The organism is Alteromonas sp. ABM1_013 (genome assembly GCF_056160505.1).
Map to the genome: position 1 here is coordinate 576,714 of NZ_JBSWXH010000001.1, position 57,671 is coordinate 634,384.

A 57,671-nucleotide genomic window follows, 5' to 3' on the forward strand; every position below is an offset into this window, starting at 1 on the left:
TTTCTCTAAAAGGCTGCGCTTTGTTTCTTGCCATACGCGCTCTGCGCTTAGCGTGCTTAATTCGCCGCTTTGGGCCATATTCTGCATAAGTACCATAGTTTCACTGGCAATGTTAAAGCCCAAATAAGCATAGCGGGTAGCAAAGCGTGCCACGCGAAATACCCGAAGCGGGTCTTCACTAAAGGCTTCTGATACGTGGCGAAGTATGCGGTTTTCTAAATCTTTTTTACCACCATAAGGGTCGATAAGGTTTCCAAGGTTATCTTGGGCTATTGCATTAACGGTAAGATCTCGGCGCAGTAAGTCTTCTTCCAGAGTTACGGTACTTGAAGCGTCACAAACAAAGCCCGTGTAGCCTTTTCCTGATTTACGTTCAGTGCGAGCTAGCGCATATTCTTCCTGTGTTTTTGGGTGTAAAAAAACAGGGAAGTCTTTGCCTACTTGGGTATAACCCTGGCTAAGCATTTCTTGCGGTGTGGCGCCCACCACTACATAGTCGCGTTCTACAACTTTTCTGTTCAACAGTGCGTCACGTACTGCGCCACCAACGAGATATACTTGCATGCTCTTCCAATCGTCTTTTTGTCAGTAAAAGTTAGACGTGTTGATATTTGGCGTATAACCGTATTCAACAGTCTTAATTTATAGTGGCGCAGTATAGCAATGTTACAAATAAAATTCGTCGCCACATCGTTATGCGCTTTCACTTCAAGGTTGCGTCTGGTAGTTTAATCGTCGTTAAAAATTAAAACAGATAGGCGCTTCAGCAACCATGTATTTGAACTACTTCGGGTTAAATGACAATCCTTTTTCGATTGCGCCTAACCCCGATTATTTGTATATGAGCCCAAGACACAAAGAGGCATTAGCCCATTTGACCTTCGGCCTTAGGGAAAGCGGTGGCTTTGTGATGCTCACCGGAGAAGTGGGCACTGGGAAAACCACAGTTTCAAGAAAATTGTTGCAGCAGCTACCGGACAATACCCAGGTAGCTATGATATTAAACCCTACCTTATCTGCTCTTGAGCTATTAGCGACGGTGTGTGATGAACTAGGCTTACCCTATACACCAGAGAAAGCCAGCCTTAAGTATTTTACTGATTTAATTTTGTCTAAGCTGGCCGAAAATCACCAAGCAGGCATTAACACGGTACTTATGGTAGATGAAGCACAGCATCTACTGCCTGAAGTATTAGAACAACTTCGTTTATTGACCAACCTTGAAACAAACCGTGAAAAGCTGTTAAAGGTCGTACTGATTGGTCAGCCTGAATTACAGCAGTTGTTAAAGCGTAACGAATTACGTCAGCTAGCTCAACGCATTACCGCTCGTTATCATCTGCTGCCCTTAACTGCGCCAGAAGTTAGTGCTTACATAGCACACCGCTTAAGCGTGGCTGAAGGTGATATCAGTATTTTCAGTAAGTCTACATTGCGCGCGGTGCATCAGATTACTGGGGGAATACCAAGGGTAATTAATTTGCTGTGCGACCGGGCGTTAACCTTATCTTTTACTAAGCAGCATGCGGTTGTGCAAAAGCCTATATTCTTGGCCGCGGCAGAGCAAATTCTAGGTGAAGATGTTGTCAGTCAGCGCGTACAAAGCCAGCGTAAATGGTATCTGGCATCGGCATTTGTTTTGGCCATTATTTTCGGTTACGGGTTAGGGAGCTTGTATGTCTAATATCGTTGCCATTGAAAATCTAACGCCCGGCATGGTGATTGTCCAAATCATCAAGCAGAACGGGCCGGTTAAAATTAGAAAGTCGGGCTTAGTGACCAGCGACGCCATGGTGCAGGGCTTGGCTGAAATGGGTGTGCAAGAGGTTGAAATAGACCCTGAGCAAACCGTGGAAATAGCCCCCGCGACTACACATCACAGAACGCAAACCCAAGCTTTGCTTCGCGGCGAGCATGATACAAGCGCCACGTTTGATAAATCGCTCAATGAGCAGTTTAATCGCAGTTTGTTTTTGCCAACAGTAGAAGGATTACCTTCGGCGTGGAAGCTATACACTAAGCAAGTTGCGCTATTTGCCGTCGTTATTCTTGGCGGTTTATGCATTGGCTTTTCCGCAGCCACAGCCAAGCGCTGGTGGCCGATGTTAACAGCGCACACGGCGGCACCTACGACAGCATCCGAAACCAGCGCTGAAAAGGAAGACAAAAGCGAGGATACTTCGGAGCTTGTCGCTACGCAAAGCGGTAGCGAAATGCCCGCTACTTCGGAAAATAAAAGTGAACAAACACAACCTACAGACCAGACGGGTACACAAAGTGGCAGTTCGAATGTTCCTAAAGACGAAGCTGTCGATATAGTTGCCAACACGAACTCCTCTAGCGAAGCAGCCATTGAGCCAAACACACAGCCCGACATTGCGCGAAGCAACAAAGCAGATGACAGTGTAGCGGCTACACAGGGTAGTAACTCAAGCGAAACTCAGTCTTCACAAGATTACGAAGGTACAGTGTTAAACGAAACCGCACCTCAATCTGACGTATCAGTGTCGCCAGAGCTTATGGCGCGCTTTAACGCTGCTGTGGCGGCATTAGACTCAAAAGCGCAAGACGATACTCCGGCCGAAGAAGAAACTAAAGTCACAGTTAAGGACGACTTGCCTCGTGTCGATCAATTGCCCGTTCGCTTGCTAACGCGCCTTCCTACAATGAATTTTAGTGCACACATGTATGCTTCTCGACCAGCCGATAGGTGGGTCAGAGTCAATGGGCGTCAAATAGGCGAGGGCGACTGGATTGCCGATAGAGTGCAAATTGTGAATATTGAAGCGCAGCGCGTGGTGCTTTCTTTTGAAGACGAAATCTTTACCATGGCGGCATTAACTGACTGGTAGTTGTTTCATCGATTAGAGCAGAAATACCTGTTATAAATTTAGGTTGATGTTATATCAAAAAGGCCCTGAAATTAGGGCCTTTATGTAGTATTTCGCCTTGCCAATAGCGGGCCCGACAGTAGGCTTAACATGGGGCTAAAGCGGCATTTGATTCACAAACACGTCTTTAAAGAATTTAGGCAGGTTCAAGCTAAACTCTTCTGGGCGAACCCCTGAAACAATCTCATCATCATATTGGCTTAAATCAATTCGCTTCACTTCATTAAAATGTTGCGAGGTAACGCTGTAGAAAGTCATAACGTGAGGGCTTACAGGGTCTTTGGGATTAATTTTACTTACAATGCCTAACTTACCGCTTTTCAAACGTACCAAAGAACCTACAGGGTGCACGCCAATACACTGGATAAATTGTTTTACCAATTCTTGGTCTAAGTTATCTGTCGCAGTTAGTCGCTTTAGCGCCTGAGTAGGCGTGATACTGTTTTTGTGCGTACGATTAGATGTCATGGCATCGTATGCATCCACAATGGCAGCAATACGCGCGAACTCTGAGATTTCGTCACCAACCAATCCTCTCGGGTAGCCGCTTCCATCAACGCGCTCGTGATGCTCTTCAATGATGCGTAGCGATAGGTCAGAAATATCGCCACACTGTTCAACTAGGTCTGCACCAATTTCAACGTGGGTTTTCATCACTTCCCAATCATCACTGGAAAATTCGCCTGTGTTATTGCGAATTTCATCTGGCAGGGAAGACATGCCGATATCCATCAATAGGGCACCTAAACTCACTTGCTCTGTGGTATCTCTGTCATAGCCAAGAAACTCACAGAAAATGCCGCTTAGTACACTGCAATTAATACTGTGCTCAAGAAGGTACTGGTCGGTATCCTTGATCATAGTCAGGCAGCTCAGCGCATCTTTATTATCAAATACACTTTCGATCAGGCTTTGCGAAAGCGACTCCATGGGAGACAAATCTTTTACCGCCCCATTTTTAAGCGACTTTAAAAAGCTGCTTTGAATGGCAATTGCGCTGCTGTAAAGCTCGTTGGCTTCGTTAATTGAATCACGACCCACTGGCTTAACAACCGGTTTAGTCACTTCAGGCTCTTTTTCTTTAGCTGGCTCGGGTGGCACAGCTGGCTCAGGCAGCTTAGATTTCGCAAGATCTACTTCGACGCTTAAAATACCTTTCGATTTTAGACTATCAATAATGGCTTGGGTTTTCACAATGCCTTTAGAGCGCATTTTAAGTGAACCTGTTTGTTCAAGTACTTGATTGACGTACATTCCTGGCTGCAAATCATCAATGGGTACCTGTTCTAGCATTATCTCTCCTGTGAGGCACAACGTTGCCATAGCCTTCAATTACAATAGAAACGAATAGTACGATATTCCAGTGAAAAAAGTGAGGAGTTTATTAGTCTTTAGTATAGCTAGAGTCGGCGAATATAGGATTAACGAATTCGTGAGAAAACGTGTGACGTGTAAATGTGCCGAGAAGTTACTTATAGCTCAAATCAGGTGAACTGATATTTTTAATGCGGACTGGTATTAGACGTCTTGATGCGAAGTTAAGGTAGAGGCATAGATGAGAGAAATAAACAGGGTGCCATCTCGCGACAGCACCCATGTGTCATGCTAGGGCTTTGTTAAGCGCTAAAGCCCCACGCTTTTACAACCACACGGGCTGTTTATCTTCGAAGGCTTCTATAGCACTTGTGAGTTCAAGCGTTTGACCGATAGCATCTAAGCCTTTAATAAGGTTATTTTTGTGATGCTCAGCAATAACGAAGCTGAAGCTTGTATCGTTAAAACTTACCGTTTGCGCTGGAAGATCAACGGTGATCTTAGTTGCTGGGTCTGCCTTCACTGCAGCAAACAAAGCGTCCATTTGTTCGCTTGATAATGCAACAGGCACTAGCTGATTATTAATGCAGTTGCCGTAAAAAATATCAGCAAAGCTGGTGGCAATAACCGTTTTAAATCCAAAGTCGGCAAGTGCCCACGGCGCGTGTTCTCGGCTTGATCCACAACCAAAGTTTTCGCGAGCTAGTAATAGACTTGCGCCTTTGTGCTCAGGCTTATTCAGCGCGAACGCTGGGTTTGGCTCTTTCTCTTCTAAATCCAAATAACGCCAGTCGTGAAACAAGTGCTTGCCGTAGCCAGCACGCGTTACGCCGGTTAGAAACTGCTTTGGAATAATTTGGTCGGTATCGACATTCGCCTGATCAAGCGGCGCAGCAATGCCTGTGTGTTGTGTAAAACCTTGTTCAGACATAAATTACTCCTGATAATCTCTAACGTCAGCAAAGCGACCGGTAATTGCCGCAGCAGCAGCCATTGCTGGGCTTACTAAATGAGTACGCGCACCACGGCCTTGTCGGCCTTCAAAGTTACGGTTACTGGTAGAAGCACATCTATCGCCTGCCACTAGTTTATCGTCATTCATACCAAGGCACATTGAGCAGCCCGGCAAACGCCATTCAAAGCCAGCATCGATAAAGATTTTATCTAATCCTTCAGCTTCTGCTTGGCGCTTAACATTTCCAGACCCCGGAACAACAATAGCTGTTACTGAATCGGCGACTTTACCGCGCTTGGCAATTTGTGCCGCTGCACGCATATCTTCAATACGCCCATTAGTACATGAGCCAATAAATACGTGATTTACCGGAATATCAGCTAGCTTTTCGCCTGGCTTCAAACCCATGTATTCGAGTGCTTTTACCGCGCTTTCTTTTTCAATCGGGTCGCAGAAATCTTCAGGGGCTGGTACCGGTGCGTTTACGCCAATGACCTGACCTGGGTTGGTACCCCAAGTAACCTGAGGAGCGATATCTGCTGCTTCAAGTTCAACCACAGTGTCGAAGGTTGCGCCTTCTTCGGTATAAAGGGTCTTCCAATAAGCAACTGCGTCTTCCCAGTCTTGGCCTTTCGGTGCGTATTCACGACCTTCAAGGTAGGCGAATGTTGTTTCATCTGGTGCAACAAGGCCAGCTTTCGCGCCAGCTTCAATACTCATGTTGCACACCGTCATGCGCTCCTCCATGCTTAAACCGCGGATAGCTTCACCTGCGTATTCAATAACATGGCCAGTAGCTCCAGCGTGTCCAATCTTCCCAATAATGGCAAGAATGATGTCTTTTGCGGTAATACCTACAGGAAGCTTGCCATTAACGTTAATCAGCATGCTTTTAGCACGGCTTTGCTTTAGCGTTTGCGTAGCTAGAACATGCTCTACCTGAGAGGTACCAATACCAAAGGCCAGCGCACCAAATGCACCGTGAGTCGCAGTATGTGAGTCACCACACACCACCGTCATGCCTGGCTGAATTAAACCTAATTCAGGCCCCATAACGTGCACAATACCTTGCTTTTGGTGACCCACTGGAAATAGCTGAATGCCGTGATCTTCACAGTTTTTTGCCAAGGTTTGTAGCTGAAGTGCATTGGCTGGTCCACAGGCATCGATTGCTAATGAACGAGTTGAAATACTGTGGTCCATGGTGCCAACCGTGCGGTCAGGACGTCGTACTTTGCGGCCTTTTTCATTAAGACCAGCAAATGCCTGAGGCGACGTCACTTCGTGAATTAAGTGGCGATCGATATAAATTAAACTGTCTTCACCGATTTGGTCGATAATGTGGGCTTGCCACACTTTGTCATATAAGGTCTTGGCCATGAGATGTTTTTACTCCTGCGCCATTAATTGTTTAACGATTTCATCGCCTACTTGCGACGTGCTTGCCGCTTGACTGCGTTTATCTGCAGGTAATAACTCGCCCGTAAGTACACCTGCTTCTAGTGTCGCTACCACTGCTTTTTCGATAGCATCTGCTGCATCGCCTAAGTTCATGCTGAAACGCAGCATCATAGCGGCTGATAAAATTTGTGCGATAGGGTTAGCAATGCCTTGACCTGCAATATCAGGCGCTGAGCCGCCGGCTGGCTCATAAAGACCGAAGCCTTCTTCGTTCATGCTTGCCGATGGCAGCAAACCCATAGAGCCTGTCATCATGGCACATTCATCAGAAACGATATCGCCAAATAGGTTTGAACATAGCATGACGTCAAACTGTGCTGGGTTTTTCATGATTTGCATAGTAGCGTTGTCGATATAGATGTGATCAAGTTCTACATCTGGGTAGTCTTTTGCTACTTCTTCAGCAATTTCACGCCATAGGCGGCTAGTAACCAATACATTAGCTTTGTCCACCGACGTCACTTTGCCGCGACGCTTCTGTGCTGTTTCAAACGCTGCAATCGAAATACGGCGAATTTCACGTTTACTGTAGCGCATAGTGTCATACGCGAATTCTTCTTCGCCTTCACCTTCTCGGCCCTTCGGCTGACCAAAGTAGATACCGCTGGTTAGCTCACGCACAACCAAAACATCTACGCCTGATTTTGCAATGTCTTCTCGAAGAGGAGATAAGCTTTCAAGGCCCGGATAAATGCGAGCAGGGCGTAAGTTGCTGAACAGGTCAAAATGGCTGCGAAGGGTAAGCAATGCGGCACGCTCTGGGCGCTGCTCTAGCGGCAAGGTGTCCCACTTAGGGCCGCCGATACTGCCAAACAAAATTGCATCGGCTTGTTCGCAGCCCAATAGAGTTTTAGAGGGCAGAGCTTCACCTTCAGTATCAATGGCGTAGCCACCTACAGGGTATGCAGTACGGTTTAAGCTAACGTTAAACTTCTTTTCAACAGCATCTAAAACCTTATTGGCTTCCTGCATAACTTCTGGGCCGATACCGTCTCCGGCTAATACGGCAATTGAATACTGGCTCATTTATACTCCTGCAACGCGTTCTTGTTGATTTTTCTGCTGATCAATTTGATCGGCTAAATAAGTGTTATTTAATACGAAGATCAAAGCTTTTACGCCGGCTTCTACAATGTCTGTAGCAAGCCCAATCCCGTGGAAACGGCGACCTTTATATGTGGCGATAACGCTCACTTGTGCCAAGGCATCGGCACCTTCACCTTTTGAATCTAGTTTAAAGTCGACAACTTCTAAATCTTCGTGACCCAGTATAGACATGATAGCTTTGTACGCCGCATCTACAGGTCCATTTCCAATACTAGATTGGGTAATTTCTTCATCGCCCACTTTCATTTTGACCGTAGCGCTTGGAATGATTTCACGGCCTGAGTTTGCTTGAAGGTAAAGCAACTGGAAGTGCGCTTGGTCGTGCTTTTGCTTATCGAAGAACAATAATGCTTCAAGGTCGTAGTCGTATACTTGACCTTTCTTGTCCGCTAGCTTTAAGAATGCGTCATACACGGCTTCTAAATCGTAGTCTTCTGCTTTGTAACCCAACTCTGTTAAGCGGTGCTTAATTACGTGGCGGCCAGAGCGAGACGTTAAGTTTAGATTATTCTTATTAATGCCTACACTTTCCGGCGTCATAATTTCATAGGTATTTTGCGCTTTTAAGACACCATCTTGGTGAATACCTGAAGAGTGACTAAACGCATTGGCACCTACAATGGCTTTGTTGGCCTGAACCGGCATATTACAAAGCTGGCTAACTAATTTAGAGGTGCGAGAAATTTCGGTTGAGTTGATATTGGTGTCAATGCCCAACATGCTCTTACGGGTTTGTAAGATCATGGCTATCTCTTCAAGCGATGCATTACCGGCACGCTCGCCAATACCGTTAATCGTGCACTCTACCTGTCTTGCACCTTGCTCCACGGCTGCCAATGAATTCGCAACGGCTAAGCCCAAGTCGTTATGACAGTGAACGGAGATTGTGGCTTTGTCGATATTAGGTACGCGATTGAATAATTGCTGGATAATACCGCCGAACTCTGTAGGTGTGGTGTAGCCCACTGTATCTGGGATATTCACGGTAGTTGCACCGGCATTAATCGCAGCTTCTACCATGCGGCATAGATAGTCGATGTGAGTACGACCAGCGTCTTCACACGAAAACTCTACGTCATCTGTGTACTGACGTGCATGCTTAACCGCCTTCACCGCCATTTCTACAATTTCATCTTGTGACTTGCGAAGCTTAGCGCCAACGTGAATTTCGGAGGTAGCAATAAAGGTATGAATACGGAATTGTTCTGCAACGCTTAGCGCTTGACCACAGGCATCAATATCGCCTGGCAAAGCACGAGATAGGCCACAAACAACAGAGTTTTTAACCTCTTTTGCAATCATTTGTACAGAGCGGAAGTCACCAGGAGAAGACACGGGAAAACCCGCCTCAATAATATCTACGCCTAAGCGTTCGAGCGCCAGCGCGATCTGTAATTTCTCTTTGGCACTTAGGCTTGCAGGTAAGGCCTGCTCACCGTCTCGCAATGTGGTATCAAAGATCTTCACTTGATTTGTCATGACGCTCTCTCAGTTGAATAGTTAAAAAAAAACCCGTGCTTGGCACGGGTTTTTGTGAAATTAAATCGCTGGTCGCAATCTACCCGTGCAGTCTGGCTGCCATAAGGAGTAGAGATAGAAGAAGAAAACGAATACGCATTTGCTGTTGTTTCTTTGCTGACCAAGTTGATAGCGACAATGTACCCATGTGACGGGGAGAGGTCAACCATTGTTTACGATAATGAGTATATTTTTCGTATATAAAAAACTATCTTTTAATTATTTAGGATGGCTATCCTAATATTCGCTCTTTAGGCTGAAGGTGCCTAACACTTTACGTCATATTGAGTAAATCTTAATATCGCTTAAGCAGATTGTTAGGATGCATATACTAAAAAACTTAAAAAGATGGTTTTCGGATTAGTGAAATACCATGCAGTAAAAGTGAATAATTATTGCTTGCTGCGTGTTGAAGTGAAATTTTTCCAATTGAGCCGAGTGGATAAGCGCATCTCTCGTAACGAAAGAGAACGCGGGCTAGATTTTGATTTATAGTTCCACATATGACCGCAGCAAGCACTACTCATTATAGCTTTAGTAGGTTTTAGCAACGTAAGTGTTGTGCTTGATAGTTGGGACGAAGAGAATACGCTTTTTGATAGTTCATCAATCGGTTGAATGTTAATAGCATCTTGTGACGCGCATTTTTTAGTTAATTGGCCTTCGCCTATATCGAACCAACCATGCTTATTTAAATGAATCTTATCCCTAGACTCGCGAAACATATCAATAGAATCAAGTTCAATCGTAAGTCCTTCAATGCTTTGAACAAGTACAGGAACAACTAAACCGTAATCCGTATTCTTCTTGAACCATTGCACGCACTTTTCATTATCTTGCGTTGAACCAGGACACTTACCCGGTTGCTTAGCAAACCAACTTCCATTGTGCGTATCGACTTTCAGCGGAGGGGAAAATTGAAGTTGTGTAACCATAAAGCGAGCAACGCTTCGAATATGATAGGGCAGGCCACCCATTCGACGTTTTATCATCGAAGCATTGTTTGTGTTCAAATGAGCAAGTGTCAATAATTCTCTCTCATAGAGCGCAGTACAAATTTCGGTGAACTGCGCATGGCTTCCCCCTAATTCACCCGATTCACTGAAAAAGCCTGTTTGAGATCGAGAAGAAGGTTTCTCTGATGTCATTACTTATCTGCACATGTGTTTGATTATTGTTTAACCGTATCAAGAAACGGCAAAAAGCGCCACATAGCGATTTCAATAGGTATTGTCTCCAATGAGCTGAGCGAACGCCAAATTTAAGTTTCATCCTTTTTTTAAACAATGGATTGGCATACTACTTATTGACAACCAACCTGTATGACCAATTATGTTGCAAAGCTTACCGCTTGTGTAAGTAATGTTAAAAACGACGGAAAATACATTTTAAATATATAAGTTTCTGTATTTTAAGTGTTATTTGTTGTTTCTTATGGCGTTCAATCTTATTGAGTCATCCTTTGTAAATATTGGTAATGCCAAAAATATAAATATAATTGACCATTTTTTAACATTTTGTGTTGACCAATGTAAAAACTTGTCTTACTTTTGTAACTGTCTTGTAAAGTAGGTGTAAGGCGAATTTGCAGGGCGGGTAAGTTGCAAATCAATTAAGTGGTAAGGAATGAGTGATTAGACATTCCTCAATCCTTAAGAGGAAAACACACATGGCACACAAATTATCAAAGATTACACTTGCGGTACTTTCGGCTACGACACTAAGCCTAACCGCATCAGTAAACGCACAAGAAACACAGCAAGAACAAAACGAAGATGTTGAAGTCATTGAGGTATCGGGTATCCGAGCGTCACTCGCTAGCGCAATGAATGAAAAACGCTTTAAAAATAACCTTGTTGAAGTTATCGAAGCAGAGGATATTGGTAAGTTACCAGACCAAAACTTAGCAGAAGTACTAGAAAACATTACCGGTATTCAAATCACTCGTGAAGCAGGTGTGGGTACAGGCGTACAAATTCGTGGTACCGATGCTAACCGTACAGAAATTAACGGTGTTTCCACCGTTGGTTCTGGTGCAGGTCGAAGCGGTATTGACTTTGAGGACGTTTCAGCTGCGATTATTGCTGGCTTGGAAGTGACTAAGTCGCCCGACGCTAAAACCATTGAAGGTTCAGTGGGTGGTACGATTAACTTGAAAACAATCCGTCCCTTACAGCTTAATGAACAGCTTGCAGCGTTTCGTGTACAAGGTGAGAACAGCAGCTTAACCACCGACAGTAACTTTCAACCTCGTATTTCGGGTACGTTTGGCGATAATTGGGATACCGACCACGGTACCATTGGTGTGGTAATAAGTGGTAGTTATGCTCAGCAAGACGTAACGGCATTTCGACCTCGCGCAGACAGAGATAACCTAGTTGCTTCAGATAGCGGTGTAGCAAGTGCTCAGTCTTTTGATTTTTTACCTATCCAGTTCTTTGTTCAAGACTACGATAACTTTGAGTACGAAACTAAAAACCTTGTAGGTACCATTGAATGGGCGCCGAATGACAACACCAAGTTTTTCTTTGACGCTATTATTAATGATCAAGAACGTCTGCAAGAGAGTTCTCGTGTTCAAGCGTCAGGGGTAAGCGCGCTTAATGACATTTCTGTTCCTGATGAGTTTGAAACTATCAACTTTGGTTCATTAGGTGGTACAAACTTAGGTTCTATACAGGCAGCACTGCGTGGTGTTATCCCTGTGAATTTGGAAAACGACGACGACGATCCTAACTTACGTTTCTCAAGCGATACTAATTCACGTGTAACTAAAAGCGAGATATTCCGTCTAGGTGGAGAATGGCAGGGCGAAAAGTGGAGCGTGTTTGCGGAAGTTGCATCAACAACATCTGACACTACAACGCCAAGCTTCAATACAACCCTTAACTTTATCAATCCAAACGCGCCGTTAGATGCCGGAGGTGCAAACGATAACTCTGTTCCTTTTGCATATGATCTTACCGGTGGTGCATTGACGTTTGGTATTGCTGAAGGCGCTGAGTATGCTCCTACGGTTGAACAATTACTTGACCCGAACAATGTAGTGCTTCGTGATGTAAATATTGGTCGTGATACTACCGAAAACTTTGAAGATGCATTCCGCGTAGATTTTACGTATTACGTGGATACTATGATTACGTCAGTGGATTTTGGTTACCGCTACAATAAATCTGGTAGCAAACGTGAGGATATTGGTACCAGCGTTGGCTTGCGTACAATGGAAGATAGTCCTCGAGGCAGCTTATTTAGTGACTTGTTGGTTGCGGGCCCTGATAACTTCAACGATGCAGACGGACGTGCGCTTTACGTTAGTGACTTCCTGTTAATTGACCCAGAGCAAGTGTCATCTGACCCTGATGCGGTACTAGCGACGCTTCAAGCGGCAATGGAAGCACATGGTTCTACACGTTCGTTAAGTGCTCCTACGGCAAGCTCATCAGGCTTCTTTGACATTGAAGAAGAAACCCATGCATTGTACGCACAGGCTAACTTCGAGTATGAAATGTTCCGCGGTAACTTTGGTGTTCGTTATCTGCAAACAGACGTAACGTCTGTGGGTAACTCAATAACCGTAGACGATGAAGGTAATGAGTTGGTTTCTCGTGTGACTAACACTGGCGATTACGACTTCATTCTACCTCGCTTCAACTTAGTGGCAGATGTTACTGATGACGTAGTATTAAGATTTGGTGCGGGTAAAGATATCCGTCGTCCTAACTTCAATGACTTATCAACGTCAGTGACCTTCAGCACAAGCCCTAACCCTAATGTGGCTATTGGTAACCCAAACTTAACGCCAGAAGAAGTTATTTCTTATGACTTAGCGGCCGAGTGGTACTTTGCTGAAGCCAGTGTAGTAAGTGTGGGTATCTTCCACAAAACTCGTAAAGATTTGTTCGTAGATCAAATTGTAAGCCCATTTGAAGACCCGACGACAGGCTATCGCGACCTAACTGACCCTTGTGAAGGTGGTGGTGTCTTTAACCCAATTGCTGATATTAACGTGTTTGGCCCTGAGCTTGGTACAGGCGTTTGTGTAGGGACAGAGACGAAAATTAACGATACGGGTGAAACAACCCAGAAAGGTATCGAATTTGCGGTTCAATATGATTTATCTGGCTTTGAAAATGAGCTAGGTTGGGCTTCAGGCTTTGGTGTGCTTGCTAACTATACCATTCAAGAATTTGATGGTGGTGAAGCTGAGAATACGGCTACAAGCCGTGCAGCTAACGTTTTTGCTGCTACTACTGGAAGCGATGAAGAGGTTAGCGCAGTTCAAGGCTTACTAAACCTTTCAGAGAACGCTTACAACATTACGCTTTACTACGAAAAGTTTGGTTTATCTGCTCGTATGCGCTACACATGGCGTGAAGCGTATCGCACTGATGACTTCGGTAGTACGTCTAGTTTCCCATGGGGTTTCCCTGCGGTACAAGCTGACCGTGGTCAGTTAAATGCAAGCGTGACTTACGATGTTAACGAAAACCTTAATATCGGTGTTGAGGCAGTAAACATTACTGAGTCTGAAGTAGAGCAGTACTGTGTTAACGAAGGTGCGCTTCTGTGCTTCCAAGGTCTTACTGACCGAAGAATTACTGTAGGTGCAAACTATCGTTTTTAATTTGTAAAACAACTGCCGTGACACGCGGCAGTAACTACACCCTGGATCACAAAGTGTGGTTGTGATGTGTGCATTAGCCCTAACGCCAGTTAGGGCTTTTTTTGTTTGTCAGCTTCGCTGGGCAAACAAAAAAGGCACCGCGAATTACGCTGGTGCCTTTCAACAAAGCTAGTTAAACCATATTTGGCTTAAGCTTATTGACCTTTAATTTCGCTACGGCCCTTATAGGTAGCTGCGTCACCTAGCGCTTCCTCAATGCGAAGAAGTTGGTTGTACTTAGCAACACGGTCAGAACGACACAGTGAACCAGTCTTAATTTGACCCGCCGCTGTACCTACTGCAAGGTCAGCAATGGTCGCATCTTCAGTTTCGCCAGAACGGTGAGAGATAACCGCTGTAAAGCCAGCGTCTTTCGCCATTTTGATTGCGTTAAGGGTTTCAGTTAGTGAACCGATTTGGTTGAACTTGATAAGGATTGAGTTACCAATACCGTTATCGATACCGCGCTTAAGAATTTTAGTGTTAGTTACAAATAAGTCGTCACCAACTAGCTGTACTTTGTCACCAATCTTCTTAGTTAGGCTTGCCCAGCCGTCCCAGTCGCTTTCGTCTAGGCCATCTTCAATTGATACAATTGGGTATTGTGAAGAAAGGTCAGCAAGGTAGTCGCCAAACGCTTCTGAATCGAAGCTCTTGTCTTCGCCAGATAGTACATATTTGCCTTCTTTGTAGAATTCAGACGCCGCACAGTCTAGTGCAAGGGTGATGTCTTCATTCATTTTGTAGCCGGCATTTTCAACGGCTTCAACGATAACTGCTAGTGCTTCAGCGTTTGAGCTAAGGTTAGGTGCAAAACCACCTTCGTCGCCAACTGCTGTGTTAAGGCCTTTAGCAGAAAGAACTTTCTTAAGTGCGTGGAAGATTTCAGCACCCATACGTAGTGCTTCTTTGAAGCTCTTCGCGCCAACTGGCTGTACCATGAACTCTTGGATGTCTACGTTGTTGTCAGCGTGCTCACCACCGTTGATGATGTTCATCATAGGTACAGGCATTGAGTATTGACCAGATGTACCGTTAAGGTCTGCAATGTGCTCGTAAAGCGCTACGCCTTTTTCAGCCGCTGCCGCTTTAGCAACAGCAAGAGAAACAGCAAGGATCGCGTTTGCGCCAAGGGTCTCTTTGTTTTCTGTGCCATCAAGGTCAATCATGATGCCGTCGATATCAGCTTGTGCTAGTGCATCTTTGCCGATAAGTGCTGGCGCGATGGTATCGTTAACTGCTGCAACTGCCTTTGTTACACCTTTACCTAGGTAACGAGACTTGTCGCCGTCGCGTAGTTCTAGTGCTTCGCGGCTACCAGTAGAGGCACCAGATGGTGCAGCAGCTCGGCCCATTACGCCCGATTCTAAATATACGTCTGCTTCTACGGTAGGGTTTCCGCGTGAATCTAAGATTTCGCGTCCGATAATGCGACTAATTTTCGCCATGTTTTTTCCTCAACAATTGAATGGGGTGCAACGGGAGAGAGCACCCCTTTTATTAGAAATTAGTGATTTTCTTTCTGGTATTTTCCTGCCGCAGCAACGAAACCAGTAAATAGTGGGTGTCCATCCCGAGGAGTTGATGTGAACTCAGGGTGGAATTGGCCCGCAATGAACCATGGATGATCAGGGATTTCCACCACTTCTACAAGTCGCTTGTCAGTGGACAAACCACTTACCTTTAATCCCGCCGCTTCAATTTGATCGCGCAAGTTGTTATTTACTTCGTAACGGTGACGGTGACGCTCGTAAATCTCAGCATCGCCATACATCTCGTGAACTTTTGTACCTTCAATAAGGTGGCAAAGCTGGCTACCTAAGCGCATTGTGCCGCCCAGATCAGACGTTTCGGTACGTACTTCAGTGGTACCCGCAGCGTCTAACCATTCGGTAATAAGACCCACAACAGGATAAGGCGTGTCTGGATTAAATTCAGTACTGTTCGCGTTTTCCATACCTGCCACATTACGTGCATATTCGATAAGTGCGACTTGCATACCTAAACAAATGCCTAGGTAAGGCACCTTGTTCTCTCGAGCATAACGGGCTGCTGCAATTTTACCTTCAATACCGCGTTCACCAAAGCCGCCAGGTACTAAGATAGCGTCTAACTGCTCTAGAATTTGTGTGCCTTTGCTTTCCACGTCTTGTGAGTCGATGTGATGGATGTTCACGGTAAGACGATTTTTAAGACCAGCGTGTTTAAGTGCTTCATTAACAGACTTATAGGCATCAGGCAATTCAACGTACTTGCCAATCATACCGATGTTTACTTCAGCCGTCGGGTTAGACTCTGCGTAAAGCACTTGCTCCCACTCAGATAGGTCTGCTTCGTTGCAATCTAAACCAAAGCGGTCTACAACTAACTGGTCCATACCTTGCGCTTTAAGTGCAGCAGGAATACGGTAAATGCTGTCTACGTCTTTAAGTGAAATAACCGCTTTATCAGCAACGTTTGTGAACAGCGCGATTTTAGAACGTTCGCTAGCTGGTAATGCACCAACTGAACGGCACACAAGAATATCTGGCTGAATACCAATAGAGCGGAGTTCTTTTACCGAGTGCTGAGTAGGCTTAGTTTTTACTTCGCCTGACGCTGGCATATAAGGTACTAGCGTTAAGTGCATGAACATAGCGCGCTCACGGCCCACTTCTGTACCAAGCTGGCGAATTGCTTCTAAGAATGGTTGTGACTCGATGTCACCTACGGTTCCGCCCACTTCAACAATAGCCACATCGTGACCTTCAGCACCTTCAATTACGCGGCGCTTGATCTCATTTGTTATGTGAGGGATCACCTGAATAGTTGCACCTAAGTAATCACCGCGACGTTCGCGCTTAAGTACTTCTTCATACACACGACCAGTAGTAAAGTTATTGCGCTTTGTCATGCGGGTGCGAATAAAACGCTCGTAGTGACCAAGATCGAGGTCGGTCTCAGCGCCGTCATCAGTAACAAATACTTCACCATGCTGGATAGGGCTCATAGTGCCCGGGTCGACATTGATGTAAGGGTCGAGTTTTAACATGGTTACGGTGAGACCGCGAGCTTCCAGAATTGCGGCCAGCGATGCTGCAGCAATACCTTTACCTAGCGATGAAACTACACCACCTGTGACGAAAATATAATTTGTCATGCGAAACCTAGAACGTTTGGGTTGTATGGTAAATATAGGCTGAGTTTAGAACAAAACCAGCTACACTTTGGACGGGGCGATAGTATACGCAAAATCATGTGGGCAGACAATCAATTTGCCCACATGATGCGCAATTTATACGCGCTTAAGCTTGGTTTAAGACTGGCTTAGACGCTTTAGTGTGTAGATAAGGTCTAGCGCTTGGCGCGGTGATAGCTCATCAGGCGATAAGTTTTCAAGGGCTTCTACAACCGGATGTGGCTTATCAGGGAATAGCATTTCAGCTTGGCCTTTGGTATTTGATGTGGCTTTACCTGATGCGCTTGTTTTATTTCCACCTTTTACCGAGCTCTTCGCTCCAAAAGACTTATCGTTGGCTTTCTCTGATCCATCTTCCGTGCTGGTCATAAGATGTGATGATTCCAACACCGCAAGCTTCTGTTGTGCCGCTTTTATTACCGCCTTCGGTACGCCTGCAAGTTGGGCAACCTGTAAACCAAAGCTTTTGCTCGCAGCGCCTTCTGATACGGTATGCATGAAGCGTATAGTATCTTCAAACTCCATCGCATCTAAGTGCACATTCACTACGCCACTTTGCGTTTCTGGAAGTTCAGTTAGTTCAAAGTAATGCGTGGCAAAAAGCGTATAAGCATTGAGCTGCTTTGCTAAGTAACTTGCACAGGCCCAAGCCAGTGATAAACCATCATAGGTACTGGTACCGCGTCCTATTTCATCCATTAATACCAACGAGTTTTCTGTAGCATTGTTTAGAATGTTTGCCGTTTCTGTCATCTCAACCATAAAGGTTGAGCGACCAGAGGCTAAATCATCCGATGCGCCAATACGGGTAAAGATGCGGTCAAGCTTTCCTATGTGGGCGTTTTCTGCAGGTACAAAACTGCCAATACAGGCTAACAGGGCAATGAGCGCGGTTTGGCGCATATAGGTTGATTTACCGCCCATGTTCGGACCGGTAATAATCAGCATGCGTCGCTCGGTGTCTAGCTTAAGCGGGTTGGCAATGAAAGGGTCTTTCATTACGTTTTCAACAACAGGGTGGCGACCGGAATTATAAGAAAGCGCACATTCTTGACTCAAGTTAGGTCGATACCAATCAAGGGAGACTGCGCGTTCGGCAAAACAGCACAGCACGTCGAGCTTGGCAAGCGCTGCGGCGGTCTCAATTAAGTTATTTAAGTGTGGAGCAAAGTTGTCGAACAAGGCTTCATAAAGCTGCTTTTCAAGAGCAAGGGCAGCGCCTTGACTGCTTAACACTTTATCTTCGTGCTCTTTAAGTTCTGGCGTTATGTAGCGCTCAGTATTCTTAAGGGTTTGTCTTCGAATATATTCAGCGGGCGCTAACGCACTGTTGGCCCGGCTAATTTCAATAAAGAAGCCATGAACTTTGTTATAGCCCACTTTCAACGTGGAAATGCCGGTGCGCTCGCGCTCACGCTGTTCCATAGCGTCTAAGTAGTCGGTAGCACCTTGTGATAGCTTGCGCAATTCATCAAGTTCGGCGTTGTAGCCCTCGGCAATCACGCCGCCATCCCGTATTACCACTGGCGGATTATCAATAATGGCATCATTTAACAGGGCTTGAAGCTCTGGGTAAGTGCCAATGGTTTCGCTGATACTTCTGACTTGCCCTGTATCGAACCTAGCTAGAGCATCTTGTAAATCAGGCAATGCATTAAACGCATTTTTTAGGCGAGCAAAGTCACGAGGACGCGCAGAGCGAAGAGCTAAGCGCGCCATAATACGTTCTATATCACCAATGTGCTTTAACGCGGTGCGAATATCTTCAGGGTCGTCGTTAATGAAAGTTTCAACAGCATCTAAGCGGCTGTGCAATTCATGTTGGTCTGTTAAAGGCGAATGAATAACGCGCTGTAGCATACGACTACCCATGGCCGTGGTGGTGGTATCCATCACGCTAAACAGCGTATTTTCCTGCCCACCCGACAAATTATGGGTAAGCTCTAGGTTCCTGCGGGTGGCAGCATCAAGCTGCACACGGCTGTCTTGCTGTTCGGTTTGAATGCGACGAATGTGGGGCAGAGCAGTGCGCTGGGTATCCTTTACATATTGTAAAACACAGCCCGCTGCGCCTAAGCCTTTAGTGACGCCTTTTATTCCAAAGCCTTCTAATGTTTTGGTTTCAAACTGGGCATTTAGCTGTTCGGTGGCGGTGTCTATGTCAAATTCCCATTCAGGACGGCGTCTAAGCCCTTTGCGGTTTTCAACAAGAGGTAAACTTTCAAACCCTTCAGGATAAAGAAGTTCTGCTGGGTTAATGCGCTGAATCTCAGCCAATAGGCCTTCATCACTATCGCTTTCAAAGATAACGAACCTGCCACTCGTAACATCTAATGTCGCTAAACCATAATGCATACTATGACCGCAGACTGCCGCAAGAATATTGTCGCGACGTTCTTCTAGTAGCGCTTCATCGGTCACTGTACCAGGCGTAACAATACGTTGTACTGCACGTTCAACAGGGCCTTTACTGGTGGCCGGATCGCCAACCTGTTCACAAATGGCAACCGACTCGCCCATCTTGACTAAGCGAGAGAGGTAGCTCTCCACTGCATGGTAGGGCACACCCGCCATAGGGATAGGCTCACCGCCAGATTTGCCTCTTGCTGTTAGCGATATATCCAGCAATTCCGCAGCTTTTTTGGCATCGTCGTAAAACAACTCATAAAAGTCGCCCATGCGATAAAATAGTAGAATATTCGGATGCTGCGCCTTAATAGTCAGGTACTGGCGCATCATAGGAGTATGTGATTCCAAAAAAAATGCCTCTGCGAATTTGTTGCTGGGTTTAATGCCTGTTAAGGGGAATAAATGATAAACTCACGCCCACTAAGATCAAGCGAAGATCTGATAAAGCACAACAGGTGTAACTAGGTATATCCAAATGAGCACAACATTTTCAACTGATTCGACGGTAAACGCCAGCCCTTTAAAGCTTGATAGCGCATTATCTGTGCAAGTTCAGGCACTAGGGGATGCACTTAGAGCAAAAGGTTGGAATGTATCTAGTGCAGAATCCTGTACAGGTGGGGGGATTGCTTTTGCTTTCACCAGTGTTTCAGGAAGCTCTGACTGGTTTAATCAATCCTGGGTGACCTACTCAAATGATGCGAAGCAGAGCATATTAGGTGTTACCGAGCAGACGCTCAAAGAGCATGGTGCAGTGTCGAAGCAAACGGTAAAAGAAATGGCAGAAGGCGTGCGACGCAATAGCGGTGCGCAGCTAGTTGTGACCGTAAGCGGCATCGCCGGGCCTGGCGGGGGCAGCGAAGCAAAACCGGTGGGCACTGTGTGGTTTGGTTTTTTGTGTGGAGAGCAAGAAGCGCAAATCAAACAGGTTTTTAGCGGCAATCGCGACGAAGTTCGTCAACACGCTATTAGCTTTGCTATTACTCAGTTAATTAAAATGTTGAGCGAAATTTAAAAACACTGGTTGAAACTGTATGCTTGTACAGTATAGAATATGATCATTATTTGGTAACTTCATACAAAATATGGAAAGCACCAAAACAGAATTTAACCGCAAATCCTAGAGGATACATACGTGGACGATAACAAATCAAAAGCTTTAACCGCCGCAGTTGGCCAAATTGAAAAGCAATTTGGTAAAGGCGCAATCATGCGCTTAGGCGATAACCAAGCCATGGACATTGAAGCGATTTCTACTGGCTCACTTACCATTGATATCGCTCTAGGTATAGGCGGTTTGCCATGTGGACGTGTTGTTGAAATCTACGGGCCAGAATCATCAGGTAAAACCACGCTAACACTTCAAGTTATTGCTGAAGCGCAGAAGAAGGGCAAAACTTGTGCGTTCGTGGATGCTGAGCACGCCCTAGACCCAGTTTACGCTGAAAAGCTAGGTGTAAACATTGACGAACTATTGGTATCTCAGCCTGATACTGGTGAGCAAGCGCTAGAAATTTGCGACATGCTAGTACGTTCAGGTGCAGTAGATGTTGTTATTGTTGACTCGGTAGCGGCGCTTACACCTAAAGCTGAAATTGAAGGTGACATGGGTGATTCTCACGTTGGTCTTCAGGCCCGTCTAATGTCGCAAGCGTTGCGTAAGCTTACAGCTAACATTAAGCGCTCTAATACGCTGTGTATCTTCATTAACCAAATTCGTATGAAGATTGGTGTAATGTTCGGTAACCCAGAAACCACTACTGGTGGTAACGCGCTTAAATTCTACTCTTCTGTTCGTTTAGACATTCGCCGTATCGGTGCAGTGAAAGAAGGCGACGAGGTAGTAGGTAACGAAACTCGCGTTAAGGTAGTGAAAAACAAGGTTGCGCCTCCGTTTAAGCAAGCCGAGTTTATGATCCGCTACGGTGAAGGTATTAGTAAAGAAGCTGAGCTTATCGACCTTGGTGTTAAGCAGAAGCTTGTTGATAAGGCCGGCGCTTGGTACAGCTACAAGGGCGACCGCATTGGTCAAGGTAAAGCGAACGTAATGAAGTACCTTAAGGAACACCCTGAAACGGCTAATGAGATCGAAACAAAGATCCGTCAAGAGCTATTGCTCTCTAAAACCATGCAGGCTGAAGAAGCATTGCCACAGGGCGAAGACGACGTACTTCCTGAATAAGATAGGTTTTACAAGTATCTTAAAAACCCACCGAAAGGTGGGTTTTTTTATGCCTTTGCTACGCAGGGTATATTAAGAAATATTTACTAACACTTAATATCCGGTTGAAACTTGTACAAAAAATAAAAACAGGGAATGCTGTAATAAAGTACGATAAGCGAAGACTACAAAGAAAAGGTTGGCCTTTGGTGTATTTCCAAGGTTCAACGTTTCAGAATATAAATAAGGAAAATTTGCGGCTACAGCAAACAATGCCTTAAACAACAATTAATATTGAGAATAGCTTACATCAAGAGGGAAAAGGGAATGATTGAAATATCAGGTCTCGCTAAACGCTTTACGGTGGAGAACCCGAAAAAGCTTAGCGAACAAGAGAAGAAGGACCCGCGTTTAAAAGGGCGTTATTTTCAGTCAGTAAGGGATGTGTCTTTTACTTGCGAAAAAGGTCAGGTTCTGGGATTGCTAGGGCCTAACGGCGCAGGTAAAACCACTACTTTGCGTATGCTTTCAACAGCGCTTAAACCCGACAGCGGTAAAGTGCTTATAGGTGGCGAGGACGTACTTTCTAACCCCAACATTGCGCGAAAGAAAATTGGTTTTCTTTCCAGTTCAACAGGTCTATACGGCCGTTTAAGTGGGCGTGAAAATATTAGCTACTTCGGTGAACTACACGGCATTTCAAAAAATGTAATTAATGCACGTATTGAAGAGTTAGCTGATTTGCTCGACATGCAAACCTTCCTTGATAGACGAGCGGAGAATTTTTCATCAGGCATGAAACAAAAAGTGTCGATTGCCCGTGCGGTTATTCACGAACCAGAGTTGGTGGTTCTCGATGAGCCTACAACTGGCCTTGATATTATGGCAACCAGTACGGTAATGGAATTCATTCAACGTCTTAAGGATAAAGGTACACCGGTAATTTTCTCTACCCACCATCTTGATGAGGTGCAAACCCTTTGCGATAAGGTGACCGTGATTAACCAAGGTGAAACAGTATTTAACGATTCGCTTGCCGCCTTTAGTGCACTTTCTGGTAATGGTGCAGAGGCAGGGCAAATGCATAAAAGCTTCCTAAAAACACTTTCAATGGATTCTGAGGAGATGGGTAATGTGGTTAATCTTTAAAAAGGAATTCAAAGAGCTATTAAGGGATAAGAAAACCATCATATTCATGATTGGTTTACCGCTTTTATTATTCCCAGCTATTTTCGGTGTCGCGTTCTTTTTCATGAGTTCAGCGGCGGATAAAGCAGAGAATGAAGTGTTGAAATACGCGATAGTTGGTGAAGCTTATGCGCCAGCAATTGTACAGTCCTTTAACGATGCCTCTGATAAATTCGAATCGGTTGCGATTGGCGATGAGACTGACTATGCCGAACTCATTAAAAACGAAACGTTAGACTTTGTGTTAGTTATACCAGAGAGTTTCGATAGTGACGTATTAAGTTCAGGGCAACATAAGATTGAGCTTTATTTAAACGATGCAGGCCTTAACAAAGTTATGGGGCGTGTTTCCGATATTATTGATGAATATACAGACGCATTTCAGCAAAGCGCGTTTGCACAGCTAAACCTTGACGAAACTCAGCAAGAGGCCTTGCTGAAGCCAATCAAGATAGAAAAGCAAAATGTCGCCGACGATCGCGAAGTGTGGGGTGAACGTTTAGGCGGTATGCTGCCTTACTTTATATTCATCTTGTGCCTACAAGGTGCAATGGCGCCAGCTTCAGATTTGGGCGCAGGTGAAAAAGAACGTGGTACCTTAGAAACCTTACTTATATCGCCAATGGATCGCCACAAATTGGTATTGGGTAAGTTCTTTACGGTAGCCACCGCAGGCATTGTTACTGCGCTAATAACGGTGTCTTCCATGGCCATATGGGGGCTGGTGTTATCCCAAGGCATGGCCGTTGAATTCGTCGTTGAGATCATGTCAATGATAGGTCTTGTAGACTTCTTACTGATATTCTTGATGTTAGTGCCTGTGGTCGCAGTATTTGCGGCGGTATTGTTATCGCTTTCTATTTATGCTCGCTCTTTTAAAGAAGCGCAAAGCTACATGGGGTCACTGATTATGGTGGTTATCTTCCCCGTAATCATTGCGATGATGCCGGGCGTAGAGCTTAAAGGTGGCTGGGTTTGGGTACCGCTGACGAACGTTGCCCTTGCTATGAAAGAACTGTTTAAAGGTACCATGGACTATTTCGCGCTATTTGGCATATTTACGTCTACGGCAGTCATCGCGGCAGGTCTTATTTTCTTTTGTATCCATTGGTTCAACAAAGAAAAAGTACTGTTTAGATAATCTGAAAAGTATTGAGTAAATAGCAAAAGAGCTCGCTTAACGCGGGCTCTTTTTTTACCCTCACACTTCAAAATCTACCCGTTTGATAATACCTTCCCACCCAGGAGGAATTTTCCCCTGTAAAACATACGAGTAAGCAAGAAGTTCCGCGATGACGTAATAAAGCGATTCAGGGATATCTTGCCCCACATCAAGGGTAGCAAGGACGTCGCTTAAGTAAGGGTCTTCGTGAATTAATATCCCAGTTTCTTCAGCCATGGCGATTATTGCCTCAGCTAAGTCTCCATACCCCTTAGATACTACCTTCGGCGCATTTTTCTTGTCGCCGCCATCGTATTTTAGGCCAATAGCGCGTCTTGTCTTTTGAGAATCAGTCATACTCCTTCCACCTAAACCCTAGTTTCAAATATTTGATGAGGGCGTGTGTTTAACGTTTCAGGAATATGGCCTCGCTGGTAACTTGTGTTTTCAACCACAAGTCCGAGAGAGGAAAGGCGTTTATGCAGGTAGGGTAGCGTATCACCAATACGCCTGAGCACTTCATCGTTCGATGCATACAAGTCTAAGTTAATCGTGTCTTTATCGATCTTTGACTTCGCCAATACCTGACCGCTATCGCCAATGTCTAGCTTCATCGTGATATTCCAAAGCGAGCGCTGACCCGCCTGTGTTTGTTTATTGTGTTGCCCGCTTTGGTCTCGAGTTATCAAAAGCTCGGGCGGACTGTGATGTTGTGAAAGCGACGGTAACACATAATAGAAACTATCTTGTCCTTGAATACGGGAATCGACACTCGCTACTTTACTTTGCTGATGACTGCTTAGTAAGGTTTTAAGTTGAGAAAGCAACTGCTGTCGCCCGTCTAACTGGTTCATGTCTTGGCTAACACGACTTGGTTGGGTGGTCACTCCCATATTCGATAGCGTCTTAGAAACGATAGAGTCGGGTGCATCTATTTGGGTTTTTAAGCTAGGCTGTCTTTGCATGGCACGGCCTGCTAGCGCTAGCTGAACTAACGCAACCATGCCTTGTACGAAACTTGATGAACTTACAGGCGATGTCAAATTAATTGGAGTCGTCACCAAGGCTTGTGTTGAGATAAGCTGCTGCAAGCGTTGGGATAAACCTTGGTCGTTCATGTCTAGTGCGAGTTTTTTAGGTCCGCCATTAACGTCACTGGTAGTATTTACGCTCTCTCCCATGAAGCTTTCGCTTGCTTTAACTCCAGCAAGAGGCTTATCGGTATCAGAAATAATAGGAGGGACTTCTGCGCCCTTACTTTGTATAGCAGTCAATTGTTGAGCAATACTACTCAGTAAACTATTCGATAATCCTTTTGCTTGTGTGCTTAGGGACTGAACTAGGGAGGCAAGTGAAACCTGTGCTACAGAGGGCGATTTACTTCCACTATCCTTTCCTTGGATTCCCACCGTTTCTTCAGACCCATTGGTCTTCGACTGCTTTAACGCATTTGCCGCCGCCATCAATTGCTCAATAGTAGGCTTAGGAGGACCGATAAAGTCACTATTAATAGCTCTGGCTTGCGAAGGTTTGGCGTTAAGGGCATCAAGGCCTTTTAGCTGCTGCAATATTTTATCAATATGCTGTACTTCAGGTACTTTGGTCGCACCGCCATCTTGCGATAACTTTCCATTTTCAACAATAGTGACGAGTTGGCTTAACGCTTGGTTTGTATTGCCCGTCTGGCTTAGTAAGACTCGAGAAAGGGCGGTGATCGCCCTGTGCACATCCGAGCCTTTAAGTGATATGGGGGCTTCTTTATCAATGTGTGCGACAGTAGATGTGATACTTCCAGCACCTCTATCTGAGACAGTCTCGACCCCTTTTGCGTTTACTTTGGGAAGTTGTGACAGATCGAGTTTGTTTACCTGCTCTGCGTTTAAAGAGGGAATGGCTAAGGAAGATGAGCTACTCTGAGGCAAGCTTATTTGTAATAACGGACTTTGTTGCACTGTACGTATTAAAAGCTTGCTATCAATCAAGGTTAGTGCAGATACAGCTTTTAATGTATCGGGTTTAATGCCTGAACTTTTTATAATAGTAGTAAGACTTGGAGGGTTATTAGAATTGTGCTCAATGGCGACGCCACCTTGCCTAATGGAACTTGCGATAACCTGCTGTTGTAAATTTGCACTTATATTTTTGTCTGTAATGGTGGCGAGATTACTGGCGTTAACTCTTGGGTCATTGCCTGCTTTAGAAATTCCCTGAGAAATCTGAAGTGTGATATGGCCATTACTTTCTCTACTTAGCCTTAAGACAACTTGCTGACCAAGCAGCTTTTGAAGTGCAGTTTTAGCGGCACTATCAAGCTTTTCAGTACTTATGTCATTAAGCGGCAGAACGTCGCTTTTAGAGGTATTAATTTGAAGCTGCCCGAAGCTCTCGCTTTTTGTTGAAATAGCGAGTTCACCTTTAAGGGTGACGGCAGCATTATTTGTAGCGAGCGCCTTTGCCACGGCTTTGAATAAATCTGCTTTATCAGGAGGCGTTAATACGGCGTTCTGTTGCGAGGAAGTTGTAAAAAGCAATACCGCACGCTGAGTACCAGATTGGTCAGGTAGAGTACTTTGAGGCAAAAGAGCAAGCTGAGCATTGTTAATTGCTTGTTTTGGGAGTTTTGCATCTGTCTCGGCGGGTAAAACAATATTTAGAGTTTGTGAAGCTGAAGCTGCGCTACTTGATGAATTGCTATTTACCGGGGCGCTTATCGCTAATACCCGTTCGGGCAAGCGTTCAACTATTACTTTTGCCGCATTATCTAACGCGGCAGCCTGAGACAGTGTGGCATTAGTAATAGCGGGAGACGTACTTCCTTTTTGCCCTTGAGTCGCAGCGTTTACACTTCCTGCTTGTGATAAGGATGCTGAAGCCGAGCCAGAAGATGGATTCGAAGCGGCTGCCAATAGTGATGATAATGGTGTTGTCATGATTGTAATATCGGCACGGTGGCGCTTTTCCTTACTAATTAAAGTATAGCAAAGCTATTAAGGGCTGTTTCCAATTTACGCATGGCCACCAATAGAAAAGAGAAAAGCTTCCCATTAAAGGCAAGAGAACTTAAATGAAAATGTCTTTGTCGTTGAAGTAAATCATATTTAATTGGAATTCACGACTGCGAAAAAGCGTTCGTGTGGTAGACTAGCGCCATTTTTTATAACCTCTTCTGAACGTTGGAGTAGCTAGGCAGTGTTAGAGGCGCGCGGGTTAACATGCAGCAAACGAGACAGAACCCTTTTTGAAGGTCTTTCACTTGCCGTTAGTGCTGGTGAATTGCTGTATTTGCGTGGACCTAATGGCGCGGGGAAAACCAGCTTGCTTCGCATCCTCACAGGACTGAGTTCACCTGATTTAGGTACCGTTTTTTATCAAGGATCAGATGTATCTAAGGACAATTCAGGCTATTACCATGATCTCCTTTATCTAGGTCACAAAAGCGGTACTAATGGAAGCCTTTCGGCATTAGATAATCTGTCGTTCTGGTTAGCCCAGCACAAGGTATCGGTGCCAGTTAACACACTATATAACGTATTAGAAAAAGTGGGGTTAGTTGGTCTTGAAGACGTGCCTGTTAGGTATTTGTCGGCAGGTCAGCAACGTCGTGTAGCGCTATCAAGACTATGGCTTAAGCCAGCAAAGGTGTGGATATTAGATGAACCCTTTACAGCACTTGATGTAAAAGGAGTGCACATGCTTGAAGCTAGCATGAAAGAGCATGTAGGTCGCGGCGGTTTCATCATTACTACTTCGCATCAACCCCTTTCAGAAACCGCTGGGGAACACCGTGTATTCGACTTGGAGTACCGCTTCTAATGTCACTTTATCAAGGTATTTTTAAGCGCGACATGCAGATTGCGTTCAAGCAAAAAGCGGAATTGGTGCAACCACTGATGTTTTTAACCATGGTAGTGACTTTGTTTCCGTTAGGCGTTAGTCCGTCTCCCGATACCCTGCAGCGCATTGGACCAGGGGTAATTTGGATTGCGGCAATTTTATCTTCGCTCATGGCGATGGAAAGGCTGTTTCGCGATGACTTTCAAGATGGTTCGTTAGAGCAATACATGCTTTCTGGTATGGCGTTGCCAGCGGTAAGCGCGGTGAAAGTGACCGTACATTGGTTGGTTAGCTTCGTGCCCTTATTTTTGCTTTCCCCTTTATTAGCGATGTTTTTGAATTTGACAGTAGATATGTATATCGCGCTTGTTTTAACGTTGCTGCTGGGTACGCCGCTACTTTCTCTAATTGGTGCTATTGCGGTAGGACTTACCGTCGGATTGCAAAAGGGAGGGGTACTTTTAGCACTGTTACTTATCCCTGTCTTTATTCCTTTACTGATATTTGCCACGTCGGCTGTGGATTCTGCCGCACTGCAATTACCTTATCATGCGCAACTTGCTATTATTGCCGCCATGCTTTTATTGGCTGCGGCATTGGCACCGTTTGCCATCGCGTATTCTTTAAAAGTGAGTCAAAACTAATGTGGAAGTGGTTACACCCCTACGCAAAAACAGAGCGTGCTTACCAGCTTTGTTTAACTTTACAGCCTTGGTTTTGGGTTGGTGCTTTAGTGTGTTTGAGTATAGGCACTGTATGGGGGCTTGCCTTTGCACCCCAAGATTATCAGCAAGGTGATTCGTTTCGTATTATTTACATTCACGTGCCTAGCGCCATTTTGTCTATGGGTACTTATGTTGCTATGGCAATTGCAGCCCTGGTCGGTATGGTTTGGCAGTGGCGTACTGCTTATATGAGCATGATTGCCATGGCGCCCATTGGCGCAGTAATGACCTTTATCGCTTTGTTTACAGGGGCGGCTTGGGGTAAACCTATGTGGGGCGCTTGGTGGGTGTGGGATGCGCGACTGACGTCAGAGCTTATTCTACTTTTCTTGTATATGGGGGTTATAGCCCTTTACGGTGCATTTGAAGACAAACAGCAGGCTGGTAAAGCCGCAGGCGTAATGGCGCTTGTTGGTGTTGTAAATATCCCCATTATTCACTACTCAGTAGAGTGGTGGAACACGTTACATCAAGGCGCAACAATCAGTAAATTTGACAACCCTTCGATTGCGCCTGAAATGTTGTGGCCGCTGTTAATTAACTTACTGGGTTTTGCTTTCTTTATTGGTGCTGTAACCACAGTGCGTCTACGCAATGAAATTGTATTACGAGAAATGCACAGGCCTTGGGTACAAGCGTTGGCAATGAAAGCAATGTCAAAGCATCAAAGCGATACGGCAAGTACATTTGAGAAAGAGGGCAATTAAGATGCAGTTTGAGTCCTTTGCCGATTTTTTAGCTATGGGTGGCTATGCGTTTTACGTATGGCTGTCGTTTGGCGTTACTTTTGTGGCAATGGCCATAATCGCCGTACAAAGTTTTATAAAGCATCGCGGCCTTTTAAAGCAGGTGGTGGTGGAAAAAGAACGCAAAGCGCGCATTAAAAAAGCGCGACAGCAACAGCAAGACAACGCCTAGTTTAGCGTTAAAAGTTAACTAGGCATTTATTTGCGTTTTTATCGTTTATTAGTTTTTTCGAAGTGAGAGTTGCATGAACCCGAGACGAAAGCAGCGATTGACCGTAGTAGGAATTATCGGTTTTTTAGTAGTAAGTGCAATTGGATTGATGCTTTACGCTCTAAACGACAGTATTGACCTTTTTTATACGCCCAGCGAAATAATTGAAGGCAAAAATGGACAAAAACCACAAGTAGGCCAGCGTCTTCGTATAGGCGGTATGGTGGTACCTGGCAGTGTGAAACGAGATCAAGAGAGTTTGGCTGTGAGCTTCGACCTAATCGATACCGGTCCAACGGTTACTGTAACTTATACGGGGATCTTGCCTGATTTGTTCCGCGAAGGTCAGGGCATTGTGGCTACGGGGATACTTACCGGCGAGAAGAATATCAAAGCGCAGGAAGTCCTTGCTAAACACGACGAAGAATACATGCCGCCAGAGCTGGCAGAAAAAATGAAAGGCATTAAACACGTTAAACCTGACAATATGCCTTCTTACGAGTCGTCTAACGGCACTGGAGGCAAATAATTTATGGTGCCTGAGATTGGAAATATAGCGCTGACGCTTGCGCTAGTGCTTTCTATATTATTGGCCGTTTATCCGCTGTGGGGCGCTCACCGTCAGCATGAAACGTTAATGGCTACTGCCAAACCGTTAGCCATTGGCTTGTTTACGTTTACACTTATTGCCTATGTGTGCTTGACCTACGCGTTTGTTACCGATGATTTTAGCGTGGCTTACGTTGCGCAGCATTCAAATAGCCGGCTTCCTATTTATTATAAGATTACCGCTGTATGGGGCGGTCATGAAGGCTCTTTCCTACTGTGGGTATTGATGCTTTCAATCTGGACAGTGGCTGTTGCGATATTCAGCAAGGGAATACCTCTTGCTATGGTCGCTAGAGTACTGTCGGTATTAGGCATGGTAGGTATTGGTTTTTACTTATTTATGCTGCTTACCTCAAACCCTTTTAACAGCATGCTGCCGTTTTTCCCAGTTGACGGACGAGATCTGAATCCGCTGCTGCAAGATTTTGGTATGATCATTCACCCGCCTATGCTTTATATGGGCTATGTAGGCTTTTCTGTCGCTTTCGCGTTTGCTATCTCGGCGCTTATCTCGGGTCAGTTAGATTCAACCTGGGCGCGTTGGTCAAGGCCTTGGGTTATCTCTGCCTGGGCGTTTCTGACTGTAGGCATTGCGCTAGGTAGCTGGTGGGCGTATTACGAACTTGGCTGGGGCGGCTGGTGGTTCTGGGACCCAGTAGAAAATGCCTCGTTTATGCCTTGGTTGGTAGGTACGGCCCTGATGCACTCGCTGGCAGTGACCGAAAAGCGAAAGGCGTTTAAATCATGGACAGTGCTACTTGCAATTGCCGCATTTAGTTTAAGTTTATTAGGTACCTTCTTAGTACGTTCTGGGGTCATCGTTTCGGTGCACTCTTTTGCAAGCGATCCTACTCGAGGCTTGTTCATCTTAGGCATATTGATTGTACTTAGCGGTTTTGGATTGCTGCTTTATGCCATGCGTGCGGCTTCGCTTAAAAGCCCTGGACGCTACCAAGCCTTTTCTCGTGAAGTGCTGCTAATGGGCAACAATGTCTTTTTATGTGCAGCAACATTAGTTGTTCTTCTCGGTACGCTACTGCCTCTTGTTCACAAAGAGTTAGGCTTAGGCAGTATTTCCGTAGGCGCTCCGTTCTTTAACCAAATGTTCACCTTGTTGATTGTGCCCTTTGTATTGATGCTAGGGCTTGGTCCGCTAACACGTTGGAAGCAGCAAAAAGCCAGCGAACTGCAAAAACAACTGTTGGTTGCAGGTGGAATTGCGCTAAGCGCAGGTGTACTAGTGAACTTTGCCTACGACGAACCAACTTACATGGGTGTACTGGGAATGGTGTTGGTGTTTTGGATCCTCGTCACCACAGTGCAAGAAGTCATGCAGCGTTTATCAGCTATGCCTTCAAATAGCTCTGATAATGCATCGGTACTATCTAAACTTCGCAAACTTACACCAAGCCACTGGGGCATGGTGTTGGGCCACGTTGGCTTTGCTATCTGCATTATTGGTATTACCCTTGTTTCAAACTACGAAATGGAGCGGGATGTTCGCATGGACATTGGCGATACCGTTTCTTTAGGTGGTTATGATTTTAATTTCAAAGACGTACGTAAAGTACAAGGACCGAACTTTGAAGCGGACAAGGGCGTATTTGATGTTTATCAAGACAGTGAATTAATAGCGCATCTAGAGCCAGAAAAGCGTTTGTATATCGTACAGCGTATGCCGATGACTGAAGCCGCTATTCACTCAAACCTTGCAAGGGATTTGTTTATCGCTATGGGTGAGCCTTTGGACAATGGCGCATGGGCCATCCGTATTTACATTAAACCGTTTGTTATCTGGCTATGGGCGGGTGCAGTGGTTATGGCTATAGGCGGTATCTTTTCTATTAGCGACAAACGCTATCGTATGGCTAAAGTAAAAAAGATAAAACGTGTATTCGGTGGTAAAGGTGAAAATGACGCTGAGCAATCTCATGGTCAAGTATCCACTTCATCAAATACGTCAGTGAAAGGAGACGCGTAATGAAAAAAGCTCCACTTGTTGCCATTCCATTGGTGCTGTTTTCTTTGCTGGTTATTTTCTTATTCAAAGGGCTTTTTTCTGACCCTAGAGAGCTAGACTCTCAAGTTCAGGATAAGACGTTACCTGCATTCTCACTGCCAGATCTTATGCAGCCAGACATTACCTATACCCCAGAAAATTTAAAAGGAAAGGTGACTATCTTAAATGTATGGGGTGTATGGTGCGTGACCTGCGCTGTCGAAATGCCGTACCTTACTCAGCTTAAGAACGAACAAAATGTTCACATTGTGGGGTTGTATTTCGATCAGGATTTAGACCCGGACTTTGGCACAAAAACACTTAGCCGCGTTCAGCAAGAAGTCACCGACATGCTCAGCCGCTATGGCAACCCTTACGCGTACAATATCTTCGATGTTTATCGCGATACCTCCCTTGACCTTGGCGTTACTGGTGCACCAGAGCACTTTGTGATTGATGCTGAAGGCATTATACGTATGCATCACATAGGCGATATTAATGAGCGCGTGTGGAATTCAAAAGTTGGTCCGCTTTACAATAAGCTAGTTGCCGAAGCGTCTGGCAAAGTTAGTAAAGATAGGAAAGTGGACGCTGATGCTGTAATGAGTGACGCCCAAAGTGCTCAAGGAGGTGAGTAAGGATGTTAGCTAGAAATACTACTCATATACCTTGTGGAGCCTATGAGGTTGATTCAGATGTACGTGTTGCTGACAATTTAACTTTCAAATTTTCCGTTTTCAAAACGCTAGTGTCTAGTTTTTTTGCCCTTTTGCTGGTAATTGGCCCTTTCTCGGTACACGCCGCTGAAGATAAATTTACCTTCGACACTTCAGCACAACGTGAGAGCTTTTTAAAACTTACCGCTGAACTGCGTTGCCCTATGTGTCAAAACCAGAATATTGCCGATAGCGACGCCATGATTGCCCACGACATGCGCCGAAAAGTATACACCTTACTCAAACAGGGCAAAACAGAGCAGGAGGTGATTGATTTTATGAAGTCGCGCTATGGCGATTTTGTGCATTATCAACCGCCGGTTACGCCTGCGACACTGTGGCTTTGGGCTGGCCCCGTATTGTTTATATTCATTGCCTTGTTGGTTGTAATTCGCCGCAAATCGGTAACGCCACCTGAAGATATGGCCGCTAAGTTAGCCAAAGCAGACAAAATGTTGGAGCAAGAGAAAGAATGAGTTGGTCTGAGTTTTATATTATTGTTTCAGGCTTAATCACGCTTGTTCTTTTAATTATCGCTTTTCCATGGCTGCGTAACAAAAATCACGCAAAACAAGACAGTTTGAGCAATACGCAAATTGTTAAGCAGCGCCTTGCTGAACTTGACCGCGAGGTGCAAGAAGGGCTTATTAGTGAGCACGACAAGCGCCAGGCGGTTGATGAGCTTAAACTGGCGCTGGTGGATGAAAGTGCATTTCACCAAAACAAAACCGGTAACGCTAAATTGCCACTGGCAATAGGTGGTCTACTTGCTGTGTTATGTGGAGCAATTGTGTATTCGCAAGTTAACCAGATGGAACGTGTTGCGAAAGCCCAGCAGTCTATTGAAGCGCTACCTGAGCTGAGTCAGCAACTTGCCAGCGGTAACGCGAACAATTTGACTGAGCAAGATATCGCAAGCCTTGCCTTAGCTATACGCCAGCGTTTGCGAGAAGAGCCTGAAGACGATACAGGCTGGATGTATTTTGGCAGATTAATGCTGAGTATTGGCCAAGAAGTACAGGCCATTGAAGCTATCGATAAAGCAGTGAGTTTGGCGCCGTCTAATTCAGCTAACCGTATTACGCTTGCTCAGGCTTTAATGACCACGGGTGATGTAAATAACTTGGAACGCGCGCAATCTATCTTATTAGGCTTGCTTAATGATAACCCTGAGAATGATAATCTCGCGCTTATGATGGCAGTGGTGTCGGCTCAACTTGGTGACCTTGCTAATACCCGCCGTTTTTATCAACAAGTTGAAGGAAAATTACCAGCAGATAGCGATATGGCCCAGCGTTTAGTTGCGCGTATAAAAGAGCTAGAAGGAAATACCAGCGAAATGGTAGCGATGCAAAGCTCTAATGCAGAACCTACGGGTGAGACGGATGTACAAGGCGATAACAAGGAGGCCGTTACTGGTTTTACTATCACCGTTAATTTATCCGATAACGCTAAAGCAAACGCGCCTAAAGAAGGCTTTTTAATTGTGTTTGCTCAAGATGCCAACTCAGGTAATAGAATGCCTGCTGCTGTGGTTAAGTTGCCAATAGGTGACTTTCCGGTTTCTGTAACATTAACTACCGAAAACGCTATGATGCCACAATTTACACTTGCTGCGCTTTCTGATGTGGTGGTTACCGCAAGGCTATCTAAAGATGGTAATGTGGCAGTTTCGAAAGGTGAATGGCAGGGGAGTGTGAGTGCAAGCGTTACTGCCAACGAAATATCTTCACTAAGCGTTATTATTGATAAGGAATTATAAGTATGGAACTGTCTAAATCACTCGCAACCGGCTTGATTGTTGCGGCAAGTCTTCTAGGTGGCTGTGCGAGTAACCATACTCAAGATCAGGCTCAAGCATATTCTCAAGACGCTGGGTCAAACGAGGCTGTAGTGGATACATCGGACCCACGGGATCCCCTTGAACCGGTTAACCGCGAGATTTGGGACTTCAACTGGGATGTATTGGATGCCTATATTTTACGCCCTATCACAGTTACCTACGTTACCGTTATGCCTCAGCCTGCACGAACTGGCTTAGTGAACATTACGGATAACCTACAAGAGCCAGCAAACTTTTTAAATAATATGTTTCAAGGCAAGGTGGATGATGGGCTAGACAGCCTAGCACGCTTTTTAATAAATACTACGGTAGGGCTAGTCGGCACCTTTGATGTTGCGTCTAAAATTGGCATTGAGCGCAAACGTGAGCAGTTTGGTGAAACCCTAGCTGTTTGGGGGGTAGATACAGGTCCTTTCTTAATGTTGCCATTTTTAGGTCCAAGCGATCCGCGAAGTTTTACCGGAGACTATGTTGACGGTTTTGCTTTTCCTATGTCTTTGCTTGAAGGGTCGGTAAACTTTGCTCGTATTGGTATTTCAGTACTGGAAACAAGAGCGCAATTACTTGACCAAGAAGCGCAGCTAGAGCAGTCAGTTGACGATTATGCTTTCGTAAAAAATGCTTATTTTGAGAATCTAGAATTTCGCGTTACTGACGGTAAAAGCGGCGATAAAGCCATTGATGATGAGCAGCTAGACGACTTTGCTGATTTCGAAGCTATGCTTGAAGGAAGCGACTTTGATAGCTATGAAGAAGCGTCAGAGGAAGCTGTCGATGAGCCTACAGATTCAGAAGATGCGTCAGCTGATGACAGTGAAAAAGCTAAGCTAAAAGAAAAAGACTCGAAGTCGAAAGACGGCAAATAAAGAAAGAGTAATAAATAGAACGAAGTCGGATAAAGTTCGGGGGCAGGGGGTATTTATTATTATCTAATCTAACCCTTGACCTTAACCTCAACGCCAGCCTAGCTATATATACGCGCACAAAAAAGCCATGCTCGACAGCATGGCTTTTTAGTATGTGAATAAGCCTATTGGCAGCGTTCAAACGCCAAGCTAGTCCTTTGGATAGCCCATTGGGTTTTGCGATTGCCAATTCCATGTGTCTGCACACATGTCTTCTAAGCCTTTTTCTGCATGCCAATTGAGCTCTGTGGCAGCTTTAGTTGGGTCGGCATAACAGGCTGCTACGTCACCGCTTCTGCGTGGAGCAACTTTATAAGGCACAGTTTTACCCGAACCTTTTTCGAAAGCTTTGATCATTTCGATGACTGAATAGCCCTGACCTGTACCCAGATTGTATTTGTCTAAGCCCATGTTAAGGTTTAAACGATCAAGTGCTTTTAAGTGACCGTTGGCAAGGTCTACAACATGGATGTAGTCACGAACGCCAGTGCCATCAACGGTATCGTAATCATCACCAAACACGCTTAGCTGCTCTAGTTTTCCGGTAGCAACCTGAGAGATATAAGGCATTAAGTTGTTCGGAATACCGTTAGGATCTTCGCCGATTTGACCAGACTCATGCGCGCCCACCGGGTTGAAGTAGCGAAGTAATACTATGTTCCATTCGTTATCTGATACATAAAGATCGCTAAGCATATGTTCAACCATCAGCTTCGACATCCCGTAAGGATTGGTCGGTTGCCCTGTGGCCATGTCTTCGCGTAGCGGTAGCGATGCTGGGTCGCCGTAAACCGTAGCAGATGAGCTAAACACGATATTCTTCACATTGTGCTTCTGCATAGCTTTACATAGCGTTAGCGTGCCATACACGTTGTTTTCATAGTATGACAGTGGCTTTTGTACAGATTCGCCAACGGCTTTTAAACCGGCAAAGTGAATAACAGCATAAATGTTATGCTCGCTGAAGATGTCATCTAAAACAGCAGTGTCGCGAATATCGCCTTGCACAAATGTCACCGACTTGCCCGTCAGTGTTTCCACGCGACGCAACGACTCAGCACTTGAATTGGCTAGGTTGTCCAGTACGACAACGCCGTAGTTTTGTTCAAGTAACTGTAGAACTGTGTGGCTACCTATATAGCCGGCACCACCAGTGACTAGGATGGTCTTCATGCATTCTCCTTGCTAGACGGTTGCGCAATGTATTTAGCGCATATGGAATATTGAATAGGTTTTATAACCAATGGATAAACTAAAAATACCACAAAAGCCCAGAGTAACGAGGTCCAATTTGATGCGGTTTGAAGAATAAGAGCAAACACAGGCACGATAACAAGTAGCTTCAGAACATTCAGTAAGGTCTTTTCTGGAACCGTAAGCCGTTTAGCTGCCTTGTCGAGCAACTTAACGCGCTCTGTTAAAGGAAGACCTTGTAAGGCAGGAATGTCTCTCGTAGAAAAATAAAACTTCATAGGTTTGCTCTAAGCCTTTATTTCGAAACCTTAAATAAAAAAACCGCCGGAACGTTACGTCGCGGCGGTTATTGTAGGGTAATTGGTTAACACTTAAAACATGCTAACAATAAATTACGCTTTTTCTTCAATACCTGCTTTTTCCCAGAAACGAGACTTAAAGCTCATTAAACCAATCACGATAGCAATAGCTATACTGAATAGGGCAATTTGAAGATACAGGTCTGGCATCTGCTCAACCTTCTCTGGATCAAAGTTACCAGAAAGCAGGCCAGCAATAATGTTACCGATAGAGTAGGTTAGTACAAACACCCCCATCATTTGTCCTGCAAAACGCTTAGGCGAAAGCTTACTTACGGCGCTTAGTGCAACTGGGCTTAGGCAAAGCTCACCAACAGTATGCAAGAAGTATGTTGTAACAAGCCACATAGGCGCAACTTTAAGGCCTTGAGCAGCGTATTGTGACGCCATAAACATTACCAAGAAGCCCGATGCCATGATAACGATACCAATAGCACACTTGATGGTGTACGACGGGTCAATCATTCGCTTAGCAAGCTTAATCCAAAGGGCGGCGAAGAAAGGCGACAAAATGATAATGAATAGCGAGTTTGAAAGCTGGAACCATACCGTTGGAATTGCATCCATTCCAAATAGAGAAGTGATAAGCGAACCACTTTCAAGTACACGGTCGGTATAGTTCTGTGCGAATAGGTTTAACGAAGAGCCTGCTTGCTCAAAACCAGACCAGAAACAGGCTGATGCAACACACACTAAGAACAGCGCCCACATACGCTTCTTCTCGTTGTCGCTTAGTTGGCCTTTAAAATAAATAAAGCCGAAGTAAAGGAAGAAGATGACAGTAAAGGCAACGGCAACCTGTTGAGCAAGGGCAACAGGCTCAATAACGATGGTACCCATGTGCGCAAGTACAATGACAACAACTGCGAGGGCAACTACTGCCCATACGCCCATCCATGCACGCTGTTTAGCCGCGCCTTGATATGGGTTTGCTGGTGTCACAGAATCAGCCGAAAGCGAACGGTTGCTGAAGTAATATTGAATTAGGCCAATAGCCATACCAATAGCAGCTGCACCGAATGCATAGTGCCAGCCCCAATTTTCCTGTAAATAACCAGTCACTAGGTAGGCGATAAGAGAGCCAATGTTAATACCCATGTAATACAGCGCATAGCCACTGTCACGACGGCCATCATCCTCACCATATTGCTGACCAACCATGGCTGAAATATTGGGTTTAAGTAAGCCGGTACCTGAAGCGACAAGAATTAGGCCTACGAAAAATAAATTTTGTAAGTCTATCGCAAGCACTACGTGACCGGCGAAAATGATAATGCCGCCGTACCATACAGCGCTTTTACCACCGATCAAGCGGTCAGCTAGCCAACCACCTGGCAGCCCTAGAAAATATACCGCACCTGTGTATAGGCCATAGATAGCGCCAGCGGTTGCAACGGTAAAGCCTAGCCCTTGGGTTTGTAAGCTTGCTGTCATGAAAAGAACAAGTAGCGCGCGCATTCCGTAATAACTCATGCGCTCCCACATTTCTGTAAAGAATAGCGTTCTTAGGCCCCCTGGATGGCCGAAAAAGCTAGTATCGTTAGATGGTTTCATAATTATATTTTAATTCCATATTGCTTATGGTTGTTATTGTAGAGCACTTATAGGATAGGCTCTTTGATAGTAGTCCGTAAGGCGGATAGCTTCTTATACTAGAGCTTGCTTAAAGACACAAGATTTGGGCGACAAACTACATTAAAGCGGTGTCAATTGACCAAGTCTTAATCGACTTAGCCAATTGACAAAAGGGTTTGCTGAAAGGGAGTCCCTAAAGTTCGCGGATGGTCGCCACTACAATTCTTACAATTCCGTAAATAAGCAGCAATGACACACCGAAAAGAACCAGGTTATAGATAACCGTTGGGTAAGCATTATCGTCTGGAAGGGTAGGCGATTCTACCGTGACCAAGTGTTGCAGTTTTTGATATGCCTCTACGCGCGCATTCTCAAGGGTGATAAGCGATGACGAGTAAGCTTGAATAGCCAACTGAAGCTGAACCTGCAGGTTGCTGTATTGTGCCATAAGCTCACTCACTGACAGTGCCTCGCTTTCACCTTCAGCAGTACTGATTCGCTCTTTCTGCTTTTCTACTTCTTTTTGAAGTGCAGCTATTTCACGCTTAATATTGATGACTTCAGGTGCGACATTAGACATCATGGTCGACATGGTACTTAGCTCAGCTTTTTTCTGGGCAAGGGTTGCCTCTAATGAAAAAGCAATTTGCTGAAACGCTGCGCCTTCAGCAGTAGGGTCAAGCACGTTGTATTTAGATTGAAAACCTAAAATTTCAGTCTTTGCTTGCTGAAGCTTTTGTTCAACGATTTCATGTTCACCTTTAGCAAAAGTGAGTTTTGATTTCGCCAAGTTGTTATTGATGTTGTTGATAAACTCTTCTGCCTTATCAACAATAGCCTGGTTGATTATTTGCGCATATTCCGCATCAAAGGCACGGGTACGCAGGCTAATTACAGAAGACGCTGAATCGACGCTTACTTCAATATGATTTAGGTAAAACTGGTAAAAGTCTTCTTGCTTATGAGAAGACGACAGGCCGCTAAACATATCAGCTTTGTCTGACATGTAATGCTCTCGAAGGCCAATAGTCTCATCTAGATACTTAATCATATCGGCAGATTGAATATAAGCTTCTACAAGCTGACTTTCTGTGCCGCCTGATGCACCAGAAACACCAGCAGCCATCAATAGGGAAGATGGGTCAAAGCTGCTGCCGCCATCGCTTGATTTAACGATAAGTTGGCTTTTACTTTCGTATTGTGGTGCCGCCCATAGAACAAGGTATGCGGCATACAGTACCCATGGAAGTACAAGCAACAGCATTTTGTGTTTACTTAGAAGGGCATTGAGCTGTGTAAGAGATTTTTCCACTGTGATTTGAACCTATTTAAGTGATTTCTTATTGTCTGCATCCTGCGTATAAACGTCGATGCCTTCTTCGAGATCGTGATAATAAGTGAGTTTTCCATCGTCAATGATGACGGCAGAAGTACAGAATTCGCGGATTTGGTCAAGTTCATGGCTTACCATAATAACGCCGGCTTGCTCGCTTTTTTCCTTAAGCGATAAACGCGCTTTTTTTCTGAAAAGCGGATCGCCTACTGATGTCGCTTCATCGATAAGGTAAATATCGAAATTAATATTCATGCAGCACGCAAACACCAATTTGGCGCGCATGCCCGACGAGTAAGTGCGAACGGGAAGATCAAAGCGTTTACCTAACTCAGCGAACTGTTGCACCTTTTCTTCGTATTCAGGGAGGGATTTAACGTTATTGATCCGTCCCACAAAGCGCGTGTTTTCACGCCCGGTCATTTGCGGGTGCACACCGGTTTGCAGAGCCACCGGCCACGACATAGATTTGTTCGTTAAAACACGGCCTTTGTCGGGGTATTCACTTTTCGCTAGCATGCGGAACAGGGTTGACTTACCCGCACCATTTTTACCTAGAATCGCGACGTTATTCTCGGTTGGAAAATCAAAATTTAGATTTTTAAAAATATATTGAGGACCCATTTTGCTGGGATAGCTCTTTGTTAAATTTTCTATTCTGATCATCGAGATAACACCCTCTTCCACGTAATGTGGTACATCGAAAGGCTGAGGAATACTGAGATAATTGTTATTTCGTAAAGAAAAGTCAACGATACGCCCCTCGTTCCATAAGACTCAAAGCATGCATAGCGAGCAAGTTCGTTGAAATGTACTAATGGATTCCACGTCAGATACGGCCAATATTCTTCGGGTAAGTCTTGAAGGCTGAAAAATACACATGAGATAAACATCAGTGGGCGAGTGAGCATCGACTTTATCTTGTCAACTTCTGGAATGAAAGCTGCTCCAATCGCAAATATAAGTCCAATAGATATTGAGAAAATCCATAACAGAAGAAAAAGCGAGATTAGTAGCAGAGGGTCATTCACAGTAAATGTTTCGCCCATCAAATATAAAGCTAGGATTAAAAGTATTACTACCAGAACTTTAATCGAAAATTCTAGAAAGCCTGCGGTGAGTACTGAGGAAATTGGCTGAACTTGGCGAAATGCATATAGAGGTTTGTTCCTTCGAATTGAAGTTGAAACTGATTGCAAACATGATGTCAGAGACTGCAAACCCACCATTCCAATCATCATGAAAAGAAAAAGAGGTATAGAATGTATAACGCTCCCGCTTATCAACCCCCGTAGGTATGACATTAAAAATATGAACGTAAAGGGCTCTAAAAATGCCCATCCCAAGCCAAACTTATCGTTAAATTTACTTTGAAGCTCACGCAGGAAAAGCGCAAAAATAACGCCTCTCCATGCATAGAGCTGATCTTTAAAAGTTACCATGCTTAGTTAGTAGCAACGTTAGCTGCAATAGCAATTTGATAAACGATTTGGGTAATATCTTTAACAGCTTGCAGTACTTTGGTATCAATTGCAGGCAGAACGATAATCTGATCCCCTGGCTCAAGCTTGCTTTCATCGCTTGAAAGGAATGAGTCGTTCACGCTTGAAAAAGTAACGTTCCCATTTTTGCGAACAATAAGTATACGCTCGTCTTCAGCGCGTTCAGTAAAGCCGCCAGCCCAAGCTACGTAATCTTCAGTCGTTGCATCTGGGTTAAATACTACAGATTGTGGTAGTAGTACTTCACCGCCTACATGTATCAAGTCAGTCACTTCAGGAATGACGATGGTGTCATTAGGTTCAAGCAGAATATTCGCTATGTCGCCGTTTTCAGATACAACAACACGGCCTTGTGGCTCTACTTGCCTTGCTCGAGCTATAAAGTCTGCAACAAGCTGTGCTTCTTGAGCGCGTATAGCACCTTCACCCGTCGAGCTTATCGGAGCGGTATACATGCTTCTCTCAAGACGCTGTAGACCTTCTTCAATGATTTCCTTTTGCTTAACGGCAACACTTTCTCTAAGTAGGTAGATATTTTGCGTGTCAGAGAGCGTGGTATCAGCTTCAATATGATCTAACACGTCAAGTAAGCGTGCGCCTTTATCAACCATGATTTGTGATGCACCTGCGAAGGCGCCAGCAACATTGATTCGATATATTTGCGGCTCGTGATCCGCAATGTATTCTACCGTGTCGCCTGCGCTTAGCTCTAAAGAAGCGAACTCTTTTAAATCTAGGTAGCGTGCGAACTGTTTATTATTGCGAACACCTGATACTGAGGCATGAGAAGCGAATTCACCAGGTCGTGCAAAGTAATTAACCACGCCACCGTTAAGCTCTTCATTTAAAAATTCAAAGGTAAAGCTATTGCGAGCACCGGTTTCAACAACGATAGTGTTGCCAATTGGGTGCACTAAAATGGTGTCGCCGTCTTTGAAGGATACTTCTGGAAGCTTTCCACTTCTAAAAAAGGCATACAAGTCTGCAGATGCGACGACCTTACCATTGCGAACGACATCTATTTGCCTAAAACTGCCGCGCTGGAAATCGATGCCGCCTGCACGTTTTAAATAATAAAGCACGCTATCTGAAGCAAGGCCGGCGTATTGACCGGGGCGCAATACTGGCCCTGATACAAATATGGACACCGGGGTCGACGTAAGAAGGTTTACGTAAACATTCACATCATTGGTATACACCTGCCTGATTTTCGCTGTAACCGTTTGGTTAACGCTTCCTGCTGGTGTATTTGCGACTCGGATAGGGCCAATATTAGGAATAAAAATATTGCCTTGGTTATCTACGGTAACTACGCTAGAGAAATTGACCGCGCCCCATAGCCAAATATTTATTTTATCACCCGGCGCCACTAAATAATTGTCGTTTAAGCCTGAACTGCGCTCTGACTCAAAGCCACCAATAAATAGGTTCGCAGCAAATGGCGGATTTTCCATAGGGGGTTGGGCAGGAAAAACCGTTTCAATAGTAGGTTCTCCAGGTAAATTTACACCGTTTCGCGGCTGAGTGGAAAATTGCCCCATCGAGTTTGCAGTACCTGTGGCGCCCGGCAGAGTTCGCTGTGTCGAGATACTAAGAGGAGAGACTGACTGCGCAGCGCCTCCGCTTTGCGATTGTTGAGCCCTTTCTCTTAGCTGCTGTAGTTGTTCGACACTTTGTGCGAAAACAGGTTGCAAAAGAAGGCAGCCAACTACTGCTGAACATGCTGTTACTGAAAGCGTTTTGATTGTGTTTTTTATATCCATAAACTTCATTAACTTATTCACCTTGCGCGGTTGCCGAAACTACGAGAGGAGAAACGACTTTCCATCGCCCATCCCGCTGGCAAGTGGTTACTTTGCGCTGCGCGCCCGTCGGAACCGAGTCACTGTCTTGTAAAGAAAAGCGGATACACTTATTGCCGGTGGCTGAAATGTAGTGTTTGGTGGCTGCGTAATCATAGTCACCAAAACGTATTGAAAAAGATTCTTTTTTATCAAAATAAATGTTGGCTTTTGGAATATTTATTGCAGACTCTTTTTCCGGTGCTAGGGAATATGCAAGAGAAGAGTGCACCAAGGGTATGTCAGCTTCGGTAACTGTAGGCGAGTTAGTACAACCTGCGGCGCTCACAATTAATGCGAACGGCAAAATTAAACGTTGGAATTGTTTGAACATTAGCTTTCATATCCATATAGCAATTTCGCGCTAGGATAACACAAGTTTTAAAAAAAGCATGTTTGCTATCACAGTGGCGCTAAGGTTTAAGACTTCAAAATGACTATATTGTTATTGGAAAGTTCACAATGAGTAGGAAATTTAATAGTTAGTGAAATAATTGCGCTTGTGGTACGTCTACATTTTGTATTTGCGAGTAACTGAGATGTCACGAAATGGCTTCATGTGGCAGTTAGCGTAATATTTGTGCGTGGTAAGCGCAGCTAAAACTGTAACTATTACGAAATGTTTTGAAACGATAATTTTGCGATTGGGGTGGTTACTTAAACAAATGTTTTATATCATATGGCAGTTTTCGACCCGCATAGTTATAACGACAAACCCTCACCGCGCTGGAAGAAATGGAAGTTGTACAAATATGGAATCGATATTGAGCTTTTTAAACAAATTTACAAGTGCATTGGTCAGGCTGGAAAACTCGCGTGTTTCGGTAACCGGTGACGAGAGGTTGTGTGTTTTATGCTAGCGTACTTGCAGTTCGTCCCGCTTTTTACTGCATTTTTCGTAGCCCTAATTCTTTTAGTGGTGATGACGCCTCTAGCGCATCAGTTTGGTTTAGTTGATCAACCTACAGCACGTAAGCGCCACGCAGGTATTGTCCCTTTAACAGGGGGCGTGGCTATATTTATGGCTGTACTTGTTGCAAGCGTCGCCACCGATGTGTGGATGAAAAATAACCCGCTATTTTTTACCGCATCTGCTTTTGTAGTTTTGCTTGGTATGCTGGACGACCGCTTTGATTTAAGTGCGAAAGGTCGCCTTATGTGTCAATTTGGCGTGGCCGCCATTATGGCATGGAGCGCGCAAAATTATATTACGTCGTTAGGCAATATCTTTGGAACTGGCGAGGTGCTTCTCGACCTCGGCGGCTATTTCTTCACCATCATTTGTGTTGTCGGTGTTATCAATGCATTTAACATGATAGACGGCATTGATGGTCTTGCAGGCGGTATGAGCCTGGTTATATTGCTTACCGTGGCAGGTTTTTTAATTTTCACTGGTAATGGCGCCTCTATTATGGAACCACTTATTATTGTGGCTGCTATTGTTCCTTTCTTGGCGTTTAACCTGAGTTGGAAAGGGTTCAAAGGGAACAAGATATTTATGGGCGATGCAGGCAGTATGTTTGTCGGTCTCACCATCGTATGGCTACTTGTTGATCACACCCAAGGTGAAACGGCTGCGTTTAGACCTATAACAGCGGTGTGGCTTGTTGGGCTTCCCTTGATGGATATGGCTGCAATCATGTACCGTCGAGCGCGCAAGGGGCAGTCTATGTTGAAACCAGACAGGCAGCACCTTCACAACATTTTCATGCGAGCAGGGTTAAGCAGTAGGCAGTCACTGGTTGCAATATTGTGCCTAGGCGCGTGCTATTGCCTTATCGGTATATTAGGCGAAGTTTATCAAGTACCTGAAGCGTTTATGTTCTATGGTTTTATTGGGCTTCTAGTCGTCTATAGTCTTGTGATTCAGCATATATGGAGCGTACTTCGCTTTATTAAGCAAGTCAGGACCTAGATTCGGTAAAACCCATAGCAGGTTGCATAAAATCTCTGTAACATACTGTCGAAAAAGAAGCGCGTAAAAGCGCTTTTATTTCCTCTGTTACTTTTATTGCTGGTAAATAATTCTTGATAAATCAATTCTCCGTCATTCACAACCAAAACAAAAAGAAGCATGTTGAATCGATTGTCGCAATGGCCGTTTATCAAGCTGACAATGCGAAATGGTTGCGAGAGGCTATCGAGAGTATAACAGGTCAAACTTATACCGATTTTCTCTTTATCATTGTTATCGACGGGCCGGTTCCAGAGCCCATTACTCAAGTACTTCAACACGCTGCAAAAAATGACGATAGAATTATATTGGCGCAAAATAGCCAAAATATCGGTCTTGCAAGTAGTATGAATTCTGCCATCGATTTTGGCTTGCAGTTTACCCCCTCTTATTTTGTGAGAATGGACGCAGACGATATCTCCGAAGAACACAGACTTTTGCGCCAAATCACTTACCTAAATCGGCATAGCAATATTTCGGTTCTAGGCTCAGCGCTCACTGAAATAAATGAAAGCGGGAAAAAAGTCGGAGCGAGAGTAATGCCTGCTTCACACAAACAAATAACCCGAATACTACCTAGGCGCTGCTCGCTAAATCACCCTACAGTGGTGATTCGTTACAACGTGTTTCATGATGGACACAGATACAATGGCGACTTACTTAACACACAAGATTATTTTTTCTGGGTTTCACTAGCTTCACAAGGTTATATCTTTAGAAACCTGAAGGACAGATTATTAAAGTTTAGAAGAGTGAATAACTTCTATAAGCGGCGTGGGCTGAGCAAGTCTCTCAATGAGTTTAGAGCGCGCATCTTTGCGATCACTAAATTAAAACAGTTTTCACCCTATAACTTTTTTTATGCTTGCGGTGTCTTATCACTGCGATTGATGCCAGGGAAAGTGGTCAAATTAGCATACAAGCTCGACAGACATTTGTTAGAGAGGTTTGGTAAGCATTGAAAACAGGGATTGTCGTAATACTTTATAACCCCGATATTGACCACCTTACTAGTGTGATTCAGGCTTTTTCGACTCCAGAATGGGATTTAGTGCTAGTTGATAATTCAGCTAATGCTAATGAACGTTTGAATACATCTAGCTGCACTTACATTCATTGTGGAACCAATCTGGGTATTGCTAAAGCTCAAAATATAGGTTTGGAAAAGCTTTTTGATAAAGCTGTTGAATACGCTTTCCTGCTCGACCAAGATAGCCAGTTTACACCTAGCATTGCCAATGAATTATTAGGCCAATTTACTACTTTGGAGCAAGAAGTGCCTATCGCCGCTATAGGTCCCTCTATTTACTGTCAATTTTCTGATTGTGTTGATCAGGGTGTGCTTCAAAAGGGTAAAAAGGTCTCCGATAGCTTGAAGGAAGTGAAACAAATTATTGCCTCAGGCATGCTTATCTCTCGTCGTGCTTTTGAGAAAGTGGGCGGAAAAGAAGAGGCACTTTTCATAGATGGTGTCGATCATGAATGGTGCTGGCGAGCTCGAGCTAAGGGTATGGTCATTTACCAGTCGTTGAGCGCTTGTATGCCTCATCGGCAAGGCGACGATAGAGTGAAGGTATGTGGTGTTATGTTTAAGCAAGGTGCTCCCATTAGACTCTACTATCAGTTTCGCAACGTACTTATTCTTGCCCGACGTAGCTACGTTCCGCTTTATTGGAAGCTCCGTCATGTTTGTGCAATACCCGTAAGGTATCTTGTTAATCGATTTTGCTTTGGGCAGGGAAAAGCGAGAGGTCAATATATGCTTCACGGGTTAAAAGATGGTTTTATGCGCAACGGCGGTCCTATTCGATCAAACAAGTGGGCTAAATAAGCGTCGCTAATCAGCTACTTCTAACCGATTGGTTCGTAAGTAAAGTGAAAAATATACTCACTGCTCTTTCACTGAATTGGTGCATTATATATTATTTATCCCAAATTTTGTGCATTAATGAGTGGAAAATAACCGTAATGCCCATTTTCAAGACATAAATGCTCTAAAAGGGTAATTGGAACATCGATTGCATTACTCTTTTGTATAATAGCGAACATAGATAAGCTTAAGCAATAAATGACGGCAAGGCGCCGATTTGAGCGAGTAACTAGGATTTTAAAAAAGGATATTAACTTATGAGTCAGGTTAAAAAAGCGGTAATTCCTGTAGCAGGTCTTGGGACGAGAATGCTTCCGGCAACGAAAGCTATCCCTAAAGAGATGTTACCTGTGGTTGATAAGCCACTAATTCAATACGTTGTTAGTGAATGTGTTGCGGCTGGTGTAAAGGAAATTATTCTAGTAACTCACGCTAGTAAGAACAGCATTGAGAACCACTTTGATACTTCATTTGAACTTGAAGCTACGCTTGAAAAGCGTGTTAAGCGTCAACTTTTAGAAGAAGTTCAGTCAATTTGTCCGAAAGATGTAACTATCATGCACATTCGTCAAGGCGTAGCTAACGGATTAGGCCACGCGGTATTGTGTGCACGCCCGTTAATCGGTGATGCTCCTTTTGCTGTAGTGCTTCCTGACGTAATTATTGATGATGCAGCGAGTAACCCGAAAAAAGATAACCTTGCTGATATGGTTGCTAAATTCAATACCAGCCGTGTAAGCCAAGTTATGGTTGAGCAGGTACCAGAAGAAGATATCTCTAAATTTGGTATTGCTGATCTTGATGGAGCAGCTATCACTCCAGGTGATTCAGCGAAAATTCACGCAATGGTTGAAAAGCCACCTCGTGACGAAGCGCCATCAGACCTAGCTGTAGTAGGTAGATATGTGCTTTCAGAAAAAATTTGGGATTTGCTAGAGTTTACACCACCAGGTGCGGGCGGCGAAGTTCAACTTACCGATGCTATTGATGCATTGATGAAGCTTGAACAAGTAGATGCTTACTACATGAAAGGTAAGAGCCATGATTGCGGAAGCAAGCTAGGCTACATGAAAGCTAATGTGGAATACGCATTGCGCCATCCTTCTTTAGGTGATGAGTTTAAAGAATACCTAGCGTCTGTAGTGAAATAATAGAGTATTTCGGAAGCTACAAATAATATAAAAATGCGCCAATATTGGCGCATTTTTTTTAATCACTTTTTTGTACTCTGCTAAACGAACCATTAAATTGTTATCTAAAGCCGTTAAGCTAATGTCATTTACTTAACGCGTACATGACCTTTTATCTTACTTAGCATTTTTTCGCCAATGCCTTTTACTTGGGTTAGCTGCGCGACTTCAAGAAACGGTCCCACTTCTTCACGGTACTGAATAATCGCTTTTGCTTTAGACTGACCAACACCTGGTAGCGAAATTAACTGCTCCACAGTCGCTGAGTTTAAGTCGATGCGCTGTTGCAGGTTTGTTTCTTTATGCTGTGTTTGCTTAATACTTTCTACTTCAGCATGAACCACAGGAGCTTGAATAGCTAACGCTGATAGAACGAGTAAGCCAGATATTAATTTTTTCATCATCTTTCCTTGTAAGTGTTGCTAAGTACGCTACCCAATTTTGAGGCATTACGTCTTAGCTAAATGGGAATAAATTTATGTACCCAGAGTGCACTGACTTTTTCTAGTCTTAGTACTATCGAAACTAACTCGTCCATAACTATTAGACTCTATTCGATGTAGCGATTAGTAACAAAGCGCAAAGCACTTTAGTGTGTACAAACAAGATAATAGGGGCGGGTTGAAAAAGCGGTAGTCCAGTTTTAGTACAGTTTTTAGTCGGAAAGTGGAAAGTAATGTATAAAAAAACGGGCTAGAAAGCCCGTTTTCAAATAATATCAGTGCTAAAGCACAAAGCGTTTATAGACGGTCAAGAAGCGCTTGGGTAAATTCTGTAGTACCGGCTTCACCACCTAGGTCGCGAGTGGTGCGGTCGCCAGATTCAATAACGTCTTTCAATGCTGCGCGAATTTTCTCTGCTTTATCACCCATGTTTAGGTATTCAAGCATTTGCGCTGCAGCAAGTACTACAGACGTTGGGTTCGCAAGGTTTTTACCCGCGATATCTGGTGCAGAGCCATGAACCGCTTCAAAGATCGCACAGTCTTCACCAATGTTTGCGCCTGGTGCCATACCAAGACCACCAACAAGACCCGCACACAGGTCTGAAAGGATGTCACCGAAAAGGTTAGTGGTTACGATAACGTCAAACTGGTGAGGGTTCATCACAAGCTGCATACAGCAGTTATCTACAATCATCTCAGCAGATTCGATGTCTGGGTAACGCTCGCCAACTTCACGAGCAACTTTTAGGAATAGACCTGACGTCGATTTAAGAATGTTTGCTTTGTGTACCGCTGTTACTTTCTTACGGCCTTCGCGACGTGCTAGCTCATAAGCAAAAGTTACGATTTTCTCAGCGCCGTCACGAGTAATTTTACTCATTGCTTCAGCTTCGTTTCCGTCTTCTGAAACAACTTGCCCAAGACCAGAGTACATACCCTGCGTGTTTTCACGTACAGTGATGATATCAATATCTTCGTAACGTGCTTTTGTGCCTTTAAAAGACATTACCGGGCGAAGGTTAGCGTACAGTTTAAACTGCTTGCGAAGACTAACGTTGATAGACGTAAAGCCTTCACCAACTGGCGTAGTTAAAGGGCCTTTAAGCGCAACTTTATTTTTTGCGATAAGGTCTAGTGTTTCTTGAGGTAGAAGCTCGCCATGTTCTTCCAGTGCAACTAAGCCCGCATCGGCATAGTCATAGGCAAAGTCACAGCCAACCTTATCTAGAATTTTTGTGGTCGCATCGATAATGTCCGGGCCAATGCCGTCACCGCGAATGACTGTAATACGTTGCTGAGTCATGTGGAGGGATCCTCTGGTAATTCTGTTATCAAAATCGTTAGGTTTATTCAATTTTTGGTTTGGCGCGTGAGGTGCCAAGTTCTGCTTGCTTACTTATTATAATTGAAATTGTAGGGAAAAAGGATAAAGCACCGCAAAAGTTGCCGTATTTTATACGATAGCCGGCGCAAGTTATAGCCATTCGTAAAGATAAATTAAGGTGATAGGGCGATTAATCTGTCGTTACGCGCAGATCCAGTTATTAAATAGTATTGAAGCGGGCATAGGGTATGAGTTAATAAGTCGGATACGTGTACTATTTCACACTTGTTAGACCAAGGGCTAATAAAGCATTTTTATTGATTTGAGTGTGGTTAAAAGCTCTTATTTGTAACTAAAGATAAAGAGGGCAATAGAGCAGCTGTCCATTGGACTCAAGTGCATTATGAAAATCATTAGGTTGTATATTTAAAATGCTGATGAGCGTTTTCACATTAATATCATGAAGTAACGAATAGACATCTTGGTGAAATAGACATGCTTTCGCGAGAGCAAAACTTAATACTAAAATCGCCTGTTCTTTTTGAATCGATTTTGGAACCTCAGTACTCGCTTTTCCGCATTGATGTATTACCGCGCGCCAGGTAGAACTTTGATGCCAACTACCAGCGAGTTCCGACGCTATTGCTAGCCAAGGCGTGTCGGACTTCACTTTAAACGCGTTATTAATAGATACGGTTTTGTCGAGGTCGACAGGCAAGGATTTTGATACTTTGAAACCTGGAAGAGTAAATAGCGGCGTGCAAACGAAGGTCATCGTTAAGGCTGCCGACTGCGGCGTAAATTTCGAATCTACAAATTGTGCAAAGTAGCTAGAAAATGAGCACGCTAGTAAGGTTATTTGCTTACACATTCCCATCAGTGGAAAGTGATTCTGCGTCAGCCGCTCTAAAAGTGCAAACTGAATAAGCATGTCGCCCACCCGTTCTATACCATAGGTTAATACTGCCTGTTTGATACTTTTCACTGGCAGTTGCAGCCTGTTGTCTTGACTCGCTGTGTGCATCAAAAAGTGGTTAAAAGTAGGGACTTTTTCAATTTTTTCACACAGCTGTTCAATCACGACATCTTGCTTTTGCAATTCATCGATAATGGTAGTAAGCGCTTTGGGAGGATGCTGGATAGCGAATGTTGAAGGCAAGTATGGTGTGCCGCCCTGGTTCACTCTGGCATTGGCGGTGTCTGTATACAGCGCTATGAAATGCTCAAAGGGTAATGATAAAGGCACCGGAGCTTGAATAGCCGATAAAGGAAGCCATTTGCCATCTTCGTCATCCTTGCTGAGCATAAATACATACCCGTGATTTTGCTGCACATCTACCAAAGCGCCGGGTACACCCTTAGCAAAAACTTTTGCTCCAGGAAGCAAACCTTCGAATAGCTGAATAAGCGGTGCGATATGATGGCGATGATGGGCAGGCAGGCGACAGGCTATGTGGGTAAACACCGTTTGGTAATCGGCTTTTTTTGCGTTTGAGGCGAAAACACCCGAGAGAAGACTGAGCCTCTGCGCTAAATTTAGTCGGTTATCTGCAATAAAGTTAATGTATTTTCCCGTCTGAAAGGCTTTTTGCAATTTTACAGTATCTTGCCAAATGGCCAGATTATGTTTACGCAAAAAGCGAATGACTTCAGGAATGCTATCTCGTGGTGTTTTAGCGCTTGATAGCCAAAAAGTGGCAAGTAAAGACGCAAGAACGTGCTGTAAATAATGATCGTTGAATCGACACAGCTTGCCGAATAGTGCCAGCAGCAAAAGTTGTTGCGTGTCTTTAGGTAAGTCGTTATCAATATGAAGCGTGGCCGCAGCTAGGGCTGGGTTTGCATTAACTAACGTCAATATGCGTTTTGCGTTTTTTAACCAATGATTAATACGCTGCTCGACTGATAACTCTGCTTCGCCTATATGAACAAGGCGTTTAAGTGTGGAAATGATGTCGGTCACTCCCCATCCTTTTAACTTTTTTGATAGCTAGAGTAAGCCCCTTCACCCCAAGCTATAAGCTTATCGTTTTCGAACAGCAAAGGTGTGCACTCATCTTGTGTTGTTAGTCCGTCTGCGCGCACATGTTGAGTTCTAAAAAACATAACTTGAATTGCTGTAGCACCTTGCCTTTTAGCTTCTGTAATGTCAGGCGAGCCCAGTAAAGCAAGTACCTCTTCTCTAGTACTGCCCAATTTCAATTTAGTAATTTGAACGCGGTTGTACTCTTCACGGTCTTTCCAATCCATATTTTCAGGTTTATCAGGGTAAAAGGCGATAACCATAAAAACAAACACCGCGTATAACGCAACGCCAGCTAATATTAGACGAATAACCTTGGTATTCATGACCGTTACATCTCGTTTTCTATACTAAAATGTTAGTGAGGGACATTAGTGCCCAAAAGCATGACCATTTAACAAGGTAAACTTGCAGCTCGTAACATTTTTCTGTTTAACAATACTCTAGGCAAGTGTACCTTAAAACGCCTATTAAACATAAGTAGTAAACGTAAGCAAATGCGTCACCTTTTCATTTTGCTTAATTAGCCATTTTTTACAACATAACAAGGCTCGTAGGCACTGCCAGGAAGCTTCATTCTGTGCTGTTTTACGAATGACTCTAATAATGTATCCACTTTGTCCATAAGTGTACTATCGCCGGTAAGCTCGAAGGGACCGTGTTCTTTGATTTGTGCGATGCCTTCGGCCTTTACATTTCCAGCAACGATGCCTGAAAATGCTTTACGCAAATTTGCAGCAAGATCACTTTTACTTTGATCTAGATGAAGCTGTAATGCTGCCATGCTTTCGTGAGTGGGAATGAAAGGTTGTTGGAAGTCCTGTTCAATTTTAAGTGACCAGTTAAAGCTGAAAGCATCACCCATTGCCCCTCTAAATTTTCTGACTTTTTCAAGGTGTTTGCTCATAGTACGGGCGACTTCTTCAGGATCATCCACGATAATCTGATATTTTGATTGGGCTTGGGCGCCTAACGTTGCCCCTACGAAGGTATCTATGGCTTCGAAATATTCTTCGCTGCCTGCAGGACCGGTTAATATAAAAGGAAATGGTTGTTGCGCATTGCGCTCATTCATCAATATGCCAAGTAAATAAAGCAGTTCTTCAGCAGTTCCTACGCCGCCTGGAAATACAATGATACCGTGCCCTAATCTAACGAAGGCTTCTAAACGCTTTTCAATATCTGGCATGATAATAAGCTCGTTCACAATCGCATTAGGGGGTTCTGCGGCAATAATGCTAGGTTCAGAAATACCTATGTATCGACCTGATTTGTGACGTTGCTTGGCATGGCCTATAGTCGCTCCTTTCATTGGGCCTTTCATTGCGCCCGGTCCGCAGCCAGTACAAATATTCATATCGCGCAGGCCTAACTGATAGCCTACTTCTTTTGTGTATTTATACTCGACTTGATTGATAGAGTGACCGCCCCAGCACACTATAGTATTCACGCTATCGTTACCTTCAAGGGCTTTTGCGTGGCGTAGCATGTCAAACACCATGTCGGTGATCTCACTTCCTTCAGCGGGCGCTGTTTGATGAAGAAATGCATACTTATTGCCCATGTAAAGCAAATCACGCAGTACAGCAAACAAGTGTTCATGAACACCGCGAACAAGTTTTTCGTCTACGAATGCGACTTCTGGCGGATTAACAAGTTCGATCTTTACGCCTCGCTCACGGCGGATGAGTTTAATTTCAAAATTCTCAAAAGGGGCGAAAAGCGCTTCAAAATTGTCTTCATCCACTCCGCTGTTCAATACTGCAAGGCTGCAGTTTCTAAACATAGAGAAGAGCTCGCTATTTGTTGCATCTTGGAGGCGAGAGACTTCCACTTGCGAAAGCTGACTCATTGAGCCAACGGGATTAAGCTGAACTTTCTTCATACTTCACACCTTATAAGTCAGTGCTTAAATCAGTTACTACAAGATTGCGGCCGTTTCGCTTCGCTTTGTAGAGGTATTCATCCGCGCGTTCGAAAACTGTTTCTGTCGTGTCTTCTTTACCAAAGCAGGTCGCGCCAAATGAAGCAGTAATTTTGACTTTTTCTTGCTTAAACTTAAACGGCATAGCAGCCAGTTTAGTTCTAATTTCATTGAGCTTTTCGTCAATTTCTGTCATTTGCGATTCAGGCAGTAGCATCACGAACTCCTCGCCTCCCCAACGTGCGACAAATTCGTTTTCAGAAAGGTTCTGCTTCAAAAACTTACTTACTACTTGAAGGGTTTTGTCACCGGCAGCGTGACCAAATCTATCGTTGATCGATTTAAAATGGTCAATATCTAAAACGGCAACGGCGAGTGTTGTTCCACTTTCCTTGTAGTCAGCAAAAGCGGCTTCCAATTTCTCGTTATAAGCCTGTCTATTTGGTAGGCGAGTGAGTGGATCGGTGCGGCTCTGCATTGCTTGCTCTGCCAGTTTCTTTTTATAAGCGCTGGTTTGCTGTTGCAACGTGTCTATGCGCGATTGCATGGACGATAGCAACGCCAAAAGCGCTTCTTGCCCTTGTTCATCGTTATCTTGCTGCTCGCTTAAGGTTGCTACAAGTTTTTCTACGCGAAGTTGGGTTTGCTCTTTCAGTGATTCTAATGAGTCACTCTCTGATACGGTTTCTTCGATATGACTAATGTGTCGTTTTATCTGCTCTGTACCGGCTTTCCGCTGCTCAAACTGTGCTTGGCTACCCTCAATGGTTATATTTACGTCGTTACTGATTTCGCCTAGCGAGCGATGAAGGCTTTGAATCACTTTCCCTGTTAAGCTCGCCTCTGACATTGCGTCTTGCACGATCATGCGTAAAATTACAACGCAGCTCCTAAGTAGCTGCTCTTTATCCATACCTTCATCGAGGCGTTGCTTGATATCATTGAGCTGCTGATCACTCGGCTTTTTCTGAGCATAAGAAGTAATTAGGTGGTTAAGCTCGACTAAAATAGAACGGTAGTGAGGGTTTTCATCTTTAATTGAGCCAACTGTAGCGCTTTCTTTGTTTTCTGGTTTTGCTTCTACTGGTTCAGGTGGCTCAAGGCCTATCATTTCTTTATTCAGCGCAATGCGATGAAGAGCAATGGCTTTGGCGTAAAGCTTATAGATACTGAAAATATCGCCTACAGGTTGGTTAAGTTTAATTAGCTCTTGTGTAGTAAGGCCTTTCAATTCATTGTCTTCAAAAACAACTTTTTGCAGCTGTTTCATTGCATCTTCTAGCGTCGAAACGGTGTCAATACTGTACTTTCTTAACGTAATTTCTTGACGCTGAAGAGATTTGTTGAGCTTTTCAATGCTTACAGCGGCAAGGCTAAAATTAGGCGTACCTGAAAGATGACCGCGCAGCACTTTGAGTTCGGAATCTATTTTATCGGAAAAGCCCTCGTAGAATGCTGAGAGCCTCACGATAAATTGACAAAGAAGCGCGTTATTTTGTTTTAGGGCTTGTAGTTGTTTTGCTTCCATAATCTCGTCTTTGTTCTAACTCGCAATTACCGTTGCGATTTAGTTAGCTTTTGTTTGTGTGCTTCATCGCTGTATTACTGACGCGCCTGACGATGGTTAGCATAAGGTGCTTCGAAATTCGAACGGAATGGGTTGATGTCTAACCCCCCACGTCGGGTATAACGGGCACACACTGTTAATTTAGCGGGCTTACAATGCTGCATAATATCATTGTAAATACGCTCAACGCATTGTTCATGAAATTCATTGTGCTGCCTAAAGCTAATCAGATATTTTAAAAGCCCTTCGCGATCAATGGCTTTTCCTTCATATCTAATCTGAATACTAGCCCAATCTGGCTGACTTGTGATTAAACAATTAGATTTAAGTAAATGAGAAACCAAAGTCTCCTTGGTATCGACATTATTCTCGGTAACCGCTAAATATTGTGTGTTAGGTGAGTATTGCTCGATTTCCACATCAAGGTTATCTAATAAAATTCCCTCGAATTCCTTAAACTGCAATGCGGTAAACTGTTGAGGAAGAATGAGTTTTACCTGAACCTGCTCCCCTGCACATTTAGATAAATCAGCTTGAAGAACTTTTTGAACCTCTTCTGGTGAAGCAAGCTTTGATTGGTTGAAACTGTTCAAATATAGCTTGAACGATTTTGATTCAATAAGGTTTGGGGAAGTAATTGGAACGTGACACTCCAAAATTGCCACATTAGGCTTTCCTTTTTCGTTAAGCCAAGAAAGTTCATATCCCGTCCAAGTGTCTATTCCGTCAAACGGTAATTCAGAATCGTTAAGGGATAACGTATCTCGGCTTAAACTGCGAGGTACCCCTTGCAATAAGCTTGGGTTGTATTCAAATTCATAGTCAACCTGTTTGCCCAGAGATAGGTCATCAGGTGCGGAGATAATAATTTTTTGAGGCGAATTGTCAGTCGACATAAGAACCTTTCATCTATCTACTTAAAGTGCTAACCGGTGTGCTGCTACAGCGTTATTTTACAAGGGTACGTTATGAACTAGCAGTACAGCCTAAGCAAGCCGAGTATTGACTTAACTGTTTAGTTGTATAGTGTACCCCAAAAATACGAGGGTAACGTCAAAATGGCTCTAACAATTCCTGCACAATTAGATAAATTTGTATCATCTTATGTCGAGCAAGCTGAAGGTAAGGGATTAGAAATCGCATTTGACAGCGAGTGGCCATCGCCTTGCTATAAAAATAGTGCGAATGACGGTGAGCTCGTCAGTTGGACTCCCGTGCTGCAATCTCCTCCACACTCTTTCGATAATGTTGAAGAAGCACTGACCTTAACGCTCAACCCAGATTATTGTCAGTTTTTCACTCGTTATTACAGTGACAATTTAAAGGCAGTGGCACCTCAAGGTAACTGCGAATTGCTTCAAGTGTTTAATAGCGAAGACTTTGAAAGGCTACAACAGAATTTAATCGGCCACTTGTTAATGAAGCAAAGGCTCAAACAAGCACCTACGTTGTTTTTCGGGTTAACAGACGAAGAGGATTTTATATTAACGGTTGTCAACGAAAGCGGTGAAGTTGCATTAGAACAAGTAGGAAGAGAGCCTGCTAAAATACTTGCCCCGTCTCTAGCCGTATTTCTTGAGCAACTTACTCCTCGTGCTTGAAAATAGCGCCTTTATATAACCTACCTACAAACAGTCATTACTTTCTTTGTTCGCATTAGTGTTTACTGAGCATCCATCAATTTAAGTAGTGCCTGTTTTAATTCAGCAACTTCCTTTTCTAATGTTTCCACACGCGCTTGAAGGCTGTCTGGTCGATGTGTATTTAACGAAGTACTTTGTGCAGATTGGGCTTCTTTGCCCGTGGCGTCAAGCTGAGGCTTATGTGCATTGAAACGCTTAATTGCTTCGATAGCTTCTGTTACTGACACCTTAAATGGGGCTTTAGACCTTAAAATGCCTACCGTTGGTGTTTTGCCTTCCTGATACATTTGAAGACATAAAACGTGAAGCTGCTGCAAGTTCGAATTTGACAT

Annotated in this window: 50 protein-coding genes (1 of these 50 only partly in view); 22 read left to right on the forward strand and 28 right to left on the reverse strand. The window is 44.2% G+C overall.

All coding sequences use genetic code 11. From position 1 onward, the window contains the following. Positions 1-564: the start of a tRNA nucleotidyltransferase/poly(A) polymerase-related protein gene (locus tag ACXAGK_RS02460; protein ID WP_474853885.1), read on the reverse strand. 567 nt of this gene lie to the left of the window's left edge; only the first 564 of its 1,131 coding nucleotides appear in the window; the start codon lies at positions 562-564; the stop codon falls past the left edge of the window. Between the two features lie 208 nt (positions 565-772). On the opposite strand from ACXAGK_RS02460, the gene ACXAGK_RS02465 reads away from it, so the two are divergent. Both ACXAGK_RS02465 and ACXAGK_RS02470 read left to right on the forward strand, forming a co-directional pair. Further along, a complete protein-coding gene (locus ACXAGK_RS02465; protein WP_474827516.1) occupies positions 773-1,684 on the forward strand; it encodes an ExeA family protein in 912 nt (303 codons plus the stop codon). Continuing rightward, complete coding sequence (locus ACXAGK_RS02470) at positions 1,677-2,852, forward strand: general secretion pathway protein GspB (RefSeq protein ID WP_474853887.1); 1,176 nt, start codon at positions 1,677-1,679, stop codon at positions 2,850-2,852. The genes ACXAGK_RS02465 and ACXAGK_RS02470 overlap by 8 nt, the downstream gene beginning before the upstream one ends. Before the next feature lie 135 nt (positions 2,853-2,987). Here ACXAGK_RS02470 and ACXAGK_RS02475 read toward each other — a convergent pair whose 3' ends face one another. From ACXAGK_RS02475 to ACXAGK_RS02500, 6 genes are all read right to left on the reverse strand, one after another. Continuing rightward, a complete protein-coding gene (locus tag ACXAGK_RS02475) occupies positions 2,988-4,184 on the reverse strand; it encodes an HD-GYP domain-containing protein (protein ID WP_474853889.1) in 1,197 nt (398 codons plus the stop codon). Between the two features lie 346 nt (positions 4,185-4,530). After that, positions 4,531-5,136 (reverse strand): 3-isopropylmalate dehydratase small subunit, encoded by a 606-nt coding sequence (gene leuD, locus ACXAGK_RS02480; protein WP_474833658.1) that lies wholly within the window; start codon positions 5,134-5,136, stop codon positions 4,531-4,533. 3 nt (positions 5,137-5,139) lie between these two features. Next, positions 5,140-6,540, reverse strand: a complete 1,401-nt coding sequence (gene leuC / locus ACXAGK_RS02485; RefSeq protein WP_474853890.1) for a 3-isopropylmalate dehydratase large subunit — start codon at positions 6,538-6,540, stop codon at positions 5,140-5,142. A gap of 9 nt (positions 6,541-6,549) precedes the next feature. Beyond that, complete coding sequence (leuB, locus tag ACXAGK_RS02490; RefSeq protein WP_474853892.1) at positions 6,550-7,647, reverse strand: 3-isopropylmalate dehydrogenase; 1,098 nt, start codon at positions 7,645-7,647, stop codon at positions 6,550-6,552. After that, positions 7,648-9,207 (reverse strand): 2-isopropylmalate synthase, encoded by a 1,560-nt coding sequence (leuA, locus tag ACXAGK_RS02495; RefSeq protein WP_474808415.1) that lies wholly within the window; start codon positions 9,205-9,207, stop codon positions 7,648-7,650. A gap of 431 nt (positions 9,208-9,638) precedes the next feature. Further along, positions 9,639-10,394, reverse strand: a complete 756-nt coding sequence (locus ACXAGK_RS02500; protein ID WP_474853894.1) for a hypothetical protein — start codon at positions 10,392-10,394, stop codon at positions 9,639-9,641. 521 nt (positions 10,395-10,915) lie between these two features. Between ACXAGK_RS02500 and ACXAGK_RS02505 the strand changes: the two genes are divergently transcribed. Next, on the forward strand, positions 10,916-13,870 hold the full coding sequence (locus tag ACXAGK_RS02505; RefSeq protein WP_474853896.1) for a TonB-dependent receptor: 2,955 nt from the start codon (positions 10,916-10,918) through the stop codon (positions 13,868-13,870). Positions 13,871-14,064: 194 nt separating this feature from the next. Here ACXAGK_RS02505 and eno read toward each other — a convergent pair whose 3' ends face one another. From eno to mutS, 3 genes are all read right to left on the reverse strand, one after another. After that, positions 14,065-15,357, reverse strand: a complete 1,293-nt coding sequence (eno, locus tag ACXAGK_RS02510) for a phosphopyruvate hydratase (protein ID WP_014975823.1) — start codon at positions 15,355-15,357, stop codon at positions 14,065-14,067. A 59-nt stretch (positions 15,358-15,416) separates the two neighbouring features. Further along, positions 15,417-17,048 carry a CTP synthase gene (locus tag ACXAGK_RS02515; RefSeq protein WP_474853898.1) on the reverse strand — a complete coding sequence of 544 codons (1,632 nt, stop codon included), beginning with the start codon at positions 17,046-17,048 and terminating at the stop codon, positions 15,417-15,419. Between the two features lie 156 nt (positions 17,049-17,204). Then, entirely contained in the window at positions 17,205-19,826 is a 2,622-nt protein-coding gene (gene mutS / locus ACXAGK_RS02520; RefSeq protein ID WP_474854472.1) for a DNA mismatch repair protein MutS, read from the reverse strand. A gap of 145 nt (positions 19,827-19,971) precedes the next feature. Here mutS and ACXAGK_RS02525 point away from each other — a divergent pair, with 145 nt between their 5' ends. From ACXAGK_RS02525 to ACXAGK_RS02540, 4 genes are all read left to right on the forward strand, one after another. Continuing rightward, complete coding sequence (locus ACXAGK_RS02525; RefSeq protein ID WP_474853900.1) at positions 19,972-20,511, forward strand: CinA family protein; 540 nt, start codon at positions 19,972-19,974, stop codon at positions 20,509-20,511. A gap of 120 nt (positions 20,512-20,631) precedes the next feature. Further along, positions 20,632-21,678: a recombinase RecA gene (gene recA / locus ACXAGK_RS02530; RefSeq protein WP_179982559.1), complete on the forward strand. Its 1,047-nt coding sequence runs from the start codon at positions 20,632-20,634 to the stop codon at positions 21,676-21,678. A gap of 306 nt (positions 21,679-21,984) precedes the next feature. Then, positions 21,985-22,806 (forward strand): ATP-binding cassette domain-containing protein, encoded by an 822-nt coding sequence (locus tag ACXAGK_RS02535; protein ID WP_474808407.1) that lies wholly within the window; start codon positions 21,985-21,987, stop codon positions 22,804-22,806. Further along, positions 22,790-23,986: an ABC transporter permease gene (locus ACXAGK_RS02540; RefSeq protein ID WP_474853902.1), complete on the forward strand. Its 1,197-nt coding sequence runs from the start codon at positions 22,790-22,792 to the stop codon at positions 23,984-23,986. Before ACXAGK_RS02535 ends, ACXAGK_RS02540 begins: the two co-directional genes overlap by 17 nt. A 60-nt stretch (positions 23,987-24,046) precedes the next feature. Here ACXAGK_RS02540 and ACXAGK_RS02545 read toward each other — a convergent pair whose 3' ends face one another. Beyond that, positions 24,047-24,364 (reverse strand): EscU/YscU/HrcU family type III secretion system export apparatus switch protein, encoded by a 318-nt coding sequence (locus ACXAGK_RS02545; RefSeq protein ID WP_474853904.1) that lies wholly within the window; start codon positions 24,362-24,364, stop codon positions 24,047-24,049. 11 nt (positions 24,365-24,375) lie between these two features. After that, positions 24,376-26,937: a flagellar hook-length control protein FliK gene (locus tag ACXAGK_RS02550; protein ID WP_474853906.1), complete on the reverse strand. Its 2,562-nt coding sequence runs from the start codon at positions 26,935-26,937 to the stop codon at positions 24,376-24,378. 259 nt (positions 26,938-27,196) lie between these two features. On the opposite strand from ACXAGK_RS02550, the gene ccmA reads away from it, so the two are divergent. From ccmA to ACXAGK_RS02600, 10 genes are all read left to right on the forward strand, one after another. Next, positions 27,197-27,820, forward strand: a complete 624-nt coding sequence (gene ccmA, locus ACXAGK_RS02555; protein WP_474853908.1) for a cytochrome c biogenesis heme-transporting ATPase CcmA — start codon at positions 27,197-27,199, stop codon at positions 27,818-27,820. After that, positions 27,820-28,485: a heme exporter protein CcmB gene (gene ccmB / locus ACXAGK_RS02560; protein WP_474853910.1), complete on the forward strand. Its 666-nt coding sequence runs from the start codon at positions 27,820-27,822 to the stop codon at positions 28,483-28,485. Before ccmA ends, ccmB begins: the two co-directional genes overlap by 1 nt. Next, positions 28,485-29,273, forward strand: coding sequence for a heme ABC transporter permease (locus ACXAGK_RS02565; protein WP_334048302.1), 789 nt, complete (start codon positions 28,485-28,487; stop codon positions 29,271-29,273). Before ccmB ends, ACXAGK_RS02565 begins: the two co-directional genes overlap by 1 nt. A 1-nt stretch (position 29,274) precedes the next feature. After that, positions 29,275-29,484, forward strand: a complete 210-nt coding sequence (ccmD, locus tag ACXAGK_RS02570) for a heme exporter protein CcmD (protein ID WP_214994237.1) — start codon at positions 29,275-29,277, stop codon at positions 29,482-29,484. 73 nt (positions 29,485-29,557) lie between these two features. Further along, positions 29,558-30,052, forward strand: coding sequence for a cytochrome c maturation protein CcmE (gene ccmE / locus ACXAGK_RS02575; protein WP_179982566.1), 495 nt, complete (start codon positions 29,558-29,560; stop codon positions 30,050-30,052). 3 nt (positions 30,053-30,055) lie between these two features. Beyond that, positions 30,056-32,113 carry a heme lyase CcmF/NrfE family subunit gene (locus ACXAGK_RS02580; RefSeq protein WP_474853913.1) on the forward strand — a complete coding sequence of 686 codons (2,058 nt, stop codon included), beginning with the start codon at positions 30,056-30,058 and terminating at the stop codon, positions 32,111-32,113. After that, entirely contained in the window at positions 32,113-32,769 is a 657-nt protein-coding gene (locus ACXAGK_RS02585) for a redoxin family protein (protein WP_474853914.1), read from the forward strand. Before ACXAGK_RS02580 ends, ACXAGK_RS02585 begins: the two co-directional genes overlap by 1 nt. 2 nt (positions 32,770-32,771) lie before the next feature. Further along, on the forward strand, positions 32,772-33,323 hold the full coding sequence (locus ACXAGK_RS02590; RefSeq protein WP_474853916.1) for a cytochrome c-type biogenesis protein: 552 nt from the start codon (positions 32,772-32,774) through the stop codon (positions 33,321-33,323). Next, the gene (ccmI, locus tag ACXAGK_RS02595) at positions 33,320-34,609 is read left to right on the forward strand and encodes a c-type cytochrome biogenesis protein CcmI (RefSeq protein ID WP_474853917.1); all 1,290 of its coding nucleotides are present in this window, start codon (positions 33,320-33,322) and stop codon (positions 34,607-34,609) included. Before ACXAGK_RS02590 ends, ccmI begins: the two co-directional genes overlap by 4 nt. A 2-nt stretch (positions 34,610-34,611) precedes the next feature. After that, on the forward strand, positions 34,612-35,556 hold the full coding sequence (locus ACXAGK_RS02600; RefSeq protein ID WP_474853919.1) for an MlaA family lipoprotein: 945 nt from the start codon (positions 34,612-34,614) through the stop codon (positions 35,554-35,556). Positions 35,557-35,745: 189 nt separating this feature from the next. Here the strand turns inward: ACXAGK_RS02600 and galE are convergent, their stop codons facing one another. From galE to ACXAGK_RS02640, 8 genes are all read right to left on the reverse strand, one after another. Next, a complete protein-coding gene (gene galE, locus ACXAGK_RS02605) occupies positions 35,746-36,768 on the reverse strand; it encodes a UDP-glucose 4-epimerase GalE (RefSeq protein ID WP_474853921.1) in 1,023 nt (340 codons plus the stop codon). After that, complete coding sequence (locus ACXAGK_RS02610) at positions 36,765-37,067, reverse strand: DUF6170 family protein (protein ID WP_474808384.1); 303 nt, start codon at positions 37,065-37,067, stop codon at positions 36,765-36,767. Before ACXAGK_RS02610 ends, galE begins: the two co-directional genes overlap by 4 nt. A 114-nt stretch (positions 37,068-37,181) precedes the next feature. Next, a complete protein-coding gene (locus ACXAGK_RS02615) occupies positions 37,182-38,702 on the reverse strand; it encodes a peptide MFS transporter (RefSeq protein WP_474853923.1) in 1,521 nt (506 codons plus the stop codon). A 214-nt stretch (positions 38,703-38,916) separates the two neighbouring features. Then, a complete protein-coding gene (locus tag ACXAGK_RS02620) occupies positions 38,917-40,035 on the reverse strand; it encodes a KpsE/RkpR family capsule polysaccharide export protein (protein ID WP_474827432.1) in 1,119 nt (372 codons plus the stop codon). 12 nt (positions 40,036-40,047) lie between these two features. After that, positions 40,048-40,722 (reverse strand): ABC transporter ATP-binding protein, encoded by a 675-nt coding sequence (locus tag ACXAGK_RS02625; RefSeq protein WP_025254261.1) that lies wholly within the window; start codon positions 40,720-40,722, stop codon positions 40,048-40,050. Continuing rightward, complete coding sequence (locus ACXAGK_RS02630) at positions 40,719-41,498, reverse strand: ABC transporter permease (protein WP_474853925.1); 780 nt, start codon at positions 41,496-41,498, stop codon at positions 40,719-40,721. The genes ACXAGK_RS02625 and ACXAGK_RS02630 overlap by 4 nt, the downstream gene beginning before the upstream one ends. A gap of 2 nt (positions 41,499-41,500) precedes the next feature. Continuing rightward, the gene (locus ACXAGK_RS02635; protein WP_474853927.1) at positions 41,501-43,330 is read right to left on the reverse strand and encodes a polysaccharide biosynthesis/export family protein; all 1,830 of its coding nucleotides are present in this window, start codon (positions 43,328-43,330) and stop codon (positions 41,501-41,503) included. Positions 43,331-43,334: 4 nt separating this feature from the next. After that, on the reverse strand, positions 43,335-43,733 hold the full coding sequence (locus ACXAGK_RS02640; protein WP_474853929.1) for a hypothetical protein: 399 nt from the start codon (positions 43,731-43,733) through the stop codon (positions 43,335-43,337). A gap of 519 nt (positions 43,734-44,252) precedes the next feature. Here ACXAGK_RS02640 and wecA point away from each other — a divergent pair. The 4 genes from wecA (at position 44,253) to galU (ending at position 48,374) form a co-directional block, all read left to right on the forward strand. Continuing rightward, positions 44,253-45,314 carry a UDP-N-acetylglucosamine--undecaprenyl-phosphate N-acetylglucosaminephosphotransferase gene (wecA, locus tag ACXAGK_RS02645; protein ID WP_474853931.1) on the forward strand — a complete coding sequence of 354 codons (1,062 nt, stop codon included), beginning with the start codon at positions 44,253-44,255 and terminating at the stop codon, positions 45,312-45,314. 113 nt (positions 45,315-45,427) lie between these two features. Beyond that, the gene (locus tag ACXAGK_RS02650; protein ID WP_474853933.1) at positions 45,428-46,315 is read left to right on the forward strand and encodes a glycosyltransferase; all 888 of its coding nucleotides are present in this window, start codon (positions 45,428-45,430) and stop codon (positions 46,313-46,315) included. Then, complete coding sequence (locus ACXAGK_RS02655; protein WP_474853935.1) at positions 46,312-47,184, forward strand: glycosyltransferase family 2 protein; 873 nt, start codon at positions 46,312-46,314, stop codon at positions 47,182-47,184. The genes ACXAGK_RS02650 and ACXAGK_RS02655 overlap by 4 nt, the downstream gene beginning before the upstream one ends. 296 nt (positions 47,185-47,480) lie before the next feature. Continuing rightward, entirely contained in the window at positions 47,481-48,374 is an 894-nt protein-coding gene (gene galU / locus ACXAGK_RS02660; protein WP_474853937.1) for a UTP--glucose-1-phosphate uridylyltransferase GalU, read from the forward strand. A 128-nt stretch (positions 48,375-48,502) separates the two neighbouring features. Here galU and ACXAGK_RS02665 read toward each other — a convergent pair whose 3' ends face one another. The 7 genes from ACXAGK_RS02665 to queF form a co-directional block, all read right to left on the reverse strand. Beyond that, positions 48,503-48,814 (reverse strand): ComEA family DNA-binding protein, encoded by a 312-nt coding sequence (locus ACXAGK_RS02665; protein ID WP_474853939.1) that lies wholly within the window; start codon positions 48,812-48,814, stop codon positions 48,503-48,505. 339 nt (positions 48,815-49,153) lie between these two features. After that, positions 49,154-50,161, reverse strand: coding sequence for an isocitrate dehydrogenase (locus tag ACXAGK_RS02670; protein WP_012517475.1), 1,008 nt, complete (start codon positions 50,159-50,161; stop codon positions 49,154-49,156). 373 nt (positions 50,162-50,534) lie between these two features. Continuing rightward, the gene (locus ACXAGK_RS02675) at positions 50,535-52,145 is read right to left on the reverse strand and encodes a histidine kinase (protein ID WP_474853941.1); all 1,611 of its coding nucleotides are present in this window, start codon (positions 52,143-52,145) and stop codon (positions 50,535-50,537) included. Positions 52,146-52,156: 11 nt separating this feature from the next. Continuing rightward, positions 52,157-52,531: a DUF3192 domain-containing protein gene (locus ACXAGK_RS02680; RefSeq protein WP_269918820.1), complete on the reverse strand. Its 375-nt coding sequence runs from the start codon at positions 52,529-52,531 to the stop codon at positions 52,157-52,159. Positions 52,532-52,728: 197 nt separating this feature from the next. Continuing rightward, complete coding sequence (gene ppnN, locus ACXAGK_RS02685) at positions 52,729-54,090, reverse strand: nucleotide 5'-monophosphate nucleosidase PpnN (protein ID WP_474853943.1); 1,362 nt, start codon at positions 54,088-54,090, stop codon at positions 52,729-52,731. 10 nt (positions 54,091-54,100) lie between these two features. Next, positions 54,101-55,657, reverse strand: coding sequence for a GGDEF domain-containing protein (locus ACXAGK_RS02690; RefSeq protein WP_474853945.1), 1,557 nt, complete (start codon positions 55,655-55,657; stop codon positions 54,101-54,103). 74 nt (positions 55,658-55,731) lie between these two features. Next, positions 55,732-56,592 carry an NADPH-dependent 7-cyano-7-deazaguanine reductase QueF gene (gene queF, locus ACXAGK_RS02695; protein ID WP_474808355.1) on the reverse strand — a complete coding sequence of 287 codons (861 nt, stop codon included), beginning with the start codon at positions 56,590-56,592 and terminating at the stop codon, positions 55,732-55,734. 162 nt (positions 56,593-56,754) lie between these two features. Here queF and syd point away from each other — a divergent pair, with 162 nt between their 5' ends. Continuing rightward, positions 56,755-57,297: a SecY-interacting protein gene (syd, locus tag ACXAGK_RS02700; RefSeq protein ID WP_474853948.1), complete on the forward strand. Its 543-nt coding sequence runs from the start codon at positions 56,755-56,757 to the stop codon at positions 57,295-57,297. 62 nt (positions 57,298-57,359) lie between these two features. Here the strand turns inward: syd and ACXAGK_RS02705 are convergent, their stop codons facing one another. Continuing rightward, positions 57,360-57,671 carry a hypothetical protein gene (locus ACXAGK_RS02705; protein ID WP_474808351.1) on the reverse strand — a complete coding sequence of 104 codons (312 nt, stop codon included), beginning with the start codon at positions 57,669-57,671 and terminating at the stop codon, positions 57,360-57,362.

What these genes read in the sequence shown, in the direction of transcription:
- ACXAGK_RS02670 (WP_012517475.1), bottom strand. Translation starts at nt 50,161, where the DNA reads ATGACTCAGCAACGTATTACAGTCATTCGCGGTGACGGCATTGGCCCG.
- ACXAGK_RS02585 (WP_474853914.1), top strand. Translation starts at nt 32,113, where the DNA reads ATGAAAAAAGCTCCACTTGTTGCCATTCCATTGGTGCTGTTTTCTTTG.
- ACXAGK_RS02465 (WP_474827516.1), top strand. Translation starts at nt 773, where the DNA reads ATGTATTTGAACTACTTCGGGTTAAATGACAATCCTTTTTCGATTGCG.
- ACXAGK_RS02535 (WP_474808407.1), top strand. Translation starts at nt 21,985, where the DNA reads ATGATTGAAATATCAGGTCTCGCTAAACGCTTTACGGTGGAGAACCCG.
- ACXAGK_RS02625 (WP_025254261.1), bottom strand. Translation starts at nt 40,722, where the DNA reads ATGATCAGAATAGAAAATTTAACAAAGAGCTATCCCAGCAAAATGGGT.
- ACXAGK_RS02690 (WP_474853945.1), bottom strand. Translation starts at nt 55,657, where the DNA reads ATGGAAGCAAAACAACTACAAGCCCTAAAACAAAATAACGCGCTTCTT.
- ACXAGK_RS02565 (WP_334048302.1), top strand. Translation starts at nt 28,485, where the DNA reads ATGTGGAAGTGGTTACACCCCTACGCAAAAACAGAGCGTGCTTACCAG.
- ACXAGK_RS02705 (WP_474808351.1), bottom strand. Translation starts at nt 57,671, where the DNA reads ATGTCAAATTCGAACTTGCAGCAGCTTCACGTTTTATGTCTTCAAATG.
- ccmD (WP_214994237.1), top strand. Translation starts at nt 29,275, where the DNA reads ATGCAGTTTGAGTCCTTTGCCGATTTTTTAGCTATGGGTGGCTATGCG.
- mutS (WP_474854472.1), bottom strand. Translation starts at nt 19,826, where the DNA reads ATGATGCGCCAGTACCTGACTATTAAGGCGCAGCATCCGAATATTCTA.
- ppnN (WP_474853943.1), bottom strand. Translation starts at nt 54,090, where the DNA reads ATGAAGAAAGTTCAGCTTAATCCCGTTGGCTCAATGAGTCAGCTTTCG.
- ACXAGK_RS02610 (WP_474808384.1), bottom strand. Translation starts at nt 37,067, where the DNA reads ATGAAGTTTTATTTTTCTACGAGAGACATTCCTGCCTTACAAGGTCTT.
- ACXAGK_RS02500 (WP_474853894.1), bottom strand. Translation starts at nt 10,394, where the DNA reads ATGACATCAGAGAAACCTTCTTCTCGATCTCAAACAGGCTTTTTCAGT.
- ACXAGK_RS02665 (WP_474853939.1), bottom strand. Translation starts at nt 48,814, where the DNA reads ATGAAAAAATTAATATCTGGCTTACTCGTTCTATCAGCGTTAGCTATT.
- eno (WP_014975823.1), bottom strand. Translation starts at nt 15,357, where the DNA reads ATGGCGAAAATTAGTCGCATTATCGGACGCGAAATCTTAGATTCACGC.
- ACXAGK_RS02600 (WP_474853919.1), top strand. Translation starts at nt 34,612, where the DNA reads ATGGAACTGTCTAAATCACTCGCAACCGGCTTGATTGTTGCGGCAAGT.
- ACXAGK_RS02475 (WP_474853889.1), bottom strand. Translation starts at nt 4,184, where the DNA reads ATGCTAGAACAGGTACCCATTGATGATTTGCAGCCAGGAATGTACGTC.
- ACXAGK_RS02580 (WP_474853913.1), top strand. Translation starts at nt 30,056, where the DNA reads ATGGTGCCTGAGATTGGAAATATAGCGCTGACGCTTGCGCTAGTGCTT.
- leuC (WP_474853890.1), bottom strand. Translation starts at nt 6,540, where the DNA reads ATGGCCAAGACCTTATATGACAAAGTGTGGCAAGCCCACATTATCGAC.
- leuB (WP_474853892.1), bottom strand. Translation starts at nt 7,647, where the DNA reads ATGAGCCAGTATTCAATTGCCGTATTAGCCGGAGACGGTATCGGCCCA.
- ccmB (WP_474853910.1), top strand. Translation starts at nt 27,820, where the DNA reads ATGTCACTTTATCAAGGTATTTTTAAGCGCGACATGCAGATTGCGTTC.
- ACXAGK_RS02505 (WP_474853896.1), top strand. Translation starts at nt 10,916, where the DNA reads ATGGCACACAAATTATCAAAGATTACACTTGCGGTACTTTCGGCTACG.
- ACXAGK_RS02635 (WP_474853927.1), bottom strand. Translation starts at nt 43,330, where the DNA reads ATGAAGTTTATGGATATAAAAAACACAATCAAAACGCTTTCAGTAACA.
- wecA (WP_474853931.1), top strand. Translation starts at nt 44,253, where the DNA reads ATGCTAGCGTACTTGCAGTTCGTCCCGCTTTTTACTGCATTTTTCGTA.
- syd (WP_474853948.1), top strand. Translation starts at nt 56,755, where the DNA reads ATGGCTCTAACAATTCCTGCACAATTAGATAAATTTGTATCATCTTAT.
- leuD (WP_474833658.1), bottom strand. Translation starts at nt 5,136, where the DNA reads ATGTCTGAACAAGGTTTTACACAACACACAGGCATTGCTGCGCCGCTT.
- ccmE (WP_179982566.1), top strand. Translation starts at nt 29,558, where the DNA reads ATGAACCCGAGACGAAAGCAGCGATTGACCGTAGTAGGAATTATCGGT.
- ACXAGK_RS02630 (WP_474853925.1), bottom strand. Translation starts at nt 41,498, where the DNA reads ATGGTAACTTTTAAAGATCAGCTCTATGCATGGAGAGGCGTTATTTTT.
- leuA (WP_474808415.1), bottom strand. Translation starts at nt 9,207, where the DNA reads ATGACAAATCAAGTGAAGATCTTTGATACCACATTGCGAGACGGTGAG.
- ACXAGK_RS02525 (WP_474853900.1), top strand. Translation starts at nt 19,972, where the DNA reads ATGAGCACAACATTTTCAACTGATTCGACGGTAAACGCCAGCCCTTTA.
- ACXAGK_RS02470 (WP_474853887.1), top strand. Translation starts at nt 1,677, where the DNA reads ATGTCTAATATCGTTGCCATTGAAAATCTAACGCCCGGCATGGTGATT.
- ACXAGK_RS02615 (WP_474853923.1), bottom strand. Translation starts at nt 38,702, where the DNA reads ATGAAACCATCTAACGATACTAGCTTTTTCGGCCATCCAGGGGGCCTA.
- ACXAGK_RS02540 (WP_474853902.1), top strand. Translation starts at nt 22,790, where the DNA reads ATGTGGTTAATCTTTAAAAAGGAATTCAAAGAGCTATTAAGGGATAAG.
- ccmI (WP_474853917.1), top strand. Translation starts at nt 33,320, where the DNA reads ATGAGTTGGTCTGAGTTTTATATTATTGTTTCAGGCTTAATCACGCTT.
- ACXAGK_RS02545 (WP_474853904.1), bottom strand. Translation starts at nt 24,364, where the DNA reads ATGACTGATTCTCAAAAGACAAGACGCGCTATTGGCCTAAAATACGAT.
- galE (WP_474853921.1), bottom strand. Translation starts at nt 36,768, where the DNA reads ATGAAGACCATCCTAGTCACTGGTGGTGCCGGCTATATAGGTAGCCAC.
- ACXAGK_RS02550 (WP_474853906.1), bottom strand. Translation starts at nt 26,937, where the DNA reads ATGACAACACCATTATCATCACTATTGGCAGCCGCTTCGAATCCATCT.
- galU (WP_474853937.1), top strand. Translation starts at nt 47,481, where the DNA reads ATGAGTCAGGTTAAAAAAGCGGTAATTCCTGTAGCAGGTCTTGGGACG.
- ACXAGK_RS02680 (WP_269918820.1), bottom strand. Translation starts at nt 52,531, where the DNA reads ATGAATACCAAGGTTATTCGTCTAATATTAGCTGGCGTTGCGTTATAC.
- ACXAGK_RS02590 (WP_474853916.1), top strand. Translation starts at nt 32,772, where the DNA reads ATGTTAGCTAGAAATACTACTCATATACCTTGTGGAGCCTATGAGGTT.
- ACXAGK_RS02640 (WP_474853929.1), bottom strand. Translation starts at nt 43,733, where the DNA reads ATGTTCAAACAATTCCAACGTTTAATTTTGCCGTTCGCATTAATTGTG.
- ACXAGK_RS02515 (WP_474853898.1), bottom strand. Translation starts at nt 17,048, where the DNA reads ATGACAAATTATATTTTCGTCACAGGTGGTGTAGTTTCATCGCTAGGT.
- queF (WP_474808355.1), bottom strand. Translation starts at nt 56,592, where the DNA reads ATGTCGACTGACAATTCGCCTCAAAAAATTATTATCTCCGCACCTGAT.